Here is a 48,753-nt window from a genome sequence, read left to right on the forward strand (position 1 = left end):
ACCAAAAGAGATTTCACTGTTATTTTTACTGGTAAGAAAAGCAAGAAAGTAAACGGGCTTTATAAACCTGATACGGCAGAAATCTTTCTTCATAACAAGAATTTTTCTCAGGATAATCAGCTACTGTATACGGCGATCCATGAATACGCTCACCATCTTCGTGTCGAATCGGGAACATCCTCTTCTCGTGCACACGATATTGCATTCTGGTCTCTTTTTAACACGCTTCTTGATGATGCAGAAACAAAAGGAATATACCAACGCATACGATCTGCATCCATACAGAAGAAAATAGATGAGGCTAAAGCCTTACAGCATGAAATACTTCTCCTTGAACAACGTTTAGGGGTATTGCTTCAGGAAATCCACGAAACAAGCGAAAACGAAGCGATTAGATATGAAGATATTATCCAGCATGATCTGCAACTCTCCCTTGTAACGGTTAAGAAAATGTGTGCTATAAGTACACTGCCAGCTCATAAAGTTGAAAACCTCTCACTCGATGCAGCGCATGTTCTGATTTCCAACAAGGGAAATGACCAACGGGTAATCGGTGCAATTGAATCTGGTAAAAGCATCGCTCAAATCAAAACCACTACTCAATCTCAATCAACGTCACGAGACGAGGAACTAGAAAGGGAAAAGAGGCGTATTGAAAAAATAATCACCGCTTTGAACGAAAGACTCCGTAAAATCATTAATGAGTTAGGCGAAATGAATGGAATCAATGCAGGTGAAGCTAGTCACGGAAAAATCTATGCGGAAAGGATTATGAAAGAATGAATAGTAGGAAAAGGCATTCACCCTTAACAAGACAAAAGATTTCTCTTGCCATGAAAAATAGAGTTCTGTCGTCTTCATGGAAGGTTAATGTTACAAGAGCAATTATCGAACAGTGGGCAAAAGCAGTCATATGTAATGAAACGGGAAAGACCTTTGAAAGTATATCAGAGGCCGCACGATGTTACGGTCTAGCTCCTACGCAAGTATCTCGGGTTTGTCGTGGTATGCGAAATAGTGTTCACGGTCTTACTTTTTCATTTCTATAATCAATAAGCTTCATGTGAAGCTAATTTAGTTTCACTTTTTAAAACCATAAGGAGGACAAATTGGAGTCAAAACTGATGAAAGCGATTACGGCGCTGGAAAGCGCAGGGTTCCAGGTAGATCGAGCCATTGAAGAGGATGGTCGTGATGTAGGAATCACCGTTTCAGGAGAAGTTGCGTATCAGCATATCAATGTAATAACAGCAAAAACCGGCGCGATCGTCATACGATGCACGCCGGTGAAAGGCTAATTAGTCTTTCAATTCAAGAAAGTCCTGAAAGACTTTAGCAGCAGCTACAGTCTGCTTTACAAGGTTTTAGAGACTTCCTTTTGTTAAATCATACGTTGTGCCATTTGCTTCAGCCATTGCATTCACCAAATTTAAGATTTGTTCTGATGAAATTATTTGAGCCATGTTTTTTCTCTCCGGGGGATTGGTATTTCGCCCTGCATACGCGGGGACGGTGTAGCTGCCTTTGAGTATACCACGCCTCCGGAGGTTTCTTTGAATCACAAGTTCGTGAATTAGCTTCTCTTGAAGCTAATAAATCAGTACGGAGGTTTTTGAAGATGGGCGATTTAAATCATGTGACTCTTACGGGACGTGTAGTGAGAGATGCAGAACTGAAACGCAAGGGCGCTAATCTAGTGATGTGCGAGTTCTCGCTTGCGAATAATTATTCAAAGAAAACAGGGGAGACCTGGTCAAAAAAAGCAAACTTTTTCAAGTTGGTGGTGTTCGGAAAAATGGCAGAAGGTCTACATCCTTATCTCAAAAAAGGTGCACTCATTGGTATAGAAGCTGAACTGCGACAAAATCAATGGGAGCAGGAGGGTAAGAAATACTCAAGCAATGAACTAATCATAAATGAAGTTCAACTTCTCTCTAGTCCAAAAAAAAGTAATGAGGCTCCTTCATCATCAGATTATCCGGCTGAAGAAGAATCTTTCCTTATGGATATTTACTAACTGAAGGTAATCAATGAATTCTAAACTACTAAGGAATCTATCTCTATTTTTATGTATATCATTTACTTTTTTTTCATGTGAAGTCGAACTTCATGCTGAATCAAATACATGGTATGAAGCAAGGGTAACAGCCGTTATTGATGGAGACACCATTCAGGTGCAGTTTACTGGAGAAGATTGCCCTTCTGGGTGCCAGTGGAATGAAAGAGTACGTCTTGTTGGTGTCGATACTCCGGAGCTTTTCACAGATCCTCCTGAGTACTATGCAGCTGAAGCACGAGCCTATACTAATCAAATCTATAGACGAGATGTTCTACTTGTATTTGATTCTGTCTCAGCCAAAAAAGATAGGTATGGAAGAGTTCTTGCCTATATTTATAAATCCTTTGATTCACCTTCAATTAATGAACAACTCATCCTCAATGGGTATGGATATTACTACGATTTATTTTCTTTCGATCCAGAAAAAATGAATGATTTTCAGAACGCAGAAGATTATGCCCGATTAAATCGGGTAGGTCTTTGGAGATAACTATAAGGAGTGTATTGAAATGAGTAAAGAATGGATTCGTGGTTATGGACAACGTTATCGACACATGGTCGTGCGAACTGAGGTTACGCCTCACTATAAAAGGACTCATTTTGCATGTGGGAAAACAACAGATTACACGCTTGATTGTGTTTTTGAATTAACAGAAACCGCGAAATGCCCACTGTGTCTTGATTTCGAACGAAATAATGTAAAAGCAATTTAGTTTATATGGAAGTGTAGTGATGAGTGGTCATCAGAATGTCATGCGTTCGTGCCGTAGTCAGTCGCATCATAGGTTCGATTCCTATCACTTCCGATAGCCCGTATGGGTGAAAAACTACGTGCCGGTTGCACCGGTGTTTGAGTTCAGCTCGGCCGGGAGGAAGCGGAAGACCTCCCGGCGTTTTTTATTAATAAAGAGGACGTAGTTATGAAAAATACAGTACTTGGTTTTTCACAAGAAAAGTTACTTGAATACAAGCTTAATATTTCTGAGATTCATATTCTTCAGTGGTTTGTTGATTGTATCGTAGGTCAAAAACTCATTCAAACACCGTTAACAAATAATACACCGTATTACTTAGTTAGGTATCAATACGTTATTGATTCATTACCACTGTTGGGTATTCATAATCCACGGGTAATCGCTCGTCATTTTAATGCACTCTGTAAATGCGGTTTACTCGATAAAAAAATTGAAAAAAACAAAGAAGGCACTTCTATTTACTTTTCATATTCAAGGAAAAAGATAGTCGAACTTCTTTACTCTGACTTGAAGGAATAATGCAATGATACATACATTTGATACTGAAGTTGCTGAATTATTCCATGATGCCAATATTGCAACGATTTTTCAAAATTTGTGTTATTGGATACTCCATAATAAGACAAATGATAAAAATCAAAAGCTGATAGAAATTAACGGTTCTCTTGTTAACCGTTACTTCACATATAATAGTATTCAAGCATTTGTACAACAATTTCCATATTACTCAAAAAAGCAAATAGAAACCTATCTCAATAAACTGCGCGACCGGGGATTGATTGTTAAAGGGAATTTCAATGATAAGGGTTTTGATCGGACTAGTTGGTATTGTTTAGTAGATGAGCAGTATTGGATTGACAAGTATTTAGGAGTATCAAAAAAGCCCTCTACACCACTACCAACAGATGAAACACCTCAAAAAGATGACACAGAAGATTCATTTAATCACTATTCAAATAGCGAAACACCAGATTGCTTCACTGAATCAATCGATACTGCTTCATTGACTTGTGAAAATGAGACTACTAGTGTTGAAAATCTCCAATCCTTCCATTTCCCCAAACGGGGAAATGCATTTCCCCAAAACGGGAAATCCATTTCTCCAAACGGGGAAATGCATTTCTCCAAAACGGGAAATCCATTTCCCCAAACGGGGAAACCTATACCAGATATAAACTCATATCCTAAACCAAATAATAAACAAAATACTGCTTCTGCTATTCGTACTACGTTGCAAAATCTTGATCCAACATTGATTTTGGATTCTGAGTTTTATCCCGCAGCAGCAGATTTTCTTAATCGTTTCAGAGTAGGAGAAGAGTACTTGATTTGGTTTTATAACTATCTCAAAAGCTCCAAGCGAATAAACAACTTCTCAGGGTACTTCTTCACTGTGTTCTTTCGAGAGGTCTATATTCAGCGCTATCAAGCGCAATTACTCACTAGTAAGAAAGCACTGGACGAGAAAAAGGACCTGCTCAAAGAATATTTATGCCCTGTCTGTGGTAATCATGAGCAAATCACACAGGCAACGCGCTCTTGTTCGGAGTGTGATTCTCCAATTGACCCAGCAGTTGATGATATACCACGACTCAAAGCATTGTATCGAATGGACGATGAAACTAAGGAGCTTTATATTTCTGCTCGCTCGCAAGCGCTTCGATCAGGAGGAAATGTTAGTGATAAACTCAGAGATCTCGATCGACACTTTGGGCTTGTAGGCTAGATATGGCAAAACACTTTATTGGTGTTGAAGATTATGAGATTAGTCCAACCTGGAAATCGCCAAGGAAAAAAAGAAGTAGTCTTGCACTCGGACTGACTGCTCTATACGTACTTCGGAAGTACCGCGCAGGGAAGAAAAGTAGTTCTGGTAGTGGTGGAAGAAAATATGGCACAAGAACTTCGATAGATACTCGACAGAGATGCACAGTCAAAATGCATTACTCGAAGAGTATGGAGGCACATAAAGAGCAAATAAATCGGTATTTGGTGAAGGAAGGGAAAGGGAAAGATGGTAACGCACCGACCCTATACGGTACTTCAGAGGTTGAGTATAGAAAAAATATGACAGACAAGAATTTTCGAATATTTTTGAGTCCTTCATCAAATAAGGTTCCACTTGAAACTCTTGCAAAGACCTTCATCGCTTCCCTTGAATCTCAAACAGGTTATTCACTATTCTGGGTAGCTGCAAATCACTATGATACAGCCCATCATCATGTACACCTTCTGATTAATGGGAAAGATAAGGATGGAAAGGATGTATTCATCCCTCCCGATGTGGTTAAGACTTTTATGCGTGAGAATGCACGGAACATTTGCACATCGTTAATTGGATCTCGCACGAAGGAAGATATGGCCTTGGAACGTAAAGGACAACTTACTGCGAATCGGTATACCATCCTTGATGACAAAATTAAAGAACAACTTACGGACTTCAAGATTGTTCCACGTTTAACTACTCGAGATGCTGAGAGTATAAGTATGCGACTTACGCATCTTCAGGCGCTACATCTGTGTAAGTTCAAAGATGGTCAATACATATTTGTTCCCGAATGGGAATCATTACTACGAACGAATGGTCGATATAATGCTTTTCTTTCTGCGCGAAAGACACTTGTACATACAGAAGAACAAAATCTCAATCTCTATGATGCCTCCCAGGGAAAGGTCTCTGGTATTGTGACAAAGATATTCAAAACAGATGAAGTATCAGATAATCATGCACTAGTTCTTGAGTCTATCAATGGGAAGGCATACTTCATTCCGCTTTACTCAAGACCCAGGATTTCCGGAGGACAAATAATTGAAGTTATTCCTGAAAGAAATCAACGAGGTCGCCTAACCCCGACAATGAATAAGAAGAGTCATACCGATTTGCTCGTAGAATGTGAACAACATGACTATAGAAAAGGATATGCCGTCTCTGTGCGAGGTAACGCACAAGGACGCGAAGGACCTGAGAAAACGCTATAAGTATGGTATACTTAGGGCTTATAATAATTGAAGAGAAAAGGAGCAGCAAGCATGGAAACTAAAGCACGATTTCTACAGTACACAGACAAGATTTGCCGTGATGAGGACGGAAACATTCAAGACGAAGATGTTTTATTTCCAAAAATGATCATGAGGTTTAAAAATGGGTTGCTAGACGGTGGTGAAGAACCCGGAATTTCTTGTACTGATGGTCATCTTGAATACTGGAAAAATGGAAAGCTTCATGCTGTTGGTCGCCCAGCAGTAACAACTATTCGTGAAGATGAAGATGGCAATATTTATGAAGAATACTGGGAGAATGGAATTCGTATCTCTTGATTTTTACCCAAAAGACTTGTAATGTAAAAAAGAACCTTCTTTGTTTAGCTGAACTCAAACAAAAGAAAGTGACATGGCTACAAACTCATCAGAATTCCTTCGCGGAAAACCGACTAGTGGGAACCGTGAACAACTGTTCGCAGCGGTTAATAAGATATGCGCATTTATTATCATATTTGCCGGGTTATGGGTTTCAACTCAGTATTTCGCCTTCCTTATCGGCTATGATCCTTTACTCATTGGCTATCCTTTCATAATCATTCGTGAAGAGTGGCTTAATGGCGGATCATATCCATTATATGAGCCCTGGAAGTATCTGCTCTGGCTCTTTGCATTCTTTAAGGATGCAGAACTAACCTATCTATTAAAGAAAGCCTTAGTTCCCTGGCTTGCGGTCTCCTTTTTTGCCGTAATCCTCTACACGGTCATCACCTATTTCCGTGGATTCAGACAAGCGGCTGAAAACATCTTTGGTACGGCTCGATGGGGTAAAATAAAGGATTTAAAGAAAGAAGGACTTTTAAGGAATGATACTGGAATTGTTATAGGCCAGTTAGTAAATGCTGATGTATCTGCAACTCTTAATAAAAAGGAAGGCTCTGTTTCATTACATCTGAAAAAACCATCTGAACTTATTACACAAGTTGGAATTACAAATGTGTTACTTGCAGCTCCAACAAGATCTGGTAAAGGTGTATCAACTGGCATTTCGACAATATTGTTCGATGATAAAGAATCAATGTTTATACTAGATTTCAAAGGCGAGAACTTTGAAAAAACTAGTGGTTATCGGTCAACTCTTGGTCCAGTATATCGTTATTCGCCTATTGATACATTAGGGCATAGTTTCAACCCCCTCATGGAAGTCCCGGGTGGAAAAGATGCTTATTCATATGTCAATCTTATCGCTGATATAGTTCTAACCCCTCAAGCAGGGAAGTCAAATAGCGACGCAAATACAGAACATTTCCGGAAGGCTGCTGTTGCCTTTTTGACAGGAGTTATCTTTCATGTAATTGGGTCTGACTATCCGGATAAAAGTCTGCCTGGTGTATATAAGTTTTTGTCCTCAGTTAATCCTGATAAACCAGAAGACGATACGTATCCTCTAACTCTTATGATTAATGGAGTTCATTGTGATCAAGAAGTACATGAACGTGTCGTTACAGCCGCAGCAAATCAATTAAAGCGTAGTGAGAAAGAAAGATCAGGCGTCTGGTCAACTACAATCAATGGTTTAGAGGTCTATGACGATTCGTATGTGCGCGAATGTTCAAGAAGCCATGATTTTTATTTGGATGAGTTTGAGAAAACAGATAAACCGATAACTTTGTACTTTATTATGGAATACGGTCATGTAGAACGATTGGCTCAGATTATACGTATATTTGTTATGCTTATGATTAGAAAATTTTCCGCAGGTAAAACAAGTCATGGGAAACGTAAAATGAAAATACCCGTTTTACTTGTACTTGATGAGTTCGATAAACTTGGAAAATATAACGAACTTCAACAAAGCATGGGAATTCTTGCAGGATACGGACTTCATTTTTTATTGATGATTCAATCATCGAGTCAACTTGTAGATATCTACGGAAAGAATAATCAATTTTTTGCTCATTGTAAAAATATAATAGTTTATGCACCAGGTGAAATAGAAAGTGGAAGAATCGTTTCTGAAATGATCGGAAAAGAATCGATTTGGAAATCGAGTACGTCCACGAGCGGCACCCGTTTCTCGGTTGGGCTTGATAACCTGAATATCTCGGGAAACGAGCAAGAGAGAAACCTTATAAACCCGGACGAAGTGATGAAGTTGCCACCCGACCAATTTATTCTTCTTACGCAAGGAAGGCCTCCTTATTTGGGAAAAAAATGCGTCTATTACGAGCAATCACCCTTCAAGAATCGACTGCTTCCTCCTGCCTTCACAGATAAAAAAGGTGCAATGAAACAATGTGCCCATAATGTCGTGCGGAATTCAGGCCGGCGCTGGTTCGATCTTCCCCTGTTTACCTGTCTTGAGAAGACCTCTGAAGTTGTTGTTGATGAACGCTTAATAGATCCATGGTTTACCAATCGAATCAGAGATAGTGAAGTACAGAAACTAGCTTCACAAGCCGCAGAAAGCGAAGCTCCTTCTGATTCTTTTTATGCAGATGTTCCGGATGGCTCTCCTCTAATCCAGGAAGAGACATACACCCCAAATCTTATAGGACTATAATATGGATGTAATTTCGTCGACAGGTGAAGTTTCACGATTTCGTCTTTCCCGGGAACAAAAGAAAGAAATCGATGCGTATTGCGCCCGGCATCGCATTGAATCGCGCTCTGAGTTTTATCGCTTTGCTATTTCGCAAGCCCTCCGCCCGGAGATTGAAGATCCTGACTTAATATTTGCATCATTAAAGCATCTACATGATACAATGAATACTGTAGCCCGCCAGCAGGAAGTTCTTTTTAGCTATATCACATTTCTCGCAAGGCATTTCCTTTCATATCATGCAGAAATTCCAAATGAGCTAAAAGAAGCGGCCTCTATCTCAGCTGTTGAGCGCTTTGAACGTGTTTTCAAGAGCTATCAAGCAAGTCTAAAAAACTCTCCGTCCATGTTTGAATCTCTCCTTGCTGACTTCTTTGAGGAACACTAATGAACGCCGACGCCCAAAAAGAAATACGGGAAAGACAGTTAGCAAATCTTTATGGTGAGCTAGAAAGTCTTCTTCCTGTCTTTGAGAACAAGGAGCTGACCGACATTTTCATTTATGGCGATGGAAGTGTTCGGGCTGAGCATTTTCTTGAAGGGCGAATCGATGCAGGAATACAGGTTAATGAAACCGCACGATATAACATCATACATTATCTCTCTGCAATGGCAGATTCAAGCATTGATACATGGTCAAATCCTACCTTAGAAGGAATCCTTCCCGGCTATAATTTTCGTGTGACAGCAGTCATTCCACCATGGGTTAAATCCCCGGAGATCACCTTCCGCAGACCTCCGGTAAAGATATTCTCTTTAGAAGAGTATCGAGACACAGGACGAATGACAGACATGCAATATAAGGAGGTCGTAGCGGCAATAGAAAGGAAAGATAATATCCTCATCGGTGGAGGGACAGGATCAGGGAAGACAACCTTTACGAATGCGTGTATCAAGAAAATGAGCGAGTTTACTCCTCATGACAGATTTCTGATTATAGAAGACACTCCAGAACTACAATGCCATGCAGAAGACCTTACGCAACTATACATCAGAAAAGATCAAGCAGCTTTGGCTGTTCGTTTTGCTCTTCGTTGGTTTCCAAAAAGAATCATTTTTGGAGAACTTCGATCTGGCGATGTTGCAAGAGAACTCCTTGAATGCTGGAATACTGGACATCCGGGGAATGTTACCACCATTCATGCAGACTCAGCGCAATCAATGCTTACTCGTTTCCGTGGAATGCTTTCTGAAGTAATTACAGGAACACTTCCTGATGTAAGTGAGACGATACAGGTGTGTGTGCATCTCAAAAGAAAAGCAGGTTTCGGACCCATGGTAGAAGAAGTTCTTCATACAAGGCAGATTGCAAAGCTTCTCGATACCATAGAGAAACAGCGATCAAGCGAAGCATTTGTAATGAGTGAGTATAACGATTATCTCCATGCGACGCTCAATGCTGAATAATACCTAACAGCAGAACATGAGTATCCCTGGACTCATACAGAAGGAGGAAAGAGACAGAAACAACAACCATTGATCCGAAGAGAACGAAAGAGAGCTGAACTCAAACGTACATTTGGAGAAATGATGAACGAAAAGCGTCTTGAGAGAAAACACATGATTTTGTGCCAGATTGCATTCTTACTGGTACTTGGTGCCGGACTATATGCGCAAAGTACCGTTGTGATTCCAGGTGAGGTGCAGACTACCCTCGAAGAGGTTCGTAATGCATTTACTGGAGATCTTGCCCGTATTCTCGTTGGTATTTTCTTTGCCGGAAGTTGTATTGCATATGCGTACAACAAAGACAATGAAAAGATGAAAGCGAAAATGATTGCGGTTATGATCGGCTCTGGACTTCTTGCGTTATCACAGTCAATTGTTGATAACGTGATGAAAATGGGCTCCTAACATGACTGTTCGGGATTATTCTGTTACGGTGCACAGGTCACTTATGCAGCGTGACCTTGTACTGGGTATTCCCTCGATGGGGATGCTCATTCTATTGCTGTTAGGTGTATTTACTATGTATATCCTAAAGCAATACTACTTTGGTGTCATAATTGCCGCTTTGTACATTGCAATGCGAATAATGACAAAAAAAGATCCCTATCTTATCGACATTCTCATCGAACACGTCAATCAAAAGGACTATCTGGTGCCATGAACACCCTTGTGAGCCATTCCATTATCGGAATGGCTCACAGTAGTCCGCATTAGAGAGCGAAAAAGGAAAAAGGAGATACGCAATCATATGGCACAAAATGGAATACCTACAAATGCAGATTATTGGAGCCGTCACTTACCATGGCGATATCTATCGAGTAGCGTAGAAGGAGTCGTTGTTCAGAAAGACGGACTTCTCCAGCGTAGTTTTGCCTTTCGAGGACCCGACCTTGAGTCCTCTGCCGCCTTTTATATCAATGATCTTTCTCTTCATTTGAGCAATTCAGTGAAACGTCTTGGTTCTGGTTGGGCTATTCAAATGGAAGTTCAACGGTTTTCAACACAAGAATACCCCGGAGGAAAGTTTACGAATCTCGCTCCGTATCTAATTGATAAAGAACGAGAAGAAGCTTTTCGATCTTTCGGAAAGCACTTTGAATCTTCATACTATTTAACCTTCACATATCGGCCTCCGAGAGAAATCACAAAAAAAGCAACAAATCTCTTTTATACTGAAACTGGACACAGTAACTCTCTTGAAGAAGACATTTCCTATTTTGAAACCACTACAGATGATATCGTTGGAATCCTCGCAACTAAAATACTCATCGCTCCTTTGAGTGATTCTCAGACCTGTGAATATCTTCATTCAACTATATCTAATAATAGGCATTCCTTAACTCTGCCCGATAATCCTTTTTTTATTGATCGACTTCTTCCGGATGAAGTCCTTGATATTGGGCTTACTATGAAATTAGGGGAGAACTATATACCAGTAATTGGTATTGTCGATTTTCCTCAGAGTACGTATCCGGCTATATTCGACAAGCTCAATAAGGCAAAATTGGAGTATCGATGGAGCACACGATATATCTGTCTTGATAAAGAGGAAGCGATAAAGAAGACTGAAAAAGCTCAACAAAACCATCGTGGTAATCAGGTTGGTTGGTTCCAATCCTTTATTGCTTCTGCAACAAAGGAGCCACCAAAGCAAATAAACGGTGGCGCGATTGTGAAGGAAGAAGACGCTGCTGCCGCTCAGATTGCTCTTGATACAGATGAAGTCTCTCTTGGCCTGTATACCTCAAATATAATGGTATGGGATACAGATTTAAAAAAAGCACATAAGAAGGCTCAAGAAGTCAAAAAACTGGTTCAGAGTGTTGGTTTTGTAGCAAAGGAAGAGACCTTTAATGCATTCGAAGCATGGAAATCTATGATGCCAGGGGATGTTGTTAGTAATATCCGCTCCCTTCCGGTTGTATCAAGTAATTTTAGTCATGTAGTACCTTTGTCTGCAATCTGGGCAGGAATGATTGAAAATGAACATGCAGGTAATGTAAGCGGAATTGATCTACCTCATGTTACTTGCTCGACTCAAGATGGGACTCCCTTTTTTCTTAGCTTAAATCCTCGTGATGTTGGCCATACAATCATACTTGGACCGACAGGAGCTGGAAAATCAACGCTTCTTAACCTTCTAGAATTACAGTTCTTCAAATATACTGACAGCCAGGTAATCGTACTTGATAAAGGACGATCTGCCAGACAGCCAACCATGGCCTTCGGTGGTCGCTACTATGAGCCGGGAACGAATGGTGTGTGTTTTCAACCGTTAGCACACCTTGAAACAATTCTTGATCGTACCTGGGCAACTGAATGGATTGAGTCTCTAGTAGAAATTCAAGGAGTAACAGTCACTCCTTCGATGAGTAGTGCTATTACCGATGCAATTGAACGAATGGCCAGTATTCCAAAGTCGAAGCGAACGATTACTACTTTTTGTCAAAGTGTTAACTATCTTGATCCTGAAACTAAACAACCGTTACTACGCGAAACATTACGTCCGTATCAACTTGGCGGTAAGTATGGAGCAATATTTGATGCTTCCTCCACTTCAATCTCCCTTGATAGCCGGTATATTACACTTGAAATGGAATATCTCATGCAAATGGGAGAATCGTGTGTAGCTCCAGCTATATCATATATTTTCCATTACATAGAAAGCCTCTTTACTGGCCGTCTTACGTTGCTTGTCCTTGATGAAGCATGGCTTTTTCTTCGTCATCCAATATTCAGAGCAAAGATCGAAGAGTGGCTCAAAACACTCCGAAAGAAGAATGTTTTTGTTGTATTTGCTACACAGGATGTTGCTGATGCAGTTAATTCGTCCTTGTGTTCAACGATCATACAACAGTGCCATACAAAGATTTTCCTTGCAGATCCGGAGGCTGAAACACCGGCCATGCATCATGCCTATTCTACCTTTGGTCTTACTGATGCAGAAATCAGCTCTCTTTCTCATGGGATAATGAAACAAGACTACTTATACACCTCAACGATGGGAAGTAGAAAGTTTCAGCTTGATCTGAAGCGTGATAGCATTACACTCGCACTTATAGGAACTCCAGATCATGAACTTCTTGATAAGCTTGTCGCTGAACATGGAGACGAGAGTGGATACGAATATGCTGCTGATATCTTGAAGGCAAAAGGACTCGATTATTCACGGTACATGAAGGAGAGTGCGTAAATGAAGAATACGGTATTAAGAGTAGTACATGGCGTGTGCCTGTTGGTATTTTTCTGTAGTCCTCTGAGAGCAAATGCGCCAGTAATCGATATGGCACATATTCTTGAAACAGTTCATAACGGATATCAAATGTACCAGTCTGTATTGAACTCGATAAAGCAGGTTGAGTACGCCTATGTAACCACTCAGGCACAATTGAAGCAATTACAGCAATTGGATATGAGCGAGATTAAGTCATTTAGCGATGCTGTCTCTTATGTTGATAAACAAATTGATTTTGTGAGAAAGACAGAGAATCGGTTTAAAGCAATCAGTGTTGAAGTCGGTGGGAAGAAAGTCCCGATAAGTCAATTCTATAGACTCCCAGGCGAAGCAATTGACATGGTTGAAAATGATATGACCTCAGATATGAGTGATTGGGAAAAAGCAAGAGCGTGGAGTCACTATGGTCTTAATCCTGCTAACTATGCATATGCGGTTGCATGGAAAGGCAGAATTAATGAGGCAGCAAAGCAAATGACTGTTATCGGAGATGTAATCGAAGAAAACAATAAGGTTGCTGCACAGGAGATGGATGCAATAATGAAAGAAGCAGAGAAATCTGAAAGTAATCTGGCTGTCTTACAATCCCTGACTGCGCTCATGCAAATACTTATTGGCCAACAAATGGAAGCGAACCGTATTAACGCGTTAAATGTTCGTTATCAGGCTGATAAAGATATCGCAGCTGATATGCCTGTTCAACAAAAAGGTCGCTTTTCAAAAGATTGGATCGAATAAATAAGTTAAAGAGGATTGAGCCGTCAGTTTAGACGGCTGGATAGAATCAAAAATGATAAATTGTAGAAGGATCAGTCTTCCAGAAACCTTTTTCAAATGAATATAACTGAATAGAATTTTTATTGACAGTTGCAACGATAATATTTCCCAGAACATTTGTCAAAGAAATACCGGTACAACCAACCGGTAAAGTCAAATTAGCAGAGGGATCAGACTTCCAGGAACCTTTTTCAAAGGAATAGAAACGAACAGTATTTTCATTAACAGTTGCGACAACAATATTTCCTAGAACACTTGTCAAAGAAACATCGGAACAACCAACCGGTAAAGTCAAATTAACAGAGGGATCAGACTTCCAAGAATCTTTTTCAAAGGAAAAGAAACGAACAATGTTTCCATCAACGGTTGCGACAACAATATTTCCTAGAACACTTGTCAAAGAAACATCGGAACAACCAACCGGTAAAGTCAAATTAGCAGAGGGATCAGACTTCCAAGAATCCTTTTCAAAGGAAAAGAAACGAACAATGTTTCCATCAACGGTTGCGACAACAATATTTCCTAGAACACTTGTCAAAGAAACATCGGAACAACCAACCGGTAAAGTCAAATTAGCAGAGGGATCAGACTTCCAAGAATCCTTTTCAAAGGAAAAGAAGCGAACAATTTCATCATTAACAGTTGCAACTAGTTCTGTACTAATAAAAAGAGGTGTTGAGTAATTTTCTGTAAAACTCATATATCCAGTAAGAATAAATATCAGAAGCATAAATATTTTTTTCATCTACATCTCCTTACTAAAAAGTATAACACTTCTAGACACTGAAAAACAAGGTAAGTTAAGGATTCCCTTAATTAAATATAACTATAGAACAGGAGTTATCGGATGCAAAAGCACAAAAGGCACAGGAGGACAAATGGAACCAAAATGGCTTGATGCCCCATTCTTTACCTTGTTAGAGGACTTTTCCAGTCTTCAAGGGTATTTCATGGGACAAGCGATGTTTATTGCAAAAATTATCCTAACACTTAATCTTGGGTTTATCGCGATTAAGTATATTGCTAAAGGTGAAGGATTATCAGAGCAGTTAATCAAGACATTCACATCTGTGATTTTCTTCTTAATTTTCATTAATGCTTATCCCTTAATGATTCAAGGTATAAACAGAATTATCTATGCCTGGAGTTATGGTTCAAGCTACGGGAAGGTTGCCGCGATGATCCAGAAAACTACTTCTGATGGCGAGGCAACTGAGTTCTGGGAAAAGAAAGCAAACGACCCTGATGCATATTCAGACATCATTAAAGTATTGGAAGAAGAAACTGGGAAAGGTAATGTCGCAAAAAAGTATGTGCTTGATATCTTTGATAAAGGCTCTGATAAACGTCCGGGTATGTTCATAAGACCAAACGCGGTTATGCGCCTACTGATGCTTACCTTTGAAAATATCTGGAGCAAAGCACTTGTTTGCTTAAGTGTAAGTGTGGTTCCACCAAAAGGTCCTGATATCGGAGGTTTTACATTACTTGCACTTGCTTCACTTGCGGTTCTTCTTGGTGGAATATTCTGTTCCATTCAATATTTCATTGGTGCAATTGAATTTACACTTATCACAAGTGTTGGATGTATTATGCTTCCCTTCATGCTCTGGGATGGAACAAAGTTCCTTACAGAGAAACTGGTGGGAGCAATAGTCGGTCAGGCGTTAAAACTTCTCTTTGTAACCCTTACGTTCATGCTCGCAATAAATGGGTTTCTTGCGCTCATGGTTCGACCCTTTGATAACTTCATCGACCAGACGATCTATACGCTATTCACCATCTTCCTTCATTGGCTTCTTTGCCAAAACGGCCCCGCCCTTGCGACAGCTCTGTTGACCGGTACGCCTCAATTATCAATGGCTGAAGGTCTTCGGACTGCTGCCTCTATGGCAGGAGCCGCCGCAGCCGGTGGAGCTGCCGTTAAGGGTGCAGCTTCTGCTGGAGTCAAAACCGCTGTACAAGGGAAAGCAGCGGTTGATCAGGCTGTTGGTGCTGGAAAGGCTGCCGCCGCTGATGGGAAAGGAAAGCTTGGCTCAATTGCAGCAGGTGCGCGCTCGATGGGTGATTCTGCCAAAGAGTCTGTGAAGTCCGGTGTTCATGGACTTGCAAAAAGTCTTACGAATGGTAAAGGAGGAGGCGGAAGTAATAGTGGCGGCGGAAATCGATTCTCATCTCTTGAGGCTCGGAACAAACCAAAAGAAGATGGGAATCGGAAAACAAGCGGTGAATTTGCTCAGGAGAATAAAGCAAAAGGAGCGGAACGATATGCACAACATAAGCAAGAAACTAAAAATGCTGAATCTTCTGCATGGAAAGCACAAATAGGCGGAATGCAAAAACCTGTTCAGCAAGATACCAAAAAGTATGACGGTGGAACTCCGTTAGGACAACAATCCCCACAACGTACTACACCACCTACACCACCTACACCACCATCTGGAGGAAATAATGGCAAGTCATCATAAGAAAGTAATCTACACAGAATTTGATATTGATAACCCTATGAAGCGAAATGAAAAACTATACTGCGATTTAGTGGCTCGGGAGAGTAAAGGCAAAAAAGAGTGGCTTATTATAGCGATAGTGGAACTCGCTGTGATCATTGTTCTTGCAGTGTCACTGTCATGGGCAATGACACTACCGAAGAAGATCCCGGTTGTAATTACTGTTCTACCATGGGGCGAAGCAAAATATGTAGGGGATGTATCCAGCTATTCCTATCAAACGATGAACATCCCTGAAAGCGCATATATCTACCAGGTGGAAACATTCCTCCAAAACTTACGTACGCTTCCCACCGATGGAGAAGTTCTCACTTCAAATATCAGCTCCCTCTATAACATCATTACTCCTTCCTGTGCAGATCGAATGACCCCTGCAATCCGTGAGGATAATCCCTTCGCAGATATTGGATTCAAGAAGCGAGTAGTAACAATAGAATCGACAATACGGGTATCAGGTAGTACCTATCAAGTTGATTTTATTGAAACTGTAACCGGACGGGGAGCGGGAACTAAACGTTTCCGCGCATTGGTTACGACAACCCGGAAGACGCCGCCCAAGAAAGCAGAAAAACTCAATCCACTAGGTATTTACATCGAAGAATACAATCTCACTGAAATCACTCGCATACAAGGAGCACAGTAATGTACAAAAGACATGAGATCCGCGCCATTTTTTTACTCGCTATCAGTATTATTCTGGGAGTTTCCTGTAAAACAATGGACATGGAGCCGAGAAACGAAGTTGTCAAAGACAAACTTGTTGAAATGGAAGAAAAGAGCGAAGAAGAAGTTGCAGTTGAAGAACTGAAAGCCTCCATCGATGTTCAAAATCAAATAGTCTATGTTGATCGCCCTGTGTATATTCCGACTCCTGAGCCAGCGGTAAAACGGACTACCGGTCTTGATTCAGTCAAACAATCTACTGAAGAGGGAACTATCAAACCAACTGAGTACTCACACGCAGCGAGAATCTATGATTATGATCCAGATCAGGTGTATGAAGTATATTGTCAGATACTACGCACAACAGATATACACCTACAGCCCGGTGAGATAGTCATCGATAGTCCATTTGTTTCAGATACCGAGCGATGGATTATTGGTGCAGGTGTTAATCAGCAGAACAATGTTGTCGTTCAACATATCTATGTTAAACCGAAACAGGCCGGACTTGATGCCACACTCATCATAAATACAAATATGAGAGTATACCATGTGGTTTTAAGAAGTTATTCAAACGTGTATATGCCTATTGTGAAATGGAAATATCACAATCAAGGGATGCCACAGATCTTTGCTAAAGACATAACCAAAGAAATTCAAGTAGCAACAGAAATGGATACAATAGATCCACGCTTTCTATCATTCGACTACAAGATTACTTTCAATGTTTTCAAGAAACCTCGATGGATTCCAACAAGAGTCTATGATGATGGAAAGAAGACCTATATAACCTTCGGTGAAGAAGTCTTACAGATGGAATTACCAGGGATCTTTGAAAATAAGGCCGACGTGGTAAATTATCGCCCACAGGGGAATTTGATTGTCATTGATAAGCTTATCGAGCGTGTGACAGTCAAGTACAAAAAAGAGCGAATTACAATCGAGAAGAAAAAGGGGTAAGTAATGAGTCAATATGACGAGGAAACCGGCCTTGTTCTTTCGGATGAAGATGAAATTGCACGAGAAGCAGCGCTGGAAGAAGAAAAAGGTACCGAAGATGTTTCTTCAGAAAAAGATGGTGCTTCAGTTGAGCCGAAAACAGTTGTTCCGAGGATTAACAAAAAACTCATTTTGTTGTTGGCCGGTGGGCTTGCTTCCCTCATCGTTGTTGTTTCGATTATCTCCCCTTCTGAGAGCAAAAAAAAGAAGAAGATGGAAGACGGCGTCGCTTCTGAATTGAATGTCCCTGACTTTTCTGTGCAACCTAAGCCCTACGAGGAACGTACGGAAATACGCAATTCGTCTCCTCCGGCCATTCAGGAAGAGAGTCCGGTGTATATACCTCCCACTCAGCAAACGAAAAAGTCACAACCGACAGGTGGTGGAAGACCGGCTCAAGTAGATGAAAGTGCGTTGAATGCCTATGGATCTGCAATTATACCAGTGGTTCAAGGAAGACTTCTCGGCCAAGAAACTCAAGGAGCGTATAGGGGAAATTCTCAAGGACAAGACCCGTTAATGCAAACCATCTCTGCTTTTGGTTCTGTTCCCATGGGTCAGGACGAATATACGGCACATCGGATCGCGGCTCTTGGGGGAATTGGCTCCTCTGGCGGCACAGGAAGTGGAGAATCGATGGGATACCGTGAACAGAATATGCAAGACGACAAGCAATCGTTTTATAGTTCTGGCCGAGAGGATGAGGCAACGGGGTATTTTATCGGAAATGATACTCTGTGGAATGGATCAATAATTCCTGGTGTTCTTATTACCGGTATAAACACTGACCTTCCGGGTGATATTCAGGCACGAGTAACTGAAAACATCTATGATTCACTGACAGGCAAGAAACTTCTCATCCCTCAAGGAAGCATACTGATTGCATCGTATAATTCTTCTGTTTCTTTTGCACAAAGCCGTGTTCAGATAGCCTGGAACACGTTAATCCGGCCGGATGGATTTCAGGTTTCACTTGGGAATATGAATGGCGTAGATGATAAAGGATATTCAGGAACCAAAGGCAAGGTTGATGAGCATCTTTTCCAGTACGTGAAAGCGATGGGGATTATTTCAGCATTTACATTGGTTAATGGTGAGTTTGCTGCAACTATGGCTACTACTCAAAATGAGACAGCACAGAATCTCATAGCTGCAAACCAGAATGTCATTAACCAACTGGGAGCCAAAATTATTGATCGAACAATGAATATTCAACCGACACTTACGGTGAAAAGCGGAACAAAGATCAATATTATGCTTAATAAAAATATTCGCCTTCCACCTGTTTCATCTCCACCTGTTACATCTGTATATAAAAGATGATGCGTAAAGGCCGCTGATACAGGCGGTCTTCTGTATTCTAGTAACGACAATCACATATTTCCTTCTATTATCCTCACCTTTTTTTGATTTCTCTTTAGAAACACAGAATATAAAGAGTCTTCACTCTTTATACATACATGTTTGAACAAAAGGAGTTCACCGTATGCGACACTCAAAACCTAACGCTTTTCTAGCTTTTGTGGTACTCATTTCTTTTCTGATGGTACTCATTTCTTTTCTGACTGCTTCGTGTAGTTTGTTTTTATCGAATGATAAAGACGAGAGCGTTACTGTCAAATCGTTAGCTTTTTCAAAAACTACACTCTCTCTGGGTATTGGTGGAATTGAGTACTTAACTCTTTCCATAAATCCGACTGAAGCAAAGAGTAATGCGCGAATAGAGTACACATATGATGAATCAGTCATCAAAGTTGATGGAGACTCTTCGGGTGCAACCGTTTCAGGTCTTCGAAATGGAAATACGGTGCTCATCGCAAAAGCAAATGGTCAGGCGGCCGCCTGCGTCATTGGTGTGTCTGGTATTGATCCGATTACCGAGAACGCTCCCTATATATCCACAACCATGCCAGTGGTTGAAATGGAAGCAGGAACCACAAAGAAAATACTGGTATCTTTATCAAAGGGTTCATCCGCTGAGATGTCACAATTTTCTTGGAGTATTGATAAGTCCAGTATTGCTACAGTAGAGGCTTCCGGACAGAATGGAATTATCAGTGCGAAAACAAATGGGGTCGCGCGAATTACTGTCTCTCATCCGTCAAGCACCTATCCACTAGAACTACTTGTATTCGTCAAGCCGGAGAATGAAAAAGCGATATACCTTACAACAAGCCAGAATATTATCTCGCTTGCTCACAATGGAGCAGACCGAAAAGTCTCTGTCTCCCTTGTCAATGGGGATGGAGCAGATCAAAATAGTTTTACCTGGGAAGTGCTTGATTCGGAAGAAAGTGCTCCTGGCACTATCTCGCTAACTGCAAATGGTGCTAATGCAGAAATATCCCCACGAGCTGATGGACGGGCAACAGTCAGGGTGAGCCACCCTCGAGCCCTTTATCCTCTTGATATAAAAGTCCGTGTTGTTACCATTATTGAGAATGTGTATATCGATGTTATTGAGAGTAAGGTTACCGTAAATGGTTCAACTCCTGCAAACTTGTCGGTTTCGTTAAAGGGCTCTACTCGTGTTAATGAACTCGATCCTTCTCAATTTCAATGGACGATTGATGATTCGTCTATTTGTGATTTTGCTTCTTATCATAATGAAGTTGTCTTGAATGGCAAAAAGAATGGAATAGCAAAGCTCACGGTATCTCATCCGGCCGCGAAATATCCGCGAGAAATCATGATTTTTGTGGAGAATCAAGCAGATGGCGCAGTGCATTCTGGTGCGTTTATTACGACGAGTCAGAATTATATCCGGACAAAACTAGGACTCGAGGAAAGCGAACTCCTTGTTTCTCTTGTTGGTGGTGAAGCCGGAGATGAGAAAAATTTTGTTTGGTCAGTTGATAATCCTGATATCATTTCTCTTCGTACAACAAATGGAACAACTGGAGTTTGGGGACGTACCGCCTCTATCATTACGCAGCGAGCAAATGGAACTGCCTTTATTGAACCTAAAAAAGAAGGTTCTGCTGTTATCTATATCACGCATCCAAAGGCTTTGACCCCTACAGAGGTATTGGTAAAGGTTTTCCCTTCATACGCCTCCTTTGAAGAACCCCTTGTCATCAAGGGTCAGTCACTCCTGGGACTTGTTCGTGGAACGTCTCAGAAACTTGCAGTGACCCTTCAAGGTAATGTGACAATAAATGATGAATCGTCTCTTGACTGGTCAAGTGCAGATTCAAATATTGTAACTGTTGCAGGTGCAGGGAAAGAACAGCTGGTAACAGCCGTCGGAAATGGACAAACCTTTATAACTATAACTAATCCTCGGGCTGATAATCCGAAAAAGATTCTCTGTTATGTTGCAGAAACTGCTGAAGAACTGGAGGCTATGCAGGTTCTCTACTCAGAGAAAACATACTACAATCTAATCGCTGGAAAATCAGATCAACTGTATTTAATGACACGGAATCTTTCGCCGGAAGAACTTACTGCCATTCAATGGAGTTCCAGTAATTCTTCTGTTGCAACTGTTACACCCAGTGATAAAAATACAGTATCTACGATAACTGGTGTTTCAAGTGGAACAGCGATTATAACCGCTTCACTAGCTGGATTACAGTCAGTACGATTCACTGTTACCGTATACCCAGTTGGGACTGATTTATCGGTACTGCCACCTTCAATATTCTTTACCACAGCTCAGAATGTTGTGCAGTTTCCATCGATCAATACGGATAAGGTCGTTTCTGTAACGCCAGTAAATCTTCCTCTTTCAGACTATTCTGGAATATCTTGGATCTCTGATTCTCCTTCCATTGTAGAAGTCATTCCGAACGGAAATACTGCAACTATTACATCAAAAAGCAAGGGTACAGCGGTCATCTCGATATCACATCCAAAGGCTGACAATGTACTTAAAATCACAGTACGTATTGGTGATGAATATATTATCGTAAATCCAAAAGATCCCTTTATTAGTACAAGTAAGGATGTTGTTGGTCTTATTTCTGGGTCTCAGGGGGAGCAGATCACTGCTAAACTTGAAAATGGGGCTGATACAACGTTATTCTCATGGGAAATCGATGATCCCTCTATTGCAGCGATAAGCCCTCTTGGAAACAAATGCTACATTGTTCCAAAAGTTCCCGGCCAAGCACGTCTTATCGTTCGTCATGCTAATTCCACCTATGATAAAAATGTCCTTATTTTGGTTGGGAACACTCAAGCAGATATTGATGGACTTTCCTATCTTACTACAACACAAAACGTTGTTCGGATGGTAACCGGTACTCAACAAACCGTAAGTGTTCGTTTATCAGGTACATCTGAAACAAGTGCTGCGGATTATGCTTGGACTTCTGACAACCCCTCTATCCTGCAAATCGTTGATAATGGTGGAACTGCGGTATTATCAGGAATCAGTGCGGGTGTCGCTCGTGTTACAGTGAAGCACGCCTCCTGTGTTTATCCGCTTGATATTACTGTAATTATATCAAATACACTCCAAGACGCAGCCTCAAGTCCTTACATCACATCAAGCCAAAACATTCTTTCCGTTACCAAGGGAGGATCTTCTAAAACGCTTTCAGTGACACTCGCTGGTGGAAGTGAATCGGATAACCAACATTTTGTGTGGACGGTTGATCGTGGAGATCTTATTCAGCTTACCTCGAATGGTCAAAGCGCAGTCGTGAAAGGTATTTCCGCTGGAGAGTGCCGTCTTACTGTCACTCATCCAAAATCGACATATCCATTCCCCTTGGTGGTAATTGTTGATGAAGCGGCCCCATCTTCAAACCTCTATATAAACCCTTCGCTTCCAATTGTATCAATGAAACCTGCTGATTCAGCACAAACTGTCACAGCTACCTTAGTTGGCGGTACAGCTGAAGATAAATATGGCTTTGTATGGAGCGCGGATAACTATAATGTTATAGACCTTACCTATTCTGCAAATACAGCGGTCATAACGCCCCGACAAGAAGGAAAAGCTGAAATAACTATCTCGCATCCAAAATCTCCGTATGATGGGAAGATAATTGTCAGGGTCACCGAATATTCTCAATTTGCTTTTTCTCAGTCATCAATGACGATTGCTGAAGGTACGACTCAATTTGTTGCAATGCAGGTTCCGGCTATCGAAGGAGAGTATTCCGGTAGAGTTACCTATGCAACTGACAACTCAAAGATTGTAACAATCACTGGCACTAATAAGGTCGCTCAGGTAACTGCTCTTGCAACTGGAACAGCGATTGTTACTGCTACAAGCCCTTCCGGAGCTAAAAGCGACTTAATGATTTATGTTAAGAAAGCTACTGAGATGACAGCTCCTTATATTACGTCTCAAACCAATGTCCTTGCGATGAAAATTACTGATTCTCAGAGATCTGTGAGTGCTTCGATTGTCGGAGAGGGAATCTCGACTCCAGACCAGTATAATCTACAATGGAAAATTACTGATCCATCTATTGCAAGTCTTATAGGCACCTCTGGATCAAATATCATCGTTAAGCCGTTAAAAGCCGGTGAAACGTCCATACGGATTTCTCACCCGAAGACATCAACTATCTATACCATACATGTACAGGTAGAAGGATCAAATGCTGGAATCTCGCTAAACAAGAACTATATAGCAACAGAGACCGGTAAAACGGTTGAAATATCTGCAAATATAGATCTTGGTACAAGCGAGGACTATAAAGCTATTACATGGAGCGCTGATAAGGTCGGTGGTGCTGAGATCGTGTCAATTCTCGGAAGCGGGAAAACAGTCGCCCTTTATGCCTTATCTACCGGAAAAACCACGGTTACGGCCGAGTTCAAGGGAAAAACAGCTAAATGTGATGTGTTGATAGCTGCATCAAGGCAATTCAGTTTTGATACCCAGTCAATGCGTCTACAACCTGGTCAAAAGAAGACTTTCAAGTATGTCTTGATTCCTGAGGATGCTTCGATAAATTGGATGACCAATTCAAATGATTTTGTAACGTACGCTGTTGATACGAGCTCAAAAACAGTGACCGTTACAGGCCTTTCCGAAGGAGTTACAAAACTTTCCGGAACAGCGAACAGTATGAGCGCAAGTATCAATATTACTTGTGCTTGGGATTATAAGCTGAGCATAAATAAGACGCTTATTAAGACTGAACCAAAATATGATTCATCAAACCCACAATTGTACATAATTAGTTATGAGGTAAACCCTGCTGATGCTCGCATTGATTTGCTCATTGATAATGATATTGCAACATATACCATTGATAAGACTAAACGGGAGATTTACATACGTCCAACAAAGGAAGGAACCGCTAATTTCTCGGTTTCAGCAACAAATGTGTATAATAATTACAAATTCGGAACACAGACCTGTAGCCTAAATTTCGGATATAGCCGCCTTACAGTAAAACCAGTGATAATCTCCAAGCAAGGATCGTATTCAAGGTATAACGCTGAAGGTGGTATGTTGGTCTTAGGTGATGGAGAAGATGTATCAGTCTCTTTGTCCGTTGTAGAAGAGAACGCTTCATACTCAATTAGCAATGTGCAATATGTTAATGCAACTTCATCTCCGACTCCAATAGTGCTAAGTCAACCGTCAACAGGACTGTGGAATGTCAAGCATACGGTAGATTACATTATTTATGAACGGCTTGTTACTCATGATACATATTTCAAAAAAGATAATGACCGGCTAACAGTAAGATGGGAACATGCAGTGTATAATGGTGATAACCAATACTGGTATGCTTCATTCGGAAATAACTTGTATTTTGTTCGCTATAAAGATGATGGCGGGACTCATACTGGGTATAATGCCTATATTTCACCAAATCTTCCGAACGGAAACGGTAACTCAAGCTGGACTCCAATTACAACATGGTCTCCAACTTTTGTTAGGCAAGAGCGTTCTACTCCGTTACGAATGTCTGAATCTGACTATAAAGCCAATACAGATTATTATTGGCCAGAACATGAACAAAGATATTCGTATAAAAGTTGGGGAAGTTGGTATGATCATCATGGAACCTGGTCTGCATGGGATATAAATGAAGCTGCAAAAGTACCATCACTTGATAAGTCGATTATCAGCACAGTAACAGCCGGGTATATTAATGGAACGGTTGTACGGCCAAGCGGAAATCAAGCCTTCCAGATTCCGATTGTTGTAGAGACAAGAAAGTGTACTAAATAGTAAGTACTACCTTATAAGGCCGTCCCAACAGGACGGCCTTTTTTGTAACCGTAATACGCAAATTACTTAGTTCAGAATTATAATTCTGAGTTAAATATGTAATTTCATGTCTTAATTTCGATTTTTGTATTATTATCTGCTGAACATTTGCTTAACCTGCATTGCGTACATTGGCGCACTTTTTGCCGAGGAGCAAAGCGACGACTAGCAAAAAGTGTGACAATAGCAATGTCAGGTTGAAGCAGTTGTTCGACGATATTATTGGCCTATTATATAGTTTCACATCCTTATAAATTCAGATATCCAATAAATCTTACAATTGATAGACCACATATATACACTTTATTAATCGTGAAAAAATATTGGTCTGAGTTAGAGCTTATTTTCTGTCTTCAATTGCTTTTTCAATCCAGTCTGCAAGATTTTCTTTTATATCATTATAAGCGTCTGTACTTTTAGGATTATAACATTCTACATAATCAGATAATTTTTTACCACTATTACAAGTAAATTGTTCAAAAGGGTTTGTTCCCTTATAGCAAGTTCCTGTTTTTGGGTCTTTCAAATTATGTATGTAAATACCAACAAGCCCTCTTTTTTCATTCCAAGCTTTTACAATTTCATGTTTAACCCACGGTCTTTTATAAGTATCTTCACCTATAAGAACAACTACACAACTTTTTCCATCCATATTTTCATCAATCCATTTTTCAATTGCTTTATCCCCACCTTTCTTTACTGTTTCCCAGTCATTCTTCGAGACAGGTTCATCTCCATCAATAGCACCCATGTTCCTAATTTGTTGAACTCTAAAAACATCGTTGTCGTAATGAAAACTGTAAAAAACTCTTCTTTTTGTTGCCATATAAATGCTCCTTTTTGTGTTCTATTGCCTTGAATTCAATGTATTGATTATTTTTAAAACGGTTTTAATTATCACTGAGTTATCAATAGTAGTATCACCAAGTAGTTTGAAATCGTCAAGTAAATATTCATGATTAGGAAAGAAATCCTTAAATGAAGCAATAATTTGATCCCAAAGGCATTTTGACACAAATCCTGTGGCTCCAATAGGAATTAATAAGAGTCCATTCTCAAAAGCAATGTTGAACTCATCAATTACTCCAGTTGCTTCTTCAAGAACTCCGGTAGTTTTGTTCTTTCTGTTTCCAAAAACAAAAATTGCAATACCAGCTAAGGGTATAAATCTTTTTCGATATTCGACCCATAATTCTTTTAAGTTTTTTCCGTGAGTTTCAAATTGAGGGAAAGGTCTCATAATTAAGTAATTGTCCATGTTTTGATTTCTTTCACTTTCCATATTATCTAAAACCCCGTTAATTACAGCACTACCAACACCCCAGCCAAAGCCTGTCAGAATCTTGTATGAATTATTTGAAAGAGACTTGCTAAGGTCATGTAGAAGTTCTACAGCTCTTTTTTCACCAAAACTTCCATAATTTTCAGCGCTACCTGATATTAAAATTGTTGTCCGTAAAAATCTAGATTCTACTTCCTTAAGAATTGTAGTTATTTCGGGATATTCATTTATCCATAATGGATTTAATCCGTATTTTTTTAAGGAGTTCGCTCTAAGTTCTTGCCTTCTCTGCAATCTTGTATCCGTTTCTTTTTTTATGAAATAATAGTCTGGTTTTATATTCTGGCCTAATGTTGTTCTTATACGACTAATTAAGTAGTCAAGATTGGGATCAGTAAAACTGAATCCGATAAATAAAAATGTTCTAGAAACATAGTCACTTTTAAATGCATTACTAAACAATTCTCTTTTTTATTATAATCTTCATACTCATGTTTTGTTAGAACTGTTTCAGATACAGTTTCAATATCTCCATGCATTTTGTATATAATTGCATCTCGCTTTGGTAGATTTACTGTCAAATCTGATTGTGCTTTTTTAATATCAGGTGTTTTACCCTGTTCTAATAATGCGTTTTCAATTAGTCTATCATAATTGGTGGTCCAATATATTTGAATTGGAAGTCTAGCTAGAATCCGATGATTATCAGAGACTGACATTTTTGTTTTACCATATTCTTCGACAAGTATTTGGTCTAGTTCTCCCCTAACTCCTCCATGATCGTCAACAAAAAATTGAGCCAATGAAGTTAAATCATGTTGCTCATCATTAATGTCAAGCCCAAGCTTATCAGCAACTGGTTTTAATAGTTTTTTCCAATCGAAAAAACCTTGAGATACCGACATTCCTGATCCAATAAACGCTACAGCATTTTTTTCTTTCAACGCTTTTACATAGTTATTTATAAACGATTCAATATCCCTATCTAATTTCATTCTATTACTCCTTCATTTAATACAAATTTTCTATAATCTATTGAGCATAAAGCGGAAAACAAAATAGGTGTAATTTTTTCATCTCATTGCGCCGCAGGCGTCCGTCGAACAACTATTTGGCTGTTCTCAATAAATAATATGTTTATGTTAAACAACAAGATAATATGATAAATATAGATTGAAAAAATAAGATTGATAGAAACTACGAATCTAACAATTCTCGTATGTAGCTTGTCTGGAGTGATAGATTCACAGTTGCTTGTTTGTCCATGTAGAATCTTCTTGTGTACATGAAAAGAATCAATATTATCTTGTTTTAGGACATTAATATGGTTTTGATAAAATATGTTAAAAGAAACTAGTAAAGAACCACAAAAAATCATTAGTTAATGAATAGTTATTACATATAGTATCCTCAAGTAAATCTTTGTTGTGAATTCATACACTTCAAAGGGTTTTCTACTGATCAGTATAACATGATCTAAAAAAATGTCACTGATTTTATTTTATATAGTTATTCTTTGTGTTGACTTAAACCTAAGTTCTTCATTTTGATCTTTGAATTTCCACTATTTAGAATATTTCTAATGCCTTATTAGTCTTATTACTGATATCCAGAAGATTCGATCTTCTTTTTTTCAACTATTCGGAGTATGTATTAGTTAACAAGTGTGCTTTCTTAGGATTCTTACTCCCTATAAGAAAAGTAGGGTTTAATTTAACACTGCCTTTTTGAAAAACCAGATTGTTTTCATCCTTGTTGATTGAGTGAATTCTATTGCATGAACAACAAGGGTATCGTATTTTGGCACATTGTGGGTATTATTGTAATTCTTACTTCTGTAATAGGTATTTGAGTGATATTCAAGTGGTTCGTAAGTGTTATCAACAAGAAAGGCCAGTACCTATGTACTGGCCTTTATATGATAGTACCTACATTAAAGTTGGGTGATCAAAGATTCTCCAAAGTGATGTTTATACACTATTTTTTGGTATAAGTAAGAATGATTGGATATTTAAGCTGATTATACTCATCTCTTTCTGGCGATTCTGAGAAGTATACCTCCTTTGCTGTTATGCTTTTTTTCTGCCTGAGATATGATTCATTACCAGGAAGTCTGTCTTCGGGAATAATATCATTATCTGAGAATCCTCTTGTCGTTTGAAGAGTTATTTCAGTATCTGAAAATGTGTATGTACCAGAATATGAAGATATGGAGACTGTATCATCGACATATTGTAGAATAACACTTTGTTCAAAGGTTCCGTCATCGTTTACAGTCATCACGTGCTCTACAAGTTTAATTGCGACTGGCATAAAATATGAGTTTGTATATCCAGATTTATATACATATGTACTCATCCATGTTCCTACATACGGATTTTCTTGTGAAGAGCGACTTTGAAATTTCTTACACCCAATGTTTAAGAGGGAAAGACATATGAGTAATAGCACAAGAGGTCTGTTTCTCATAATTGCAGCTCCGCATCGGTTTTACTTCGTTGTTGACTCAGGCTAATTGTCTTAATCTTGATAGGTGGTACCCCTTCAACATCTTTCGCATTATAGAAAAATCGTGACTTACCATTATCAGAGATAACCAAGGGCTCTTTTACAGCCTCTTTTAGTTTTAATCCGGCCTTCAATATATCGGAAAGCTCTAAGAATCGTGGATCATGAGAATTGCTCATCCCCATAACATGCTGAGCTTTTTTTGCGGCCAAACCAACAAACTTCTCCCCTGTAACCGGGTTGTATGGCTCATATCTAGATCTGCTTTCACTCACCTTTTGCCTGATTTTTTCTCCGTCACGTGCTTGTTGTCCAATTTCACTCATGGTATTTTGACAAATCACGCTCGCTTTATTCCCAAGCTCGAAAATTCTGGTATAACACTTCTCATCATAAGATCGTTTGAGATCTTCCTCAAGGTTCTTCTGAAATGCCTCCATCGTGTCTTTCGTAGTTTCAAATCGAGCACCGAGAGATGTTGCCGCTAGATACTTACCAAGATATTTATCTGGTGTTGTTTCATTACACTCGACAATAATTTCAGGATTCTTGTTCTGTTCTGGTAATTTTGGAAGTTTTTCCTGATTATATACAGACGATTTAGGATAATAGCGATAGACATTCTGATGTTTGGTTGCAACATCAAATGTTGTAAGATTTATCCCTACAGAACCTTTCTTAATACCTGCCCCATGCCGTTTTGCCTGTTCGTAGGTAATAAGCTCGTAGTCTTTTCCTCCTGCTTCCTGTGTCATAATTTGCGCAATGATTTGATTCATTCCACGAAACGCTCTTCCTGTTTCTGCAGAACGGATTGCTTGTGGTACAAGTGTTATGGAAGCATTCTTAGCCGGTTGACCAAGGAAGGGGGCGGAACTTGACTTAAGCGAAGCAAGAATCCGTTCTGTGTGTAGCTGATTATACGACTTTTTAGGTTCTTCTATCGCTTCTTTAACTTCAGTCTGTTGAGGGTTTTTCAGGTCTTTCTGTATTTCGAGGTATCTCTCTCTTTCAGCGAGCGCTTTATTGAATAAGTAATTTCCTTGTTCTATACCATCGAGACTGAAGTTTTTTTGACTAGAAAACTATCAAGTCCGTGTATAGACGAAAGTGGCGTACCCTGTTCATGGTCTATATCAGAAACAAATGCTGCATATAAAACGTCATCTGCTGATAATACATATTCTTTCTGGCTGACAAAGCCTGACTCATCATGAGCTAGCGGCCCCGCCATAACCGAAGTAATGTCTTGTAATGATTTCCCTTCGGGAAACAAGGGTTCAGCAGGGTCAATACCGATGCTTACATAAAAATGCTTTCTGTCCTGCTCATTGGTTAACACAAAAGACTCCAATGAATTTGCTTCTTTTCTGTTATCTTCCATCGTTCTTCCTCCATTTCCTCTTGAATATTCTTGTTGTGATTCTTGTACAAAACCACTGTTGACAAGCTCAGATTTACGTATTATATTTTTACTGTAAGCGACTGAATTGGACTTAACTCGCATTTGGAGCGTAAAGGTCAATTCAGTCGCTTTTTCTTTGTCGTTTACATATCGTAAAAGACCATCCTGTGCCCATCGTTCAATTCCCGCTTCATTTTTCCCATAGAGCGAAGTGATCCAGTTTGCCTCTACTTGGTGGTCTGCATTTTTATGTCGGAATGAAATAATAACGGGCTCGCCGTTTTTATCTTGAATGTCATACACCCCCACCAGTGAAGCTCCATCTCTCGACGCAAACACGTAATATGGGTTTGCAAGCTCCTTGAAGACCCTCTTAATGATATTTTTATCCAGTCCATCGGAATGCCCATGTTGGAACCGTTGGCCAGGCTGTACCGGCTCCAGATACAACGCACGTGCAATTTTATCGCGGTACATAGCTATTTTTGTGTCAGGTAACCCATTTACTGTAAGGGCGAAAGGTGTCTTTTCTGTGATAGTGATAAACACATTTGGTTTACCTATATCCGCTCGTGAGATACCCTCAAGAGCTGCAAAAAGTCCAGCGGTAATGTCCGTTCGGAAGAGGTTCTCATTACGTTCTTTTCCGTTATATTCTTCCAAAACTTTTGATGCTACAGACTCATCCGTTGTTTGTGTAATTACAGTTAGTCCTTCAAGCGCGAAAGTCGCATCGGTCGTTGTTCGCTCCTTTACCTCTGCTTGTGACATAAACGAGAAATAAGAGCCTCTATAATGATGGAGGTCAAATTCTTCTGATGTGGCTCCGGCAATATAGAAGTCCATGAAACACCCTTCTTTCATGTGCTCTTTGATAGCAGTGCATAAAAGGGTGTCCTGAGCAAGTTCATCTGAAAGAATTGGAAATGCCCATAGTGCACCTGTTTGAACGCTTATAGTCTGAAATTGTCTCGCCATGTCATTGGAAGAGACGGTTTCAAACCATTCTTTTGAGTAATACCGTATGCCTCCAATTCGAGCATCGGCACTGGTAAATGCTACAGGAACCCAGTCCGTATTATTCCATCTATCATTTTCATTGATTTTTTCGGCTATATCGCGCAATACCATCGGATTAATGATTTTCTCTTGAGTAAACTCCGGTAATCGTGTTTTTAGTAGTGGATCACGCCCCTGAGTCTTAACATGAATGGTATCCCAGGTATTCGATTCGTATAATCCAAAAGAATCATGGTCAAGAATAATATGACCAAGTAAAAGAGGCCGCCCATCTGTCCCGATCAATGTTGATTCAAGGTCTTTGGTGATTGCTTCATCTTGTGGTGTTTGAGACACATTCCCTGAAGGATGATTATGGACAAATACAATTTTAGTATTTGTTCGTACAGCATAGTCTTTAACGTGCTCTCCCAGTTCACTAGTGAGTGAAAAAAGAGCCACTTTTGTGGGTAAATAGCTGGAAATCGCTAACTGGTCAGTGATAACCCCATCAGGGGTGACGAAAAGCACACGGAATGTTTCAAATCGTTTATCGCGATAAATATGTAATGCTTGGTGAAGTTGCTCCCATCCTTCACGGGTAATTTTTCCATCTTGACCGGTTGCCACCTGAGCGCCTTGAATATCAAAATACCGTGCTTTTTGAAATCTCTAAAGGCTGTCCATAATCCGCTTTTTGTTCCCTTGAGAATCCCCTTGGTATATTTTCTTTGCGCTGCCTTTACCTCTCGAATATGCTCCCTCGTTATCGTGGGATCTCCTTCGATTATTTCAGTAACACTTCTCCCTTCTTCCTCTCTTGCGCACTATATTCTGCCGCCTTTTCAAATAACTCTAGCTGAGTAAACGTACCCGTCAGTAGAGAATGTTCCTTTTCTTCCTTTTTTCTTTCCTCTTCCTTCTTCTCAAGTTCCATCAACTTGAGGGTAAGTCGCATACCTTCTTTATCGATTTCTTGTAGGCTTGAATGTAGTTGCGTTTCCTTTTCACGATACGCTCTTAGGCTTTCGCTTTCTGGAGTAAAATCATATCGAACGGCATTGTATCTTTCAGCAAGTTCCTTTTTTTGTCCTTCGAGGTTGCGTGCTAGTTCTTCAGCACCGCCTGATTCACTTTGCAATAATAGCTTCCTATCAATGGCTCCTATTTCTGTACTGATTCTTTTCAATTCCTGCTCGAAAAGAATTCTGCGTTCTTCATTTATTTTTTCAGTTATACTTCTCGCTTCTTTCTCAAGTCTGTTTTTTTCCACGGCCAGGCTATAGATCTCTTTTTGAAGCTCTTCGATAGTGACTTCCTGAGGAATAGCAGGAATAGCTTTGCTCGTAGTATTTTCCAGAACAAGACCGGACTTACTCACCTCTTGCTGTTTACTTGTATAACGCTCTCTATACTGCTCTAAAGTCTATTAACCAAAGGTTCTATATTTTCTTTGAAAGGAAGATATTTCACACTACCGGGCTTCGCTATTTTTCATTGATTTTGTTTATAGAGTCTATCGAAAAGTTGTCAACCACCTCTTGTTCACGAATATGCGTGATCTGTGCATACTCTTCTATCGCACGGGCAAAACACTCACACGTTCTGCTCCAATATGCGCCTTTTACATCTATCATCTGTCCACGGAATTCCACCGCAATTTGGTTTTCAAGAGTTCCTGGAATATCGGAAGCGTGCCATGCATTTAGTTCTTTGCCGGACAAATGATCCATAAAGTGCGCATATTCGTGAATTGCCGTCAGGCTTGCTTCGGCTTCACCTCCAGCAAAGGAAATACCGATTGCCCGATAGTACGGGGTAAAAAGACCGATATACTTTGAAGCGTGCATCTTTGTGTTTCCTGCATGGCTTACTTTTAGCCCCCATGCTTGTGAAACATCAGAGATATTTCCAAATACTGAATGAACTCGATCAAGAGCTATTTTAGCTCCTCAATCTCCTTTTTGGATATATTCTCACCGTTCTGTCGTTTAACCCGTATGCCATACGTTTGCAGCAACGAATCATCAAGATTTGTATCCCCATACGAGGTTTCCCGACCCTTAGTCCAGGTCGATTCCCAGTCGGCCTTCTGTAGCTCCATATCGAGTATTTTCTGGTTAACATCATCAAGGCATTCACGGTGCATTCTAAATATGCCGCCCCGATTTAATGTTCCTCCATACGCGTTATTCATGTCTTGAATGAAATAAAAGGCTTCTACCCCCATTCGTCCGCTTTTAGTGCTCTTTAAGGAAACCCTGGATGGTTTATGTTCTATATGCGGGTATCTATGGGTGTACGTGTTACTTATTGAACGTGCATCAAATCTACCAGGGATTATTGGTATATCTTTTTCTCTTATTGCAGGGTATTCATTTATTCCCTCTTTTAACGCTTTTGCACGTGACTCTTCGTTTAGCTTTGCGACTGCTACGAAGGCGGCACGGTCAAACTCAAGATGATAATTGACCAAGGCGGCATATACATCAAGCGAGACTTTATAGATACGTGGATTATGGAGTTTGCCATTCTCATCACGCCGTAATTCATCGGATTCACGAAGTAAATACACATTATCACGTACCTTGTACGCAGGAATGTCATAGTTGGTATTTCTTCGTATGTGTACTGGTGGAAGATAGGAAGGGTATTCTTCTTCCAGTATTGTTTTCCGGTTTGCAAGGTAAACTTTATCCGGTTCTACTCCCGTGTAATCAATAAAACCATCAGCTCCGACTGAAGGGATATATTTATAAGTATTGCTTGAAGCTTGTCTAAAGTCAGAATCGCTCATTGTATTTTTGCTCCATCGAACAGTTGTTAAAAGAATGATTGCTCAGGTGGATAAAAAAATAATTAGCTTCATATGAAGCTAATTATTTAAATTGTTACATTTCTTACAGTGAAAGCCCTTGTTGATGTTCTTGTTGTCTAGTTCGTGCGACTGTTCGCACTTTATCATTTTCAAGATTCATACCTCGGGAGATAAAACGATCTTTTGCAACTTCTGCGTGATATAAGGTTGTAAGAAGTGTAGCTCCGTGTGTTTTAATTGAAGCATCCTTCATGGCAAGTAGTGGAGCCTGTGGAATAAAATTCCTTTGAATTCTTGAGTCATACGATAACGTGAAAGTTCTTGAGCGATAAGCCGTGCTTTTTCATCCGTTATCTTCTGTTCTGCACTACTACTTACCTTATCAAGTATTTCGGGAAACCGATTTGTCTTGGTATTCTCTACAACTGTTTTAATCTTTTCTTGAACCAGTGCTCGATCAAGTGTTAAGCCTGATTCTCGTATTAAAGAATACTCTTTCAGTTGTTCAATATTGTACATGTAGTAGTATTTCTGTTTCGGATGTTTTCGTCGAATGCTTTTCCAGTTGAAGGATGTACATCAGTTGCATGAGCGTAACGGTTTACATAGGCAATGGGTGTTGGTTCCATTCCTGGGCGAACACGTAATTTCAGATTATTGACTTCGCTTTCTGATAACCATCTGGATTCTTTGAAGCCTTGCTCAGCAGCACTCATTTCGAGCATGAGTGCATTAACGCCTTTAAATATAACTCCGGAAGTTGGATTGTACGCTATATCACGTTCAATCTTTCCTTCTTTGAGCCATGGTGCTTTTCCGGTTAATGTAAGATTTTGATAAGTTCGTTCAAATTTTTTATAGAACAGTTCGTCAGTGATCTGCCGTTCTCTGATACTCATAGACACCTCTCTGATGAGGAAATCAATCAATGCTCACGAATAATGTTTCGTAAGAAAAACGAGTGATTGATTCTGTCGTTGAGTTCAGCTTGTAGTTAGTATAACAACAACCACTTGTATGCGTCAATGTCATTGTATTGCACTTTTTGTTATTCGCTGTATAGTGATTTATATGAACAATAGAATTCTGAGTGTTGAGATATTGAATGCACCTCATTTTTATACTCTCTATGCTGATGGTCATGAGGACACCATGATTGAAAAACCAAACGGTGTTGAATTACTCTATCCCCCTCATGCTGTGTTATTTCTGTATTACACATTCCCTGCTCATCGAAGAGTATATTGTGTAAGAAATTCTGAAACTGGGAAAAGCTCTTTACCTGGCTTATCCATGCCAGTATCGATACTATTTAAGCAGTATGCCTCTCGGGTTGATAAAACAAAACGCGCAGTCTCATATCTTCGGAACACTATCCTGATTATACATATTCATTATCTGATTCGTTTTATACACGACTTGGAATACACTTGCTCACAAAAGGCAAGCTATCGTATGAAGCGATTGATTCATTACTTCAAAGGAGTCTTTCTCATGGATGTTTTACTCACACCTGATGTTATATCTCGTCTTGATATTGCAAGTGTATCAATTCATAGTACGAACACAATACAACCTTCCGTTGTATTTGCTTTTTCAAAATCTCATATCTCGTTCATTTCAAAAGAAAAGCCAGATCAATTCATTGATCCCACCTTCGTGAAGATTACAACCAGATTGGATTCATTTTCACTTCCGGTATCATATGAAACGACTATGCAAACAAAAACAAGACATTGGATATTCACCTTTTCTTATTCACCGGACACAATCGAGCCGCCTTTGCATGATACATGGATGACCCTTCTCGATATTACACACGTTCAGCGGTTGCGCGCCGATGTACGCGTGAGCGCATCTAAGAAGAATATAGATGCGCTTCGCATGAATCCAATGGCGACTGAAGTCTTTTTCATGAAACAAAATTGGATTGTTCTATACAGAATATTTCTTTTTCAGGAGCACGATTGCTATGCATTGAAAACAACTTGATCGAAGGCGACGACAAGCTAGTACTTAAAATTCCATTTACGTCTCCCAGTGAAATTGCAACCCTTCGCGCTGTCGTATTGCGAAAACAGATAATTGATATTGCCGGAACTTCTTGTGTGATATTGCGGTACGTTTTTTTGAACCAATCGATTTAGTACTTCGCTCACGTCTTGCCGACTACTTTCAAAAACAATCTATCGAGAATTAGCTTCATGTGAAGCTAATTCTCTCAAGCCATAAATTAGCTTCACATGAAGCTAATTAACTGAGACCGATTAAGCCCTGAACACTCTGGTTCAGGGCTTTTTTTTCTTCTAAACTTGTCTAGCTCTCTCTAATCATAACTTTTCTGGTGTGTGGTACAAATAAGTCCATACCATACAAGGAAATATATCGCAAGTGTGGTACTAATGAATCTATGTGGTACAGATATATCTATATATAACAAAGAATTAACCCGCCTTGTACCACGCCCTTTATCTTGCCCTGTATGCGGGCCAGTAGGATATCATTGACAAGCCCACATCTTCTTCATTGATGAGAATTAGCTTCATGTGAAGCTAATTTAATTAGTAGCTTGATAACCTCGAATTTGGGAAAATAGCTTCATGTGAGGCTAATTCTTTCTTGTCTGTCGCGGAACTTAATTTTGCTCTAGATACTATCCACATGAGGAGGCCATTAAAGAGCCGGACGATTGTGGATAGTATCTCGCATGCTACTATGATTTTTTTGTATAGAAGATTAAGCAGCAGGGCAACAGGTTTATAAACACCTGTTGCAAAGAAATATATGATTCTATTTTTCCGTTCTTAGTAATGAAGTTGAAATCCACGCAGTGCCAGCAAATAACTCTTCCGACTCAACATTTGCCCAATTTCCTTCAACACTTAATATCGTTACATAGGAATCTTTTTTTATCACTTTTAGTATTTCAAACGTTGACCCTGGACCTGTTCGTAAATTAGCATCTTGAATAACATGAACCTTGCTTCCTACGTCGGACGAGGATATTGTCGTTTTCGGTGTTTCTGAAGTTTTTGCCTTTTCCGAGGGAGTACTGGATTTGCCACCATTATGATAATGGTAGGTTCCTGTCTTTCTGTTATAGTGTCCTCCATTCGCATCAGTTCTCCCACTATGACCAAATGTTAGTGTTGCACATACACTCAGAAATAATAAAACCATTAAAGACTTTTTCATAAGTTCCTTCCTTAACAAGCAAAAGATTCTTTATTATCTATTCAAATATTGAACAAATCTATTATAAAATAATTTATGTTCTTAACAGCCAAAATAGCTTCATGTGAAGCTATTTCATGACTACGGCACGTAATTTTTTTCGTGAATCCTTCCATTCAGAACTAATTTGGTGATAGTAACAGAGAGCTTGCTCTTTGCTTCCTTGTTTGTAGGATTCTGGATACTGCTCTGGTTCTTTCATTTTCCTGTTATTAAATCGATTATGATGTGATTGGTTTCAGTTGCCCTTTCATATGCTTTAATTACCCCAGAATAATTATTGTTTATTTGAAGTTCTATAAATAGCTTTCCAAAAATATAGTGATATGAGTTCTTAGGAAAAAACAACAATTCTTCTGTCGCTTCCATATATTGCTTGCTACTCGCAAACCAGTACATCAGTTTTACGCGTGCCTCCATGTGATCCGTTTCATCAAGTGTGAGCAAATATTGAAACTGTGATATTGCATCAGTGGTTAGATTCTCATCCCACAATGCTGTTCCATATCCATATATACTACGAAGATATGGGCGGAATTGTATGCTCCAGAAATTCCCTATGTATTCATCAAACTCGGTTTGATTTGTACGTTCAAGAAAACTCTCCAACCCTTTTTTATAAAATTCTAAACGTTTCTTATTACTTTTTGCATACAAGGCAAGGATATTGTATGCATCACAACATAAGGGATCGAGTTGAAGCGCTCTTAACGCCATAGTTTTTTTTTCTTCAGTTTTTATTGAGTCCCAGGCATCCCATACATATTCACGGGCTTGCTGAATCGGGTCAAAGAGCATTTTATTTCTTCTGCCATGGCCGTCTCCTTACGTTAACTCACCTTGCTATCCTTTTTCGCATTTACTCGGAGGTATTTATCTATAAGAATTTGAGTGACTTCTGGCATATGAGTATATAAATGACGATTGTCATAAAAATCGCAGAAACGAATATCATAAAACGATTTACCGCACATAGCTTTTATTCCAATTTTTTCGCTCATTACAATTGTAATTTGCTTGTTTCGACATTCCGGTGCATCGATAACGAACTTAAAGTTCTCGAATGAGAACACTCCCTGGCTATGGTTTTCCGAATAACTCGTGCTGTTAAAAGCGTATCCAGGAATGTGGTGTCTTCCAAAGGTACAAATCGGCTATCATCTTTTGCAGGAGGAACAGAAAATTGTTTATTAAATGTTCTATATATACCTGTGTTAAGAAAGAATTTGCTTCTTCAATTGTCTTAATTCCTCGTATTCGAAATTCTGTCGGTAAACGCCCTGAAGTGTTTGCCATAATCGCTCAATTCTTCCTTTAGCTTCGGGTGATCCCGCTGGAAATAAGGAAATATCTAATTCTTCAAGAATTTCTCCCATTTGTGTTTTTGCTTCAGATTTCCCTTTTAATTGTCCTCTATACTTATTTTGTCCCTATCTTTTCGATTTACAAAGAACACACCTACACGATCCGGGTAAATATTTAAAGGTATTCCATGGTTTTCAAGTGTTTGACGTGTTACTTCAAGATATCCTAGAAGACATTCATTTTTGCACAAGTATAATCCAGTGATTTTTCCTGTTGCATCATCTTGATATCCGTGGAGCGAATACTTTCTCCAGTATTAAGCCAATCATAAGGACTTGCATCTGCTTGAAGCAATTCTCCAAAACACTCTCTTCGTGGTCTTGGAGGATGCGGTTGCTTAATTTCCTTGGCCGCCGTCGTTTCGGACTTTTTATACCTGCATTTTTTAAAATATTCGTTATTGTTGTTTTGCTATAACGAATTCCTTCATATTCCGCTAATAATTCTCTAAAGTGAACAAAATTTGTTGTTCGGTATGCATCAGACTGTTTTAACTCGACTATTCGTTTTTAATTTCCTCAGGGATTTTTTGATGCAGGCGCTCGTCCTTTGTTCCCATGAATAAAAGCTGCTGCGCCGATCGTTCTATAGGCTCGTTTTAGCTGTTTAACCCGTTGTTGAGTAATTTTCAAACGATCAGCGCATTCAGAAACAGTAAACATTCCTTCGCATGCACCCTTGATGAAATACGCTCGTTCAAAGGTTTTTTGTAATTCATTTCCATAACTTTACCTCTTTTCAAGAATTTCATATAATTTACAATAACTAGTAAAAAGAATCTTTATTAGTTATTGGTAAATTATCAAAGTGCTTGACAGATACATAGTAATCAACATAAACGCTATCCCGACCAATTCAAGCAGCACCGCATCGAAGAGCAATTTTTTTCTCTTCCTGTTATTTCTTTCATACCTGTTATTGAAGAATAGCTTCAATCTTCCGGAAATAATTGCTTCATACGTTGCATTTCGTTCTGTTTTATCGATCACGAAAACAATCTCGAGTTCTTTTTTACTGAACAACTTGATAGTCCGCATTCTTAATTCATTGAGAAAATCCGAAGAGAAATACCGTTCTTCGTATCCTCTGATATCAAAATCGGAAAAAGATCATCGTAATTATCTATAGCGATTTGCACACTCATGGCACCCTCAACCAATACTGCGCCGACGGCGAACAGCCGATACTTAGTATAACACTTGAAGTTAGAAACCCGCATTATAAGCACAGCAGCCGGATGCCGTTGCCGGTTATATTTCCTAAAAAGGCCGACTATTTCGCTTGTACCGTTTGATAATCATTGCAATAAAAGGGTTTATCTCTCATAGCAACCTGAGTCAAAACCTTTTTTTGAATTTCCATTAAACCCAAGCGATTCATAAAATTGATGCGCTTCGATCCTTTTTGAACTGCTTAACAATACTACTTTATAGCAATTATTCGCTTTTGCTAGTTCAACGGCATTTCCACCAATATTTTGCCTATTCCTTTTCTTCTGTGTCTGATTGAATGATGACATTTTCAATTATTCCATAAGGCCTGCCGGATCGCGTTAAATTGTCGATTATTGCTATATTACAGGTTCCGACATTCATTATCCTCAATCGCAACTAAATACGTCAGCACATGTTGGAATTCGCTTTTTTCCAAATGGCTTCCGCGTTGGTAAATCCAATTCATCACTTCCGGATTCAATTCTTATACAAATCAAGTATCTTTGGCAGATCATTAATTGACGCTTTTCTGACTTCATTTTTTCCTCCATCGCCGTGGCGATGATCGCGAGCAAATTATAACCAGCCCTCAAGAAGGGTAGATATAATAGAGAAATTATACCCCAAAACCTATGCCGCCGAAACAGGCTACAGAAAAGACTATTGGAATTAGTACTTCAAGTATTTTATCATAAAATTCACTGCTTTTAAGGGAAAAAAGTGTAAGCATCCTTTTTATGCTGCAAGAGATTTGCATCTCATTGCGATCGATCTTGTTGACAACTCAGCCTGCTATAGATACTATTGTTTCCACTATGAAGACGGCAGAAAACTCGTTAATTACAACCTTGATCGGTTTGCGCGGAACGCACGCGCGTGCGTATATACAGAACCCATGTGGGACTTTCCATGAGCCTCTGTCTCCCCTATGCGTCTATTTACATGCTGGCGCTCGGCATTAAGATGCCGACATCGGCTTATTGACTACGGTCGGAATGTTGTCGCAGGTGGTGTTCGGACTGCTCGCGGAGTCATCACCGACAAAATGGGACGCCGCAAAACCACGGCGGTCTTTGATTTCCTTGCCTGGTGCGTGCCTGCGTATCTGGATGTTCGCCCAAAATTTCTGGTCTTTCTTGGAGCCCAGCTCGTCAACGGATGTGGAAGGTGACGCAGAATTCCTGGGACTGTCTTCTCGTAAAGATGTGGAAAAAGACCAGATAACCAAGGTCTATTCCCTCGTGATCATCGCAAGCCATCTCTCGCTCTCTTCGCGCCGATTGCGAGCTTCCTTGTCGCCCGGATATCCCTCGTTCCCGCGGTCAGGATTCTTACCTTAACGCTTTCATCGTCATGACCGCCAAGATATTCATCCTGTATGCCGCGTCCCATGAAACCTCGACCGGCGTAGTGAGAATGCGGAAACAAAGGGGAAAAGCATCCCATCGCTCCTTGCGGGATACGGAGGGTTATCAGAATCATTCTCCGCTCGAAGGGAAGCATATTCTCCCTCGTCATCGCAGCTCTCGTGGGCGCCGTCGGCATGGTGAACACCACCTTCTGGCAGGTAATCGCAAGCAGAAAGCTCCTCGTGCCGGACGCTGTTCTGCCCTTCTTCCCGATGCTGAATCGTTCATTGCCATGTTTTTTCTGTTCACGGTAATCCCGAGGGTAACCGCTACCCCCGACTACAAAAACCCTTGCTCTTTGGTTTATTTCTTACTTCATCGGGCAGAATATACTGGCCCTCATCCCCGCTCCGGCACACGCGCTTGCTGCCCCGGGATACGCGCTCCTTGCTTTTTCGCTGGCGTTCGACGGTTTCGGCGCAGGCATTCTCGCGATGCTGGCGGAATCACTCGTCGCCTTGTACGTAGACAAAAAGGAGCGCGCGCGGGTTATGGCCGTCCAACACATGATCATCATGCTGGCTACCGCCCCCTTCGGCTGGATAAGCGGACTCCTGTCCAGTATTCGCGAACCCTGCCGTTCCGGCTGACTATCGTGCTGATATTCCTGGCATTATCACCACGTTGCGATACTACCGGACGATCGAGGACTGTCACGAAAATCAAGTCGATTAACACTACTTGATTTATAGTCGATATTTGATTTCAGTCCTCCTGCATGTACCGAAGCCGGAGGAACGGGCGGCTTTGGGCGGGTCTCAGGCTGAACGGTTAGCGTATAGCGATGTTTTCTTCAAGCGAGCGCAGGGCGCCGGTCATTGTATCGTTTGAGACGAGACCGGATTTTCCGAGGAAAATGAAGAAGAGGTTTTTATTCTTGGGCATAGTGACGGAATCCAGTATGAAAGTTCGTGAATCTTGCCGGCTTTTGAATTGCCTTCCTCGACATACGGGACGCCTGAGTACGGTGTTTTCTTTCAAGCGCGTAATTCTGCCATTCGTCATGGAAGGTTTTCGGCAGGCGGGATCAGGTTCGGTCATGCGCATGATATAGGCGAAGTGTTCGGGTCGAACCTCCGCGAGAATCGCCCTGCGCACGTCCCAGACGGGTTCGTCGTTTTTCAACAGGAATTAAGATTAATAAGCATGAGGGTTTTATCCTCGATCGGAACGACGGGGTCGAAAGCCTTCAATGAAAAATCTCCGGCATCAAGAGCCGCAGTTTTGCCGTTTTCGTACGAAAACGACATTTGTTTCAGCGGGCCTGAAAGAAAATCGGGACGAGCGAAAAAGGCCTTCCATTCTTCAGTGTTCCCATATACGAAATCCCGACGAAGTCCACCAAATGTTTCATGTCCCACATCCAATCGGTTCGATCCGCGCTGGAAATGTCCTTGTACAGGAGAGAAACGCCCTGAGGTGTCGGAGTCGAGAAAATAATGATCATCTGGTCGGCGTATTCATCAGCCATTGATGTATATCCCACCGGCGGCCCCAACGATCTACATGAGAACCGGTATACAAAGGATCGCCCATGGAAGTAATGCGGACGCCGATATCGGAAGACGTCACTTTGCGTTCGTATTTTATGCCTTTGACGATATGATCCATGAGAATCCTGGGATTATCAGTGTATTCGGCGGGGGGACGGAATCAGGATTTCTATATCGAGAAAAATATGCCTGAATTCTCGTACGGCTCGCCCCAATACACTTTGCCGTTCTCTCCGATGTCGGAGGAATTCGCCTGTATGTTCGACATGAACCAGGAATTATCGTTGCTCCCCTGCAGACACAATTGCGGAAAAGCCGAGACATAGATGGAGTTCAGAACCTTCAGCGAATTCGGGCCGTTCGGGAAGAGATCATCCCTGTTTTCTTCCAGAAGAGCCGCCATGCCCTCGGAAGCGATTTCCCGATTTCTGAGAGACAGCCACTGTACGAGATCACGATAGGGCATCGGCAAGGCCGTCTCTTTAACCGTGGTGCGCGTCAGTTTTTTTGTGAATATCGAGAAACCGAAATTCAGGCGCGAGTATAGTATCGCTTTGCCGGGAATGATGTCCTTCATGCCGAGCGCATAGCAGAAATCGTCCTTTTTGCTGAGAACAATCCCGATTACCTTGAAAGAAGAATCGAGAAGAGGTCCGCCTGAGTTTCCGGGATTGGTCGCGATGGAGCTTTTCAGGTATTCCCATTCGCCGTTTTCCGGTTCGGGAAGCGTATCGAGCAGGCGGCCTTCGCGTATGACGATGCCCTCGCCGTATGCATTGCCGGCGGTATATATCGTTTTGTTGAACTGCGCTTCATCCGCGATTTCGAACCATGAAGAGCACTCGAAGTCTTTTACGGTGAATACCACATAATCCCTGTTCGACGAGTAGGAAACGACGGTATCGATTTCGCGGACTATCTCCTCGGTCTTGCCGCTGCCGGTACGTATTTTTTGCCGAATGTAGCGTTCGGTGAATACAAGAGAATCCCGATCGAGGCCTAATACATGGGCTGCCGTCACCAGTTCAGTCCGGCTGACGGCGAAAGCGGTCCCCAGACCGATGTACGGATCGTTCCGTTCCTTGAAATCGAGAAGGTTCCAATGGGGTTCAGCCTCATATGAAAGAGAATCCGAAGTTGGTTTCTTCGCAACGACTTCGTAGCAATTGGAGTTTATCATTTCTACTGTTTTTGAATTAATCGCGGCGCCCTCTCCCCTGGCTGAGTCGCGGAGGAGGGCAGGAAGCAAAACCGACCAGGAACACCGCTGCGAGAATGACTGGAAAGACTGTCTTTTTCATGAAATCACCTTACTATGTATGGGCATTTTACGTGATGAACCCCTAGTATATAACGTAAATCCCTAACGAGTAAATCTCGATATTGCGGATTACGGAAAAGGAGAGACGGTATGAGAAGATTAGCGGCGGCGGTTATTTTTATTGCGGTAGTGCTTGGGCCTGCGGCGGCGCAGAAGAAAAAGGCGGCCGAATACGCGAAGGAAAACGACTTTTCCTTTTTCTTTCCCGAATACAAACATACTCGAAATTTTACCGACATAGACGAGGCGTACGATCATATCGAGGCGTCGATGCATAAGCTGAAAAAGACAATCGGCATGCCGAAGGCTAAAGGACTGGCGGCGAAACTTATCGGTCCAGAACGCGCGGACAAAAAGCCGATCAGCGTCTCGTACTTCCTTTCGGCTAGCGACTCCAACGGCGCTGTGAATGTACACAAGGAGGGATCCGGGATCGAGTCTTCTTTGAAGAATCTGATAACCGCTTCGATCGTATACGTCGTGTTCTGCGACGATAGAGCTGTTTCGATATCCGAGTTCTACATTAAAGACGGATACCGTTTCAGTTCTAATTCGCAACCGAAAAGTTTACCTTCGGGAAGGACGAATATTCTGCCGTGTATCCCTTCGGGTGGGGCCTCGACAAAGCCTTCGAGTATCTGAAAAAGGAACGAGACTGAATCCTGAGATTCGATGCAGCGTCGCTCCCCTTTCGTTACATCATCCTGCCTGCTGCGCGCGCGAGGAATTTCCGGGGGGCGAAGCGGGTGAAAAAGGCGGTCAGTTTCCAGATAGCGGTCGGAAGAATAGCGGCTTTGCCTTTTTCGGCCGCCTTGAGGGCGCGGCTGACGACGAGGGAGCTCGGTACGAGACCCTTCATGCCGTGGTCCTTTTTGTTCGCGGCGATTTCGAAGAACTCGGTGGCGACGGGGCCGGGGCAGAGAGCGGTAACAGAGATGCCGCGGGCTTCGAGTTCTACGGCAAGGGCTTCGCTGAAGCTGAGCACGTAGGACTTCGAGGCGGCGTAGACGGCCATCGTGGATATCGGAAGGAAGGCCGCGAGGGAGGCCACCTGTATGATGGAGCTACCCGTTGCCATGTACGGGAGCGCGTCGTAGGTGAGCGCGGTCAGGGTTCGCACGTTAAGGTCAACCATGCCCAGGTTGTCGCCGCGCGAAAGGTCGGAGAAATTCCCGATCTTTCCGTAGCCTGCGTTGTTCACGAGGATGCGCACGGAAGGCTTCTCGGCGGCAAGCTTCGCCGTGATAATCGAGATGCCTTCGTCGGTAGACAAGTCGGCTTCGATGATGACGGCGCGGGCATTCTTCAATTCGCCGGCGAGGGATTCAAGGCGCGCACGTCTTCTGGCGACGAGCCAGATTTCGTCTATTCCTTCCCGCCCGTCTATCTGCCGGGCGAAGTCCGAACCCATTCCGCTGGAAGCTCCGGTTACTATGGCAATCTGTTTCATTCTGTTTTTTCCTTGAGCGATACCGTTAATATCAGCATACCGAAACAGGAAGGCTACTCAATTTTTTCCGCTCAGTTTCCCGTTTGGGCTTTGGTGAAAGCGTCGATGAGGACGCGGTTCGCCCAAGCGGGATCGGGGTAGCCGCGGTCGTTTCCGTAAATTCCGAAGGCGCTTTCGTGCCAGGTGTGATAGTTGTAGTTGATCGAGTACTCGGCAAGGATGTCCAGGATATCGGCGATCCAGATTTCTCCGCCGCGGTTCTCCGCGAAAGCTTCGCGCATCAGGCCGAATTCACCGATGTAAAGCGGCACGTTGCGCGTTTTTCCGTAGTCGGCGTACTCCCTGAAGACCGATTCAAGATACGCCTTGTTCCACACATGGACCGAGTCCGCGGAGTAGTAATCGAGGCGGACGACGACGCGCGACGACGGATCGGCTTTCTTGATTTTAACCCAGCCGCTCGCCTTGTACCCGTTGCCTTGCGTGATTTTCAAGGGAGAGCCGTGGTCGCTGATGTTGGCGTCGCCGGTTGAGCCGCTGATCTCAAGCGCAGTTTTTGCGGTGCGTCCGCCCGCTTTTTTGGCGAACGAGCCGCTCGAGTCTTCAGACCAATAATACCAGCCTGACTCGGAATCCGCCGCTGAGCGGTATACGACGCCGAGGGATCTTCCCTCGGGATCGAACTCTTCTATTTCCAGATCCGAGACGAGAACTGAGCCCGAACGGCCGAGCGAGCGGGCTTGAACGGTCGGGTGGCCCAGTTTGAATCTATCGTTCGCGGGATAGTGAACGGCCCCTTCGAGGTAAATCCACCCGTCGCGGTCTACAGGAGCGGCGGGATTGGAGTCGGTAAAACCGGCCCATCGTTTATTTTTCGCCTCGATCCGGTTTTGTCGGGCCAGACGGCATACGAGCCTTTATAGCTTGTCCAACTTGCATTTTGGTGACTAAAGGGCATCGGATCGTAGAGGTGGAATTCATAAACGAGTTGTCCGCTCGGATCTTTCAGTCCCTGGGGGAAGTAGAGGTTCTGTTCGATTTCCGCCGTTGTTCCGTTTTTAAGCCAGATGGCGCGCTCGACGAAGATGAGGTGGCGCTGGTTGACGGAGCGGATCGAGTCGATGAGGTTTTGCGCGAGGGTTTCCCACTGCTTCATGCCGGAGACGGAACGGCTCGTTGAGGATGCCGAGCCGAGAACGCCGCTTTCGCCTGCGTACCTGCGGGCGATTTCCTTCCAGAGCGCGCCGAGGCGTTTCTGGTTAGCGGGGTTGTTCCACAGGGCGTCGCCCTGCCCGATCGACTGGTAGCGCCCTGGGGATAGTGCATGTTGAGAAGAACGGATGCCCTGCTTTTTCGCGGCTGCTATGTTTGGTCGAGCCAGGCGAAGCCCGCTTCCTTGTAGGCGTAGGGTTTAGAGTCGTCTTCGAAGAGCCCGTAATTGATGTAGAAGCGCACCGAGTTAAAGCCCATCGCGGCTGCCGCGGCGTAGTCGTCCATCGTGTGGTGCGTAAAGCCGTTCGCGCTCGAAGGATTCGACCACACCGAGTTCCCGAACGCGACCCGCGCACCGTGTACGGAGAGCCGTCCGGCTCGACAGCAGGGTTCCCGAGCCTGAATCAGATCTCCCCTATCCTGCCCGGTTACAGGCGCTGTCGACAGTCCGGAACCGGACTTCTCGCCTGTTCCTGCGGAATATGCGGAGAAACTGCGAAAAACACGAAGGCGAGGAAAGAAATCAAAGAAGATAAAAAGGCGAATTGTTTTGAGCGAAGTGTATTCATGAGGTCAAGTATACACCAGGACGAGGGGGCGGCGTAGTAGCGTTTTCTTGCCTATACCTACGGTAGGTATAGGCAAGAAATACCTGCGAAGCCAGGGGGAGCCGCGTCTTGAGAGCTATCGGGAAGGGGCGCAGCCAGTCGCTAAAGGGAGAGCTGTTCCCCCTCCTCCGTTCTTGTATTCCGGGCCGGCAACGCTGATCCGGGCTATGAAAGGGCATGGACTACGATTTTCTGGATTGGGCGCGGTTTTGGGCGTTCGCGTTTTTGTACGCGAGGGCGGCGGTAGAGGACGCGAGGACGATGAGGATGCATACCCGTCCACTGGAGGCGGCAGCGGTTCTGTTTTCGGCGGAAGGTTTCGCGCATTCTGCAGGGTGCGCGGGAGCGGGTTTGTGGTTTCTCGCGGCGAGGACGATGGCGGACGCTGCGGCGGGAGGAAGGAAGACGGCGGGAACGGGACCTTGCGGCGTGCATGCTGCTAGGCGCTGGGGAGGATTCGAGTTCGCGGCGAAGGCGATAACGGCCGGGACGGTTTTGTGCACGGGGCCCTCGTCGATGCGGAATTCAGGAAGGGGAAACGGAGGATGCCCTTTGTGCCGGCGCTCGCGGCGGGTGCGTTGTGGACGATCGCGTCGGGGACTTGCGTCGGGTTTTCTGTCCGGTTGAGGCTTGCTGTTTTTTTTGAAGCGGATATTGGGCCAGAAAGACGGATCGAGGGCGATGTCGGGGCATGGAAGCATTAGTATCGCTCGCTTCGATGTCATTTGCTTGTTCGCATCATCGCCCGCTCGCTCGCTCGCGGTCTGTCTCGCTCTTTGTCTCTGCGCTTCGCCGCGAGGGCGGAAACAAATTCAGGCGGGAAGCTGAAAACCGCGGCCTTCGATTTTGTGAACCAGGAGTACGGGGATATTCTCTACGCGTTGTCTCTCTGGAGCGGCTTTACGCTGACGGCCGACGACACGGTGAATGGGCGGGCGACGTTCCGGTATCGGGGCGCCGAGTTCCGGGAGGCGTTTTCGCTTTTTCTGAAAACTGAAAATCTCTATGCGCAGGAATCAGGCGGGGCGTGGACGGTGTCGAGAATGTCGCTTTCACGGACCGACGGCGGGTCGGAAGCAAACGGCGGGTCGAGCTCGGCAAGCGGCGGCGATAAAGATGCCGAATGCGAGTGGGTTCTGGACGCGTCGGGGGTGAGCGCGGAGAAGATGCTCGAACGAATTTCGAGGGAGAGCGGGCGGACCATCGTGTGGGAGGTGCTGC

At 42.0% G+C, this 48,753-nt stretch carries 51 protein-coding genes and 2 pseudogenes (1 of these 53 running past the window's edge); 26 read left to right on the forward strand and 27 right to left on the reverse strand.

The features are described 5' to 3' along the window. The 17 genes and pseudogenes from K7J14_RS06830 to K7J14_RS06900 all read left to right on the forward strand — a co-directional run. Positions 1-783, forward strand: the 3' portion of a protein-coding gene (locus K7J14_RS06830; protein ID WP_230754645.1) for a hypothetical protein. It extends 45 nt beyond the left edge of the window; the window shows 783 of its 828 coding nt (coding positions 46-828); the start codon falls outside the window, past its left edge; it ends in the stop codon at positions 781-783. A 50-nt stretch (positions 784-833) separates the two neighbouring features. Continuing rightward, positions 834-1,049, forward strand: a complete 216-nt coding sequence (locus tag K7J14_RS16355) for a hypothetical protein (protein ID WP_408033976.1) — start codon at positions 834-836, stop codon at positions 1,047-1,049. A 75-nt stretch (positions 1,050-1,124) separates the two neighbouring features. Further along, positions 1,125-1,298 carry a hypothetical protein gene (locus K7J14_RS06835; RefSeq protein WP_230754647.1) on the forward strand — a complete coding sequence of 58 codons (174 nt, stop codon included), beginning with the start codon at positions 1,125-1,127 and terminating at the stop codon, positions 1,296-1,298. Positions 1,299-1,618: 320 nt separating this feature from the next. Beyond that, the gene (locus K7J14_RS06840; protein ID WP_230754650.1) at positions 1,619-2,017 is read left to right on the forward strand and encodes a single-stranded DNA-binding protein; all 399 of its coding nucleotides are present in this window, start codon (positions 1,619-1,621) and stop codon (positions 2,015-2,017) included. Between the two features lie 13 nt (positions 2,018-2,030). Further along, entirely contained in the window at positions 2,031-2,549 is a 519-nt protein-coding gene (locus K7J14_RS06845; RefSeq protein WP_230754652.1) for a thermonuclease family protein, read from the forward strand. Between the two features lie 230 nt (positions 2,550-2,779). Further along, positions 2,780-2,865 (forward strand): annotated as a pseudogene (locus K7J14_RS06850). A gap of 114 nt (positions 2,866-2,979) precedes the next feature. After that, positions 2,980-3,333, forward strand: a complete 354-nt coding sequence (locus tag K7J14_RS06855; RefSeq protein ID WP_230754654.1) for a hypothetical protein — start codon at positions 2,980-2,982, stop codon at positions 3,331-3,333. Between the two features lie 4 nt (positions 3,334-3,337). Further along, a complete protein-coding gene (locus K7J14_RS06860; protein WP_230754656.1) occupies positions 3,338-4,540 on the forward strand; it encodes a hypothetical protein in 1,203 nt (400 codons plus the stop codon). A gap of 2 nt (positions 4,541-4,542) precedes the next feature. Next, positions 4,543-5,793, forward strand: a complete 1,251-nt coding sequence (locus K7J14_RS06865) for a DUF3363 domain-containing protein (protein ID WP_230754658.1) — start codon at positions 4,543-4,545, stop codon at positions 5,791-5,793. A gap of 51 nt (positions 5,794-5,844) precedes the next feature. Then, the gene (locus K7J14_RS06870; protein WP_230752607.1) at positions 5,845-6,132 is read left to right on the forward strand and encodes a hypothetical protein; all 288 of its coding nucleotides are present in this window, start codon (positions 5,845-5,847) and stop codon (positions 6,130-6,132) included. Between the two features lie 73 nt (positions 6,133-6,205). After that, positions 6,206-8,356, forward strand: coding sequence for a type IV secretory system conjugative DNA transfer family protein (locus K7J14_RS06875; RefSeq protein WP_230754660.1), 2,151 nt, complete (start codon positions 6,206-6,208; stop codon positions 8,354-8,356). Position 8,357: 1 nt separating this feature from the next. Then, a complete protein-coding gene (locus K7J14_RS06880) occupies positions 8,358-8,783 on the forward strand; it encodes a ribbon-helix-helix domain-containing protein (protein WP_230754662.1) in 426 nt (141 codons plus the stop codon). Beyond that, on the forward strand, positions 8,783-9,802 hold the full coding sequence (locus tag K7J14_RS06885; protein WP_230754664.1) for an ATPase, T2SS/T4P/T4SS family: 1,020 nt from the start codon (positions 8,783-8,785) through the stop codon (positions 9,800-9,802). Before K7J14_RS06880 ends, K7J14_RS06885 begins: the two co-directional genes overlap by 1 nt. Before the next feature lie 120 nt (positions 9,803-9,922). After that, a complete protein-coding gene (locus K7J14_RS06890; protein WP_230754666.1) occupies positions 9,923-10,249 on the forward strand; it encodes a TrbC/VirB2 family protein in 327 nt (108 codons plus the stop codon). A 1-nt stretch (position 10,250) separates the two neighbouring features. Further along, positions 10,251-10,505 carry a VirB3 family type IV secretion system protein gene (locus K7J14_RS16360; RefSeq protein ID WP_408033964.1) on the forward strand — a complete coding sequence of 85 codons (255 nt, stop codon included), beginning with the start codon at positions 10,251-10,253 and terminating at the stop codon, positions 10,503-10,505. An 87-nt stretch (positions 10,506-10,592) separates the two neighbouring features. After that, positions 10,593-13,037 (forward strand): TraG/VirB4 family ATPase, encoded by a 2,445-nt coding sequence (locus K7J14_RS06895; protein WP_230754668.1) that lies wholly within the window; start codon positions 10,593-10,595, stop codon positions 13,035-13,037. Next, on the forward strand, positions 13,038-13,817 hold the full coding sequence (locus K7J14_RS06900) for a hypothetical protein (protein WP_230754670.1): 780 nt from the start codon (positions 13,038-13,040) through the stop codon (positions 13,815-13,817). 46 nt (positions 13,818-13,863) lie between these two features. On the opposite strand, the gene K7J14_RS06905 is transcribed toward K7J14_RS06900, so the two are convergent. Further along, positions 13,864-14,601, reverse strand: a complete 738-nt coding sequence (locus K7J14_RS06905) for a hypothetical protein (RefSeq protein WP_230754672.1) — start codon at positions 14,599-14,601, stop codon at positions 13,864-13,866. A 133-nt stretch (positions 14,602-14,734) separates the two neighbouring features. Between K7J14_RS06905 and K7J14_RS06910 the strand changes: the two genes are divergently transcribed. The 5 genes from K7J14_RS06910 to K7J14_RS06930 all read left to right on the forward strand — a co-directional run bounded on the left by K7J14_RS06910 (position 14,735) and on the right by K7J14_RS06930 (position 25,175). Further along, on the forward strand, positions 14,735-16,324 hold the full coding sequence (locus K7J14_RS06910; protein WP_230754674.1) for a type IV secretion system protein: 1,590 nt from the start codon (positions 14,735-14,737) through the stop codon (positions 16,322-16,324). Further along, on the forward strand, positions 16,308-17,006 hold the full coding sequence (locus tag K7J14_RS06915) for a type IV secretion system protein (RefSeq protein WP_230754676.1): 699 nt from the start codon (positions 16,308-16,310) through the stop codon (positions 17,004-17,006). The genes K7J14_RS06910 and K7J14_RS06915 overlap by 17 nt, the downstream gene beginning before the upstream one ends. Next, positions 17,006-17,986, forward strand: a complete 981-nt coding sequence (locus K7J14_RS06920) for a TrbG/VirB9 family P-type conjugative transfer protein (protein ID WP_230754678.1) — start codon at positions 17,006-17,008, stop codon at positions 17,984-17,986. Before K7J14_RS06915 ends, K7J14_RS06920 begins: the two co-directional genes overlap by 1 nt. A gap of 3 nt (positions 17,987-17,989) precedes the next feature. Continuing rightward, the gene (locus tag K7J14_RS06925; RefSeq protein ID WP_230754680.1) at positions 17,990-19,348 is read left to right on the forward strand and encodes a TrbI/VirB10 family protein; all 1,359 of its coding nucleotides are present in this window, start codon (positions 17,990-17,992) and stop codon (positions 19,346-19,348) included. 163 nt (positions 19,349-19,511) lie between these two features. Then, positions 19,512-25,175, forward strand: a complete 5,664-nt coding sequence (locus K7J14_RS06930) for an Ig-like domain-containing protein (protein ID WP_230754682.1) — start codon at positions 19,512-19,514, stop codon at positions 25,173-25,175. Positions 25,176-25,554: 379 nt separating this feature from the next. Here K7J14_RS06930 and K7J14_RS06935 read toward each other — a convergent pair whose 3' ends face one another. The 11 genes and pseudogenes from K7J14_RS06935 to K7J14_RS06985 all read right to left on the reverse strand — a co-directional run bounded on the left by K7J14_RS06935 (position 25,555) and on the right by K7J14_RS06985 (position 35,125). Next, positions 25,555-26,040 carry a TIR domain-containing protein gene (locus K7J14_RS06935; RefSeq protein ID WP_230754684.1) on the reverse strand — a complete coding sequence of 162 codons (486 nt, stop codon included), beginning with the start codon at positions 26,038-26,040 and terminating at the stop codon, positions 25,555-25,557. A gap of 21 nt (positions 26,041-26,061) precedes the next feature. Next, positions 26,062-26,790 (reverse strand): hypothetical protein, encoded by a 729-nt coding sequence (locus K7J14_RS06940; RefSeq protein WP_408033977.1) that lies wholly within the window; start codon positions 26,788-26,790, stop codon positions 26,062-26,064. A gap of 6 nt (positions 26,791-26,796) precedes the next feature. Next, positions 26,797-27,491: pseudogene (locus K7J14_RS06945) on the reverse strand (SIR2 family protein); the annotation flags it as partial. Positions 27,492-28,473: 982 nt separating this feature from the next. Further along, a complete protein-coding gene (locus K7J14_RS06950; protein ID WP_230751987.1) occupies positions 28,474-28,854 on the reverse strand; it encodes a hypothetical protein in 381 nt (126 codons plus the stop codon). A gap of 107 nt (positions 28,855-28,961) precedes the next feature. Continuing rightward, the gene (locus tag K7J14_RS06955) at positions 28,962-30,056 is read right to left on the reverse strand and encodes an ArdC family protein (protein ID WP_330165591.1); all 1,095 of its coding nucleotides are present in this window, start codon (positions 30,054-30,056) and stop codon (positions 28,962-28,964) included. Continuing rightward, positions 30,053-32,038: a MuF-C-terminal domain-containing protein gene (locus K7J14_RS06960; protein WP_230754691.1), complete on the reverse strand. Its 1,986-nt coding sequence runs from the start codon at positions 32,036-32,038 to the stop codon at positions 30,053-30,055. The genes K7J14_RS06955 and K7J14_RS06960 overlap by 4 nt, the downstream gene beginning before the upstream one ends. A 157-nt stretch (positions 32,039-32,195) precedes the next feature. Continuing rightward, positions 32,196-32,789, reverse strand: a complete 594-nt coding sequence (locus K7J14_RS06965; RefSeq protein ID WP_230754693.1) for a hypothetical protein — start codon at positions 32,787-32,789, stop codon at positions 32,196-32,198. Positions 32,790-32,895: 106 nt separating this feature from the next. Further along, positions 32,896-33,258 (reverse strand): hypothetical protein, encoded by a 363-nt coding sequence (locus K7J14_RS06970; protein WP_230754695.1) that lies wholly within the window; start codon positions 33,256-33,258, stop codon positions 32,896-32,898. An 89-nt stretch (positions 33,259-33,347) separates the two neighbouring features. Beyond that, positions 33,348-34,205 carry a hypothetical protein gene (locus K7J14_RS06975; protein ID WP_230754697.1) on the reverse strand — a complete coding sequence of 286 codons (858 nt, stop codon included), beginning with the start codon at positions 34,203-34,205 and terminating at the stop codon, positions 33,348-33,350. Positions 34,206-34,475: 270 nt separating this feature from the next. Next, positions 34,476-34,745 carry a hypothetical protein gene (locus K7J14_RS06980; protein WP_230754699.1) on the reverse strand — a complete coding sequence of 90 codons (270 nt, stop codon included), beginning with the start codon at positions 34,743-34,745 and terminating at the stop codon, positions 34,476-34,478. Next, a complete protein-coding gene (locus K7J14_RS06985) occupies positions 34,724-35,125 on the reverse strand; it encodes an ArdC-like ssDNA-binding domain-containing protein (RefSeq protein ID WP_230754701.1) in 402 nt (133 codons plus the stop codon). Before K7J14_RS06985 ends, K7J14_RS06980 begins: the two co-directional genes overlap by 22 nt. A 172-nt stretch (positions 35,126-35,297) precedes the next feature. Between K7J14_RS06985 and K7J14_RS06990 the strand changes: the two genes are divergently transcribed. Beyond that, a complete protein-coding gene (locus tag K7J14_RS06990; RefSeq protein WP_230754703.1) occupies positions 35,298-36,218 on the forward strand; it encodes a hypothetical protein in 921 nt (306 codons plus the stop codon). Positions 36,219-37,016: 798 nt separating this feature from the next. On the opposite strand, the gene K7J14_RS06995 is transcribed toward K7J14_RS06990, so the two are convergent. From K7J14_RS06995 to K7J14_RS16365, 4 genes are all read right to left on the reverse strand, one after another. Further along, positions 37,017-37,421 carry a YHYH domain-containing protein gene (locus tag K7J14_RS06995; RefSeq protein ID WP_230751993.1) on the reverse strand — a complete coding sequence of 135 codons (405 nt, stop codon included), beginning with the start codon at positions 37,419-37,421 and terminating at the stop codon, positions 37,017-37,019. Positions 37,422-37,658: 237 nt separating this feature from the next. After that, positions 37,659-38,258 (reverse strand): hypothetical protein, encoded by a 600-nt coding sequence (locus tag K7J14_RS07000; RefSeq protein WP_230754705.1) that lies wholly within the window; start codon positions 38,256-38,258, stop codon positions 37,659-37,661. Positions 38,259-38,290: 32 nt separating this feature from the next. Then, positions 38,291-38,461 carry a hypothetical protein gene (locus K7J14_RS07005; protein WP_230754708.1) on the reverse strand — a complete coding sequence of 57 codons (171 nt, stop codon included), beginning with the start codon at positions 38,459-38,461 and terminating at the stop codon, positions 38,291-38,293. Between the two features lie 882 nt (positions 38,462-39,343). After that, a complete protein-coding gene (locus tag K7J14_RS16365) occupies positions 39,344-39,487 on the reverse strand; it encodes a hypothetical protein (RefSeq protein ID WP_408033968.1) in 144 nt (47 codons plus the stop codon). 2,395 nt (positions 39,488-41,882) lie between these two features. Here K7J14_RS16365 and K7J14_RS07010 point away from each other — a divergent pair. Further along, the gene (locus K7J14_RS07010; protein ID WP_230754709.1) at positions 41,883-42,038 is read left to right on the forward strand and encodes a hypothetical protein; all 156 of its coding nucleotides are present in this window, start codon (positions 41,883-41,885) and stop codon (positions 42,036-42,038) included. A 181-nt stretch (positions 42,039-42,219) separates the two neighbouring features. On the opposite strand, the gene K7J14_RS07015 is transcribed toward K7J14_RS07010, so the two are convergent. From K7J14_RS07015 to K7J14_RS07030, 5 genes are read right to left on the reverse strand one after another with little or no spacing between them, the layout of a single operon-like run. Further along, positions 42,220-42,573 carry a hypothetical protein gene (locus K7J14_RS07015; protein ID WP_230754712.1) on the reverse strand — a complete coding sequence of 118 codons (354 nt, stop codon included), beginning with the start codon at positions 42,571-42,573 and terminating at the stop codon, positions 42,220-42,222. Next, a complete protein-coding gene (locus K7J14_RS16105; RefSeq protein ID WP_269062386.1) occupies positions 42,570-42,698 on the reverse strand; it encodes a hypothetical protein in 129 nt (42 codons plus the stop codon). Before K7J14_RS16105 ends, K7J14_RS07015 begins: the two co-directional genes overlap by 4 nt. Before the next feature lie 5 nt (positions 42,699-42,703). After that, positions 42,704-42,919 (reverse strand): hypothetical protein, encoded by a 216-nt coding sequence (locus tag K7J14_RS07020; protein WP_230754714.1) that lies wholly within the window; start codon positions 42,917-42,919, stop codon positions 42,704-42,706. Continuing rightward, the gene (locus K7J14_RS07025; protein ID WP_230754716.1) at positions 42,892-43,059 is read right to left on the reverse strand and encodes a hypothetical protein; all 168 of its coding nucleotides are present in this window, start codon (positions 43,057-43,059) and stop codon (positions 42,892-42,894) included. The genes K7J14_RS07020 and K7J14_RS07025 overlap by 28 nt, the downstream gene beginning before the upstream one ends. Positions 43,060-43,110: 51 nt before the next feature. Next, on the reverse strand, positions 43,111-44,121 hold the full coding sequence (locus K7J14_RS07030; protein WP_230754718.1) for a S1 family peptidase: 1,011 nt from the start codon (positions 44,119-44,121) through the stop codon (positions 43,111-43,113). Between the two features lie 231 nt (positions 44,122-44,352). Between K7J14_RS07030 and K7J14_RS07035 the strand changes: the two genes are divergently transcribed. Further along, positions 44,353-44,904, forward strand: a complete 552-nt coding sequence (locus K7J14_RS07035) for a hypothetical protein (protein ID WP_230754721.1) — start codon at positions 44,353-44,355, stop codon at positions 44,902-44,904. A 52-nt stretch (positions 44,905-44,956) separates the two neighbouring features. On the opposite strand, the gene K7J14_RS07040 is transcribed toward K7J14_RS07035, so the two are convergent. From K7J14_RS07040 to K7J14_RS07065, 6 genes are all read right to left on the reverse strand, one after another. Further along, positions 44,957-45,712, reverse strand: a complete 756-nt coding sequence (locus tag K7J14_RS07040; protein ID WP_230752005.1) for an SDR family NAD(P)-dependent oxidoreductase — start codon at positions 45,710-45,712, stop codon at positions 44,957-44,959. Between the two features lie 71 nt (positions 45,713-45,783). Then, entirely contained in the window at positions 45,784-46,206 is a 423-nt protein-coding gene (locus tag K7J14_RS07045; protein ID WP_230754723.1) for a cellulase family glycosylhydrolase, read from the reverse strand. Positions 46,207-46,535: 329 nt separating this feature from the next. Continuing rightward, positions 46,536-47,093 (reverse strand): cellulase family glycosylhydrolase, encoded by a 558-nt coding sequence (locus K7J14_RS07050; protein ID WP_330165592.1) that lies wholly within the window; start codon positions 47,091-47,093, stop codon positions 46,536-46,538. After that, positions 47,075-47,254: a hypothetical protein gene (locus tag K7J14_RS07055; protein ID WP_230754725.1), complete on the reverse strand. Its 180-nt coding sequence runs from the start codon at positions 47,252-47,254 to the stop codon at positions 47,075-47,077. Before K7J14_RS07055 ends, K7J14_RS07050 begins: the two co-directional genes overlap by 19 nt. Before the next feature lie 98 nt (positions 47,255-47,352). Beyond that, positions 47,353-47,493 (reverse strand): hypothetical protein, encoded by a 141-nt coding sequence (locus K7J14_RS07060; RefSeq protein WP_230754727.1) that lies wholly within the window; start codon positions 47,491-47,493, stop codon positions 47,353-47,355. A gap of 221 nt (positions 47,494-47,714) precedes the next feature. Further along, positions 47,715-48,233, reverse strand: coding sequence for a hypothetical protein (locus K7J14_RS07065; RefSeq protein WP_230754729.1), 519 nt, complete (start codon positions 48,231-48,233; stop codon positions 47,715-47,717). A 24-nt stretch (positions 48,234-48,257) separates the two neighbouring features. On the opposite strand from K7J14_RS07065, the gene K7J14_RS07070 reads away from it, so the two are divergent. After that, positions 48,258-48,753: hypothetical protein (locus K7J14_RS07070; RefSeq protein ID WP_230754731.1), on the forward strand; the 496-nt coding region annotated here is incomplete at its 3' end.

This window comes from Teretinema zuelzerae (assembly GCF_021021555.1).
GTDB lineage: Bacteria > Spirochaetota > Spirochaetia > Treponematales > Treponemataceae > Teretinema > Teretinema zuelzerae.

Coding starts and splice junctions, on each gene's coding strand:
- K7J14_RS16355 (WP_408033976.1), top strand. CDS start 834: ATGAAAAATAGAGTTCTGTCGTCTTCATGGAAGGTTAATGTTACAAGA.
- K7J14_RS06835 (WP_230754647.1), top strand. CDS start 1,125: ATGAAAGCGATTACGGCGCTGGAAAGCGCAGGGTTCCAGGTAGATCGA.
- K7J14_RS06840 (WP_230754650.1), top strand. CDS start 1,619: ATGGGCGATTTAAATCATGTGACTCTTACGGGACGTGTAGTGAGAGAT.
- K7J14_RS06845 (WP_230754652.1), top strand. CDS start 2,031: ATGAATTCTAAACTACTAAGGAATCTATCTCTATTTTTATGTATATCA.
- K7J14_RS06855 (WP_230754654.1), top strand. CDS start 2,980: ATGAAAAATACAGTACTTGGTTTTTCACAAGAAAAGTTACTTGAATAC.
- K7J14_RS06860 (WP_230754656.1), top strand. CDS start 3,338: ATGATACATACATTTGATACTGAAGTTGCTGAATTATTCCATGATGCC.
- K7J14_RS06865 (WP_230754658.1), top strand. CDS start 4,543: ATGGCAAAACACTTTATTGGTGTTGAAGATTATGAGATTAGTCCAACC.
- K7J14_RS06870 (WP_230752607.1), top strand. CDS start 5,845: ATGGAAACTAAAGCACGATTTCTACAGTACACAGACAAGATTTGCCGT.
- K7J14_RS06875 (WP_230754660.1), top strand. CDS start 6,206: ATGGCTACAAACTCATCAGAATTCCTTCGCGGAAAACCGACTAGTGGG.
- K7J14_RS06880 (WP_230754662.1), top strand. CDS start 8,358: ATGGATGTAATTTCGTCGACAGGTGAAGTTTCACGATTTCGTCTTTCC.
- K7J14_RS06885 (WP_230754664.1), top strand. CDS start 8,783: ATGAACGCCGACGCCCAAAAAGAAATACGGGAAAGACAGTTAGCAAAT.
- K7J14_RS06890 (WP_230754666.1), top strand. CDS start 9,923: ATGATGAACGAAAAGCGTCTTGAGAGAAAACACATGATTTTGTGCCAG.
- K7J14_RS16360 (WP_408033964.1), top strand. CDS start 10,251: ATGACTGTTCGGGATTATTCTGTTACGGTGCACAGGTCACTTATGCAG.
- K7J14_RS06895 (WP_230754668.1), top strand. CDS start 10,593: ATGGCACAAAATGGAATACCTACAAATGCAGATTATTGGAGCCGTCAC.
- K7J14_RS06900 (WP_230754670.1), top strand. CDS start 13,038: ATGAAGAATACGGTATTAAGAGTAGTACATGGCGTGTGCCTGTTGGTA.
- K7J14_RS06905 (WP_230754672.1), bottom strand. CDS start 14,601: ATGAAAAAAATATTTATGCTTCTGATATTTATTCTTACTGGATATATG.
- K7J14_RS06910 (WP_230754674.1), top strand. CDS start 14,735: ATGGAACCAAAATGGCTTGATGCCCCATTCTTTACCTTGTTAGAGGAC.
- K7J14_RS06915 (WP_230754676.1), top strand. CDS start 16,308: ATGGCAAGTCATCATAAGAAAGTAATCTACACAGAATTTGATATTGAT.
- K7J14_RS06920 (WP_230754678.1), top strand. CDS start 17,006: ATGTACAAAAGACATGAGATCCGCGCCATTTTTTTACTCGCTATCAGT.
- K7J14_RS06925 (WP_230754680.1), top strand. CDS start 17,990: ATGAGTCAATATGACGAGGAAACCGGCCTTGTTCTTTCGGATGAAGAT.
- K7J14_RS06930 (WP_230754682.1), top strand. CDS start 19,512: ATGCGACACTCAAAACCTAACGCTTTTCTAGCTTTTGTGGTACTCATT.
- K7J14_RS06935 (WP_230754684.1), bottom strand. CDS start 26,040: ATGGCAACAAAAAGAAGAGTTTTTTACAGTTTTCATTACGACAACGAT.
- K7J14_RS06950 (WP_230751987.1), bottom strand. CDS start 28,854: ATGAGTACATATGTATATAAATCTGGATATACAAACTCATATTTTATG.
- K7J14_RS06970 (WP_230754695.1), bottom strand. CDS start 33,258: ATGCACGCTTCAAAGTATATCGGTCTTTTTACCCCGTACTATCGGGCA.
- K7J14_RS06975 (WP_230754697.1), bottom strand. CDS start 34,205: ATGAGCGATTCTGACTTTAGACAAGCTTCAAGCAATACTTATAAATAT.
- K7J14_RS06980 (WP_230754699.1), bottom strand. CDS start 34,745: ATGTACAATATTGAACAACTGAAAGAGTATTCTTTAATACGAGAATCA.
- K7J14_RS06985 (WP_230754701.1), bottom strand. CDS start 35,125: ATGAGTATCAGAGAACGGCAGATCACTGACGAACTGTTCTATAAAAAA.
- K7J14_RS06990 (WP_230754703.1), top strand. CDS start 35,298: ATGAACAATAGAATTCTGAGTGTTGAGATATTGAATGCACCTCATTTT.
- K7J14_RS06995 (WP_230751993.1), bottom strand. CDS start 37,421: ATGAAAAAGTCTTTAATGGTTTTATTATTTCTGAGTGTATGTGCAACA.
- K7J14_RS07000 (WP_230754705.1), bottom strand. CDS start 38,258: ATGCTCTTTGACCCGATTCAGCAAGCCCGTGAATATGTATGGGATGCC.
- K7J14_RS07005 (WP_230754708.1), bottom strand. CDS start 38,461: ATGAGCGAAAAAATTGGAATAAAAGCTATGTGCGGTAAATCGTTTTAT.
- K7J14_RS16365 (WP_408033968.1), bottom strand. CDS start 39,487: ATGTTTACTGTTTCTGAATGCGCTGATCGTTTGAAAATTACTCAACAA.
- K7J14_RS07010 (WP_230754709.1), top strand. CDS start 41,883: ATGCTGGCGGAATCACTCGTCGCCTTGTACGTAGACAAAAAGGAGCGC.
- K7J14_RS16105 (WP_269062386.1), bottom strand. CDS start 42,698: ATGTCGTTTTCGTACGAAAACGGCAAAACTGCGGCTCTTGATGCCGGA.
- K7J14_RS07020 (WP_230754714.1), bottom strand. CDS start 42,919: ATGGCTGATGAATACGCCGACCAGATGATCATTATTTTCTCGACTCCG.
- K7J14_RS07025 (WP_230754716.1), bottom strand. CDS start 43,059: ATGGATCATATCGTCAAAGGCATAAAATACGAACGCAAAGTGACGTCT.
- K7J14_RS07030 (WP_230754718.1), bottom strand. CDS start 44,121: ATGATAAACTCCAATTGCTACGAAGTCGTTGCGAAGAAACCAACTTCG.
- K7J14_RS07035 (WP_230754721.1), top strand. CDS start 44,353: ATGAGAAGATTAGCGGCGGCGGTTATTTTTATTGCGGTAGTGCTTGGG.
- K7J14_RS07040 (WP_230752005.1), bottom strand. CDS start 45,712: ATGAAACAGATTGCCATAGTAACCGGAGCTTCCAGCGGAATGGGTTCG.
- K7J14_RS07060 (WP_230754727.1), bottom strand. CDS start 47,493: ATGAATACACTTCGCTCAAAACAATTCGCCTTTTTATCTTCTTTGATT.
- K7J14_RS07065 (WP_230754729.1), bottom strand. CDS start 48,233: ATGCTTCCATGCCCCGACATCGCCCTCGATCCGTCTTTCTGGCCCAAT.